Annotated in this window: 51 protein-coding genes (2 of these 51 running past the window's edge); 38 read left to right on the top strand and 13 right to left on the bottom strand. The window is 39.9% G+C overall.

The features are described 5' to 3' along the window. Positions 1 to 494, bottom strand: the 5' portion of a protein-coding gene (locus AC1EK4_RS01900) for a thiamine phosphate synthase (protein WP_036898746.1). 115 nt of this gene lie to the left of the window's left edge; only the first 494 of its 609 coding nucleotides appear in the window; it begins with the start codon at positions 492 to 494; its stop codon lies off the left edge, out of view. A 109-nt stretch (positions 495 to 603) separates the two neighbouring features. Between AC1EK4_RS01900 and nspC the strand changes: the two genes are divergently transcribed. The 8 genes from nspC (at position 604) to AC1EK4_RS01860 (ending at position 8765) form a co-directional block, all read left to right on the top strand. Further along, positions 604 to 1779, top strand: a complete 1176-nt coding sequence (gene nspC, locus AC1EK4_RS01895) for a carboxynorspermidine decarboxylase (protein WP_480356807.1) — start codon at positions 604 to 606, stop codon at positions 1777 to 1779. Between the two features lie 279 nt (positions 1780 to 2058). After that, the gene (locus AC1EK4_RS01890; protein ID WP_480356806.1) at positions 2059 to 2520 is read left to right on the top strand and encodes a helix-turn-helix domain-containing protein; all 462 of its coding nucleotides are present in this window, start codon (positions 2059 to 2061) and stop codon (positions 2518 to 2520) included. Positions 2521 to 2539: 19 nt separating this feature from the next. Further along, a complete protein-coding gene (locus tag AC1EK4_RS01885) occupies positions 2540 to 4495 on the top strand; it encodes a dipeptidyl-peptidase 3 family protein (RefSeq protein WP_480356805.1) in 1956 nt (651 codons plus the stop codon). A 14-nt stretch (positions 4496 to 4509) separates the two neighbouring features. Next, on the top strand, positions 4510 to 5127 hold the full coding sequence (locus tag AC1EK4_RS01880; RefSeq protein ID WP_480356804.1) for a DNA alkylation repair protein: 618 nt from the start codon (positions 4510 to 4512) through the stop codon (positions 5125 to 5127). 71 nt (positions 5128 to 5198) lie between these two features. Beyond that, positions 5199 to 5669, top strand: a complete 471-nt coding sequence (locus AC1EK4_RS01875; protein WP_062434707.1) for a Fur family transcriptional regulator — start codon at positions 5199 to 5201, stop codon at positions 5667 to 5669. A 26-nt stretch (positions 5670 to 5695) separates the two neighbouring features. Further along, positions 5696 to 6973, top strand: coding sequence for an adenylosuccinate synthase (locus AC1EK4_RS01870; protein ID WP_036898732.1), 1278 nt, complete (start codon positions 5696 to 5698; stop codon positions 6971 to 6973). Between the two features lie 3 nt (positions 6974 to 6976). Next, positions 6977 to 8356 (top strand): histidine--tRNA ligase, encoded by a 1380-nt coding sequence (hisS, locus tag AC1EK4_RS01865; protein WP_036898729.1) that lies wholly within the window; start codon positions 6977 to 6979, stop codon positions 8354 to 8356. Further along, the gene (locus tag AC1EK4_RS01860; RefSeq protein ID WP_036898726.1) at positions 8349 to 8765 is read left to right on the top strand and encodes a Fur family transcriptional regulator; all 417 of its coding nucleotides are present in this window, start codon (positions 8349 to 8351) and stop codon (positions 8763 to 8765) included. The genes hisS and AC1EK4_RS01860 overlap by 8 nt, the downstream gene beginning before the upstream one ends. 11 nt (positions 8766 to 8776) lie before the next feature. Here the strand turns inward: AC1EK4_RS01860 and AC1EK4_RS01855 are convergent, their stop codons facing one another. The 3 genes from AC1EK4_RS01855 to AC1EK4_RS01845 form a co-directional block, all read right to left on the bottom strand. After that, positions 8777 to 10012, bottom strand: coding sequence for a type IX secretion system plug protein (locus AC1EK4_RS01855; RefSeq protein ID WP_480356876.1), 1236 nt, complete (start codon positions 10010 to 10012; stop codon positions 8777 to 8779). Continuing rightward, positions 10012 to 10680 (bottom strand): carbohydrate-binding family 9-like protein, encoded by a 669-nt coding sequence (locus AC1EK4_RS01850; protein WP_062434715.1) that lies wholly within the window; start codon positions 10678 to 10680, stop codon positions 10012 to 10014. Before AC1EK4_RS01850 ends, AC1EK4_RS01855 begins: the two co-directional genes overlap by 1 nt. A 64-nt stretch (positions 10681 to 10744) precedes the next feature. Beyond that, complete coding sequence (locus AC1EK4_RS01845) at positions 10745 to 13039, bottom strand: NADP-dependent malic enzyme (RefSeq protein ID WP_036898719.1); 2295 nt, start codon at positions 13037 to 13039, stop codon at positions 10745 to 10747. Between the two features lie 140 nt (positions 13040 to 13179). Here AC1EK4_RS01845 and AC1EK4_RS01840 point away from each other — a divergent pair, with 140 nt between their 5' ends. Beyond that, positions 13180 to 13806 (top strand): TetR/AcrR family transcriptional regulator, encoded by a 627-nt coding sequence (locus AC1EK4_RS01840; protein WP_062433862.1) that lies wholly within the window; start codon positions 13180 to 13182, stop codon positions 13804 to 13806. Between the two features lie 146 nt (positions 13807 to 13952). Here AC1EK4_RS01840 and uvrA read toward each other — a convergent pair whose 3' ends face one another. Both uvrA and AC1EK4_RS01830 read right to left on the bottom strand, forming a co-directional pair. Beyond that, complete coding sequence (uvrA, locus tag AC1EK4_RS01835) at positions 13953 to 16787, bottom strand: excinuclease ABC subunit UvrA (RefSeq protein ID WP_480356800.1); 2835 nt, start codon at positions 16785 to 16787, stop codon at positions 13953 to 13955. A 75-nt stretch (positions 16788 to 16862) separates the two neighbouring features. Beyond that, on the bottom strand, positions 16863 to 17711 hold the full coding sequence (locus AC1EK4_RS01830; protein WP_036900126.1) for a tRNA threonylcarbamoyladenosine dehydratase: 849 nt from the start codon (positions 17709 to 17711) through the stop codon (positions 16863 to 16865). A gap of 101 nt (positions 17712 to 17812) precedes the next feature. Here AC1EK4_RS01830 and AC1EK4_RS01825 point away from each other — a divergent pair, with 101 nt between their 5' ends. Together AC1EK4_RS01825 and AC1EK4_RS01820 are read left to right on the top strand one after the other, a co-directional pair. Continuing rightward, positions 17813 to 19036 carry a uracil-xanthine permease family protein gene (locus AC1EK4_RS01825; protein ID WP_036900082.1) on the top strand — a complete coding sequence of 408 codons (1224 nt, stop codon included), beginning with the start codon at positions 17813 to 17815 and terminating at the stop codon, positions 19034 to 19036. After that, entirely contained in the window at positions 19029 to 19370 is a 342-nt protein-coding gene (locus AC1EK4_RS01820; protein WP_480356799.1) for a hypothetical protein, read from the top strand. The genes AC1EK4_RS01825 and AC1EK4_RS01820 overlap by 8 nt, the downstream gene beginning before the upstream one ends. 1 nt (position 19371) lies before the next feature. On the opposite strand, the gene hemW is transcribed toward AC1EK4_RS01820, so the two are convergent. After that, positions 19372 to 20490 (bottom strand): radical SAM family heme chaperone HemW, encoded by a 1119-nt coding sequence (gene hemW, locus AC1EK4_RS01815; RefSeq protein WP_480356797.1) that lies wholly within the window; start codon positions 20488 to 20490, stop codon positions 19372 to 19374. 170 nt (positions 20491 to 20660) lie between these two features. Between hemW and AC1EK4_RS01810 the strand changes: the two genes are divergently transcribed. The 9 genes from AC1EK4_RS01810 (at position 20661) to AC1EK4_RS01770 (ending at position 30633) form a co-directional block, all read left to right on the top strand. Further along, complete coding sequence (locus AC1EK4_RS01810) at positions 20661 to 22826, top strand: elongation factor G (RefSeq protein WP_036900090.1); 2166 nt, start codon at positions 20661 to 20663, stop codon at positions 22824 to 22826. Positions 22827 to 22999: 173 nt separating this feature from the next. Further along, complete coding sequence (locus AC1EK4_RS01805) at positions 23000 to 24559, top strand: sensor histidine kinase (RefSeq protein ID WP_036900092.1); 1560 nt, start codon at positions 23000 to 23002, stop codon at positions 24557 to 24559. A 36-nt stretch (positions 24560 to 24595) separates the two neighbouring features. Further along, a complete protein-coding gene (gene rprY / locus AC1EK4_RS01800) occupies positions 24596 to 25294 on the top strand; it encodes a response regulator transcription factor RprY (RefSeq protein ID WP_036900095.1) in 699 nt (232 codons plus the stop codon). A gap of 313 nt (positions 25295 to 25607) precedes the next feature. Further along, the gene (locus tag AC1EK4_RS01795) at positions 25608 to 26000 is read left to right on the top strand and encodes an HU family DNA-binding protein (RefSeq protein ID WP_156958406.1); all 393 of its coding nucleotides are present in this window, start codon (positions 25608 to 25610) and stop codon (positions 25998 to 26000) included. 310 nt (positions 26001 to 26310) lie between these two features. Continuing rightward, positions 26311 to 26655: a 30S ribosomal protein S6 gene (gene rpsF / locus AC1EK4_RS01790; protein WP_036900103.1), complete on the top strand. Its 345-nt coding sequence runs from the start codon at positions 26311 to 26313 to the stop codon at positions 26653 to 26655. A 2-nt stretch (positions 26656 to 26657) separates the two neighbouring features. After that, a complete protein-coding gene (rpsR, locus tag AC1EK4_RS01785; RefSeq protein ID WP_036900107.1) occupies positions 26658 to 26927 on the top strand; it encodes a 30S ribosomal protein S18 in 270 nt (89 codons plus the stop codon). Between the two features lie 19 nt (positions 26928 to 26946). Next, positions 26947 to 27468 carry a 50S ribosomal protein L9 gene (gene rplI / locus AC1EK4_RS01780; protein WP_036900109.1) on the top strand — a complete coding sequence of 174 codons (522 nt, stop codon included), beginning with the start codon at positions 26947 to 26949 and terminating at the stop codon, positions 27466 to 27468. Positions 27469 to 27595: 127 nt separating this feature from the next. Then, positions 27596 to 28486: an ACP S-malonyltransferase gene (fabD, locus tag AC1EK4_RS01775; protein ID WP_036900112.1), complete on the top strand. Its 891-nt coding sequence runs from the start codon at positions 27596 to 27598 to the stop codon at positions 28484 to 28486. After that, positions 28486 to 30633, top strand: a complete 2148-nt coding sequence (locus AC1EK4_RS01770) for an alpha-amylase family glycosyl hydrolase (protein WP_480356795.1) — start codon at positions 28486 to 28488, stop codon at positions 30631 to 30633. The genes fabD and AC1EK4_RS01770 overlap by 1 nt, the downstream gene beginning before the upstream one ends. Before the next feature lie 48 nt (positions 30634 to 30681). Here the strand turns inward: AC1EK4_RS01770 and AC1EK4_RS01765 are convergent, their stop codons facing one another. The 4 genes from AC1EK4_RS01765 to radA all read right to left on the bottom strand — a co-directional run bounded on the left by AC1EK4_RS01765 (position 30682) and on the right by radA (position 35096). Beyond that, positions 30682 to 32256, bottom strand: coding sequence for an Rne/Rng family ribonuclease (locus AC1EK4_RS01765; protein WP_036900114.1), 1575 nt, complete (start codon positions 32254 to 32256; stop codon positions 30682 to 30684). Between the two features lie 271 nt (positions 32257 to 32527). Continuing rightward, positions 32528 to 32809, bottom strand: a complete 282-nt coding sequence (locus tag AC1EK4_RS01760) for an HU family DNA-binding protein (protein WP_036900116.1) — start codon at positions 32807 to 32809, stop codon at positions 32528 to 32530. A 220-nt stretch (positions 32810 to 33029) separates the two neighbouring features. Next, on the bottom strand, positions 33030 to 33686 hold the full coding sequence (gene queC / locus AC1EK4_RS01755) for a 7-cyano-7-deazaguanine synthase QueC (protein ID WP_036900119.1): 657 nt from the start codon (positions 33684 to 33686) through the stop codon (positions 33030 to 33032). Positions 33687 to 33707: 21 nt separating this feature from the next. Then, positions 33708 to 35096: a DNA repair protein RadA gene (gene radA, locus AC1EK4_RS01750; protein ID WP_062433837.1), complete on the bottom strand. Its 1389-nt coding sequence runs from the start codon at positions 35094 to 35096 to the stop codon at positions 33708 to 33710. Positions 35097 to 35211: 115 nt separating this feature from the next. On the opposite strand from radA, the gene AC1EK4_RS01745 reads away from it, so the two are divergent. Together AC1EK4_RS01745 and AC1EK4_RS01740 are read left to right on the top strand one after the other, a co-directional pair. Then, positions 35212 to 36117, top strand: coding sequence for an ABC transporter substrate-binding protein (locus AC1EK4_RS01745; protein WP_036900124.1), 906 nt, complete (start codon positions 35212 to 35214; stop codon positions 36115 to 36117). A gap of 3 nt (positions 36118 to 36120) precedes the next feature. Beyond that, positions 36121 to 38307, top strand: coding sequence for a tetratricopeptide repeat protein (locus AC1EK4_RS01740; RefSeq protein WP_062433834.1), 2187 nt, complete (start codon positions 36121 to 36123; stop codon positions 38305 to 38307). Positions 38308 to 38410: 103 nt separating this feature from the next. Here AC1EK4_RS01740 and rho read toward each other — a convergent pair whose 3' ends face one another. Together rho and rpsA are read right to left on the bottom strand one after the other, a co-directional pair. Then, positions 38411 to 40420 carry a transcription termination factor Rho gene (rho, locus tag AC1EK4_RS01735; RefSeq protein WP_480356793.1) on the bottom strand — a complete coding sequence of 670 codons (2010 nt, stop codon included), beginning with the start codon at positions 40418 to 40420 and terminating at the stop codon, positions 38411 to 38413. Positions 40421 to 40602: 182 nt separating this feature from the next. After that, positions 40603 to 42384 carry a 30S ribosomal protein S1 gene (rpsA, locus tag AC1EK4_RS01730; protein WP_062433828.1) on the bottom strand — a complete coding sequence of 594 codons (1782 nt, stop codon included), beginning with the start codon at positions 42382 to 42384 and terminating at the stop codon, positions 40603 to 40605. A gap of 435 nt (positions 42385 to 42819) precedes the next feature. Here rpsA and AC1EK4_RS01725 point away from each other — a divergent pair, with 435 nt between their 5' ends. The 16 genes from AC1EK4_RS01725 to AC1EK4_RS01650 form a co-directional block, all read left to right on the top strand. Continuing rightward, positions 42820 to 44166: an SLC13 family permease gene (locus AC1EK4_RS01725; RefSeq protein WP_062432438.1), complete on the top strand. Its 1347-nt coding sequence runs from the start codon at positions 42820 to 42822 to the stop codon at positions 44164 to 44166. Between the two features lie 21 nt (positions 44167 to 44187). Then, positions 44188 to 45165 carry a 6-phosphofructokinase gene (gene pfkA, locus AC1EK4_RS01720; protein WP_036897633.1) on the top strand — a complete coding sequence of 326 codons (978 nt, stop codon included), beginning with the start codon at positions 44188 to 44190 and terminating at the stop codon, positions 45163 to 45165. Positions 45166 to 45303: 138 nt separating this feature from the next. After that, on the top strand, positions 45304 to 46830 hold the full coding sequence (atpD, locus tag AC1EK4_RS01715; RefSeq protein WP_036897630.1) for a F0F1 ATP synthase subunit beta: 1527 nt from the start codon (positions 45304 to 45306) through the stop codon (positions 46828 to 46830). A gap of 13 nt (positions 46831 to 46843) precedes the next feature. Continuing rightward, positions 46844 to 47086: an ATP synthase F1 subunit epsilon gene (gene atpC / locus AC1EK4_RS01710; RefSeq protein WP_036897627.1), complete on the top strand. Its 243-nt coding sequence runs from the start codon at positions 46844 to 46846 to the stop codon at positions 47084 to 47086. A gap of 25 nt (positions 47087 to 47111) precedes the next feature. Continuing rightward, a complete protein-coding gene (locus AC1EK4_RS01705; RefSeq protein WP_062432435.1) occupies positions 47112 to 47504 on the top strand; it encodes a hypothetical protein in 393 nt (130 codons plus the stop codon). A 32-nt stretch (positions 47505 to 47536) separates the two neighbouring features. Then, on the top strand, positions 47537 to 48583 hold the full coding sequence (gene atpB, locus AC1EK4_RS01700) for a F0F1 ATP synthase subunit A (RefSeq protein WP_036897622.1): 1047 nt from the start codon (positions 47537 to 47539) through the stop codon (positions 48581 to 48583). A 55-nt stretch (positions 48584 to 48638) separates the two neighbouring features. Further along, positions 48639 to 48881 carry an ATP synthase F0 subunit C gene (locus AC1EK4_RS01695; protein ID WP_036897619.1) on the top strand — a complete coding sequence of 81 codons (243 nt, stop codon included), beginning with the start codon at positions 48639 to 48641 and terminating at the stop codon, positions 48879 to 48881. Between the two features lie 10 nt (positions 48882 to 48891). Beyond that, complete coding sequence (atpF, locus tag AC1EK4_RS01690) at positions 48892 to 49410, top strand: F0F1 ATP synthase subunit B (RefSeq protein ID WP_036897616.1); 519 nt, start codon at positions 48892 to 48894, stop codon at positions 49408 to 49410. A gap of 5 nt (positions 49411 to 49415) precedes the next feature. Beyond that, positions 49416 to 49952, top strand: coding sequence for a F0F1 ATP synthase subunit delta (locus AC1EK4_RS01685; protein ID WP_036897613.1), 537 nt, complete (start codon positions 49416 to 49418; stop codon positions 49950 to 49952). A gap of 59 nt (positions 49953 to 50011) precedes the next feature. Further along, the gene (gene atpA, locus AC1EK4_RS01680) at positions 50012 to 51598 is read left to right on the top strand and encodes a F0F1 ATP synthase subunit alpha (protein ID WP_036897609.1); all 1587 of its coding nucleotides are present in this window, start codon (positions 50012 to 50014) and stop codon (positions 51596 to 51598) included. Positions 51599 to 51604: 6 nt separating this feature from the next. Beyond that, entirely contained in the window at positions 51605 to 52576 is a 972-nt protein-coding gene (locus AC1EK4_RS01675; RefSeq protein WP_036897607.1) for a F0F1 ATP synthase subunit gamma, read from the top strand. Positions 52577 to 52692: 116 nt separating this feature from the next. Then, on the top strand, positions 52693 to 53652 hold the full coding sequence (gene ftsY / locus AC1EK4_RS01670; protein WP_480356788.1) for a signal recognition particle-docking protein FtsY: 960 nt from the start codon (positions 52693 to 52695) through the stop codon (positions 53650 to 53652). A gap of 20 nt (positions 53653 to 53672) precedes the next feature. Continuing rightward, the gene (gene rimO / locus AC1EK4_RS01665; protein WP_480356787.1) at positions 53673 to 54974 is read left to right on the top strand and encodes a 30S ribosomal protein S12 methylthiotransferase RimO; all 1302 of its coding nucleotides are present in this window, start codon (positions 53673 to 53675) and stop codon (positions 54972 to 54974) included. Beyond that, positions 54967 to 55260 carry an HU family DNA-binding protein gene (locus AC1EK4_RS01660; protein WP_480356785.1) on the top strand — a complete coding sequence of 98 codons (294 nt, stop codon included), beginning with the start codon at positions 54967 to 54969 and terminating at the stop codon, positions 55258 to 55260. Before rimO ends, AC1EK4_RS01660 begins: the two co-directional genes overlap by 8 nt. Next, a complete protein-coding gene (locus AC1EK4_RS01655; protein WP_480356784.1) occupies positions 55247 to 56371 on the top strand; it encodes an HU family DNA-binding protein in 1125 nt (374 codons plus the stop codon). The genes AC1EK4_RS01660 and AC1EK4_RS01655 overlap by 14 nt, the downstream gene beginning before the upstream one ends. Before the next feature lie 586 nt (positions 56372 to 56957). After that, a protein-coding gene (locus AC1EK4_RS01650; protein WP_480356783.1) for a TonB-dependent receptor crosses the window boundary here: on the top strand, positions 56958 to 57671 show its beginning. 1707 nt of this gene lie beyond the right edge of the window; only the first 714 of its 2421 coding nucleotides appear in the window; it begins with the start codon at positions 56958 to 56960; its stop codon lies beyond the right edge, outside the window.

The following is a 57671-nucleotide window of genomic DNA, read 5'->3' as shown; positions in this document are numbered from 1 at the left end:
CCAAGTTCTTTAGCGATTGCAATATTATCGAGTCCCATACCTCCTAGCGCATATACCTTCTTATCTATAAGCCTTTTAGCTGCGGCATTCTCCAGTTCTGTTATACTGAAATTCGACCTTTCATCCTTAAACTCAATACAATCAAATACATTCTTCAAAAAGACGTAGTTTGATTTCTTCTTCATTTCTTTGAGTTGAGCAATATCTGTGCATGTGCGACTAACCTTGCCTTTGTAGCCATCCGGCACTTCTATAGAAGGAGTGTCTAAATGAATGCCAGCCAGATTATATTCTTTCTTGAGGTAGAAATGCTCGTGTAGGGTGATACGTTTGTAATACTGTTCTGGGATTAACGACAATAGTCGCTCTTCATAAAGAGAGGATGAATCTGGCTTATAGAGATGTAAATTGTCCATCCCTTCGTCAAAGAGTGTGACAAGAATTTTATCTTCTTCAACAAAGAAAGAAGATTTAGTCATTATTACTAGCTTCATCCGTCTGTAAATATTTACCGATGCAAATTTATGAATTTTATTATAAACTCCCAATTTATTACTGATTAAAAAACTATCTTTGCACTATAAAATACTAACTTTACAGAGAATGACTGTCGACTTGACTACTTTTGCAGGGATTCATCGTCCGATTTATATCTTGGAAGAATCCAAACTGAGACGTAATTTGGAATTGATTCAGCATGTTGCAAAAGCTACTGATGTAGAAATAATATTGGCTTTTAAAGCTTATGCTTTGTGGAAAACTTTCCCAATTTTTAAAGAGTATATCGGAGCAACGACTGCTAGCTCTCTCAATGAGGCTAAATTGGCATTTTACGAGTTTGGGAGTAAGGCGCATACGTTCTCTCCTGCATATACTGATTATGAGATAGACGAAATTGCAAAGCACTCTAGTCATCTGACATTTAATTCGTTATCGCAATACGCTCGATACGCTCAAAGAGTGAAAGCTGGCAATCCTAAGATAAGCATAGGCCTGCGGGTAAATCCTGAATATTCGGAAGTTGGTACTGATTTGTATAATCCTTGTGCCCCCGGTACGCGATTTGGAGTTACGGCCGATAAGCTTCCGGTCACATTTCCGAACGACGTAGAGGGCTTTCATTGTCATTGTCATTGCGAGAGTGGAGCCGATGTGTTCCAGCGTACACTCCAACATATAGAAGAAAAGTTTTCTCCTTGGTTCTCACAATTGAAGTGGATTAATTTTGGTGGGGGACATTTGATGACACGAAGTGACTATGATGTTGACCTACTCATTCGTATTTTGGAAGGTTTCCATGATAGATATCCTCATCTGCAAGTAATACTTGAGCCTGGTAGTGCCTTTGCTTGGCAGACTGGTCCGCTCGTATCGCAGGTTGTAGATGTGGTAGAAGACCATGGCATACAGACTGCCATATTGAATGTAAGTTTTACTTGTCATATGCCCGATTGTCTTGAAATGCCTTATCAGCCAGCTGTACGCAATGCGAAGACTTTACCCATGGAGGCGGCAAACGGTGCAAGTTTAGATGCCTATATATATAGATTAGGTGGCAATAGCTGTCTATCCGGCGATTTCATGGGTAGTTGGCAGTTCGACCATCAACTGCAAATTGGAGAGAATATTATATTTGAGGACATGATACATTACACTACTGTCAAGACCAATACATTCAATGGTATCTCGCATCCCGCATTAGGAATAGCTGATGATAGCGGTAATTTAACTATCCTTCGAGAGTATGATTACGAAGACTATAAGTCTCGCATGGATTAGCACTAGGCGTTTCTGATTTTACTGAGTGGGCTTTGCAGAATTGCTGTTGTGTATTTGCAGAATTGCTGAATGGGCTTGACAGCAGTGTTGCTAAGCCCGTGCAACGGATTGATGGTATAGATGGCTGATTGCTATTAGATTTGGAATACAAGGAAAAATGATGCTGGTTACTGTGATATAGTGGTATATATCTTATAATCGACGGTAGTAAAAAATGATAAGTAAAGTCGGTAATGTTATTATTTTTCCCTATATTTGTCTAGTCAAAAGTATATTGCTATGAGTAAGTATAATATTACAGAGAAGAAAGAAAAGAAGGCCGTGTACCGTTCGTTGGTCAATTCGTGTTTAATGGATGAGCTTAAGAAGAAAGTTCATGAGATTCTGTTTAAACAGAAACATTATAAGGATAAGGACTACTCTGCAAAAAAACTGGCAGAAGATTTGGGTACTAACACTCGTTATATCTCTGCAGTAGTAAATGTGAAGTTTCACATGAACTATACTTCTTTGGTAAATAAGTATCGCGTAGAAGAGGCTATGGGTATTTTGGCGAGTAAGAGATTCGGTAAATTGAATATGGAAGATGTGTCCGATATGGTCGGGTTTGCCAACAGGCAGAGCTTTTATGCTGCGTTTTATAAACAGAATAAGTGTACTCCGCGAGAATATAGGTTTCAGCATGGAGGCTATACCAAAAGGCCCTCTTCATCAAAAGGAAAGGCGGATAATAACGAGTGAACAAACATATAAAAGAAGAATGCAAGATAATTTTAATTATTCGGGAGAACGATTCGCAGATTTACAGATGCTGCGATATAAGTTAGAAGGATTTGAAGAATTGACTCTTCAGCAGAAATTATATATATATTATTTGTCGAAAGCAACGTTGATAGGGCGTGACATCACGTTCGACCAAAATGGAAAGTATAACCTACGTATTAGACGGATGCTTGAGGCTGTCTATACGAATAGCACGAATCATGGTGATAATAGTAGTTGGGATGCGCTTGTAGTGTATTTAAAGCGAGTTTGGTTTTCTAGTGGAATACATCATCATTATGGTTGTGAGAAGTTTGTACCAGATTTTTCAGAGGCTTATTTGCGTCAACAAGTGATGCAAGTAGATGAATCAGTTTTACCATTAAAAACTGACGAACATGCTAAAGATTTGCTAGATGAGCTATGTCTGGTCATCTTTTCTCCGGAAGTTTGTGCCCGTAGAGTCAATCAGACCGATGGGGATGATTTGGTATCAACGTCTGCTTGTAATTTTTACGAAGGGGTACAACAAGCGGAAGTAGAAGCATATTATGACAAGTTGCGCAAAAAATATCCGGATAGCAAAGTCTCATGGGGACTTAATTCCAAACTGCTGAAAACAGCCGATGGTATATCGGAGCGAGTTTGGAAAGTGGATGGCATGTATCGTTCAGCCTTACAACAAATTGTATATTGGCTAGGAAAGGCAAAGGAATTTGCTGAAAATGAAACTCAAGTAAGGGTTATAGAATTGTTGATAAGTTACTATGAAACAGGAGATTTAGAAGTTTTTGATAATTATTCTATTGAATGGCTGCAAGAACTAGATGGACAAGTAGATTTTATCAATGGTTTTATAGAAGTGTATGGTGACCCACTTGGTATGAAAGGTACTTGGGAAGGGCTTGTGGAATATAAGGATTTGCAAGCTACTCAACGAACACAAACGATATGTAGGAATGCCCAATGGTTTGAAGACCACTCTCCGGTTGCTCCTCAATTCAAGAAACCAGTAGTAAAAGGTGTCACAGCTAATGTTGTTAATGCCGCTATGTTGGGTGGCGATGAGTATCCGTCGAGCGCAATAGGAATCAATCTGCCTAATGCTGATTGGATTCGAACAGAATATGGCAGTAAAAGTGTGACAATAGGAAATCTCACTTCTGCTTATAATAAGATAGCAAAAGGCAACGGCTTTTTGGAGGAATTTGTAGACGATGATGCAACTCGCCAACTGATAGAAAAGTATGGTGATATCTGCGATGATTTGCATACTGACCTGCATGAATGTCTAGGGCATGGAAGTGGACGGACTTTGCCCGGTGTTACAACGGAGGCTTTAAAAGCTTATGGTAATACGATAGAGGAGGCTAGGGCAGATTTGTTCGGACTCTATTATGTGGCAGATCCGAAGCTGATAGAGTTAGGATTATTAGATTCTTCTGAAGCCTACAAGAGTCAATACTATACCTATTTGTTGAATGGCTTGCTGACTCAAAATGTGAGAATAAAGGAAGGACAACAACTGGAAGAGGCGCATATGAGGAATAGGGCGTTGATAGGAAATTGGATTTTAAACCATTCGGAAGGTAATGTTAAGCTATTTAAGCTTAATACGAAGACTTTCTTACATGTAGATGATTATCAAAAGCTTAGATACTCTTTTGGAGAACTACTTAAAGAAGTACAGCGTATCAAGAGTGAAGGAGACTTTGAGGCTGCCCGACAGATGGTTGAAACCTATGGCGTAAAGATTGATGCAAGTCTGCATCATGAAGTGTTGGAAAGATACAAGAAACTGAATATAGCACCTTATAAAGGTTTTTTGAATCCGTGGTTAAAGCTCGAATATGGTGCGGATGGTAAGACTGTGACGGACGTATTGGTGGATTACACTGAGACTTATGAACAACAAATGATGAGATATTCAACCGAGTATGCAACATTGATATAAGCAAACAGAATAGAATGGAAGAAATAACACACGAGAAATTAAGGAAGATAAAACAGTCGTTCAGGCTGTATATGAGTGGTCCCACAGCTCATTCTATGGGGCAAAAAGGTGTCAGTTATAAGATTAATTGGGGAGTGCCTTTGCCAGAATTGCAAAAGATGGCTGTGGAATACGGCAAGGATGAAGCATTAGCCTTGGCATTGTGGCAAGAGAATATCAGGGAATGTAAGATTCTTGCAACGCTGATAATACCGGTGAAATCGCTTACCGATGAGTTGTTGGAAGCATGGGGTGAACAAGTGAATTCGCAGGAAATGGCGGAGTTGTTGGCCTTTAATCTGTTGCAATATTGGGAGCGTTCACCCCAATTAGCTTATAAATGGATGGTGGCGGATAATGAAATGATGCAAATAATGGCTTATCAATTGCTAGCTAGATTGTTTGTGAATGGACATATTCCTACTGATGCTGATGCGCAAGAATATTTAAGTAGCATCGTCGCAGCATTGAAGTGTAAGCATGTTGGAGTCAGACATGCAGCGACTAATAGCCTGTATCGTTTTATGGATTTGGGGGAGGATTATCAAGAGCGGGCAGATATCATTCTACAGAGGTTGGATGGAATATTGTAGATTTTGTCTATCAATGTTTTTATATATAGAAGTTTTTTGATAACTTTGTGGGACAATATGACAGGTGCAATATGAACGAGGAAGCATTAAAGACGGCTCGTGACGTTCTAGATCGCTATTTGGAAAATAATAATAAACGGAAGACTCCGGAACGACATGCCATTTTGGAAACAGCCTATCAGATTGAAGGACATTTTTCATTAGAACAGTTAAGTAGGAAGTTAGAGCAACTTAATTTCAGAGTTAGTCGTGCCACATTGTATAATACAATGCGGTTGTTTCTTAAATTACGCCTGATAGTGCGGCATAAATTGCTAGATGGAACCAAATATGAGATAAGCTATGCTAATAAAAATCATTGCCATCAAATCTGTACGATGTGTGGTAAAGTGACGGAGGTATATTATCCGGAGATAGCTAAGGCCATTGATGAGGTGAAATACAAGCGCTTTTACAAGGACGGCTTCTCTCTATACGTTTATGGCCTTTGTAGTAAATGCCAAACAAAGTTTAATCGTGACAAGTCGAATCAAGTAGAATAGAAATTAAACGAAATATCTATAGAACAATGAACACAACAGGTAAAGTTGATGTCCTGCTCGGATTACAGTGGGGCGATGAAGGTAAAGGGAAGGTTGTTGACGTGCTGACACCTCAATATGATGTTGTGGCTCGTTTCCAAGGGGGGCCAAATGCCGGACATACTTTGGAATTTGAAGGCCAGAAATATGTTTTAAGATCAATCCCCTCCGGCATATTCCAAGGCGGAAAGGTGAATATCATCGGAAATGGAGTAGTTCTTGCTCCCGACTTGTTCATGGATGAAGCGAAGGATTTGGAGAAGAGTGGGCACCCTCTTAAAGAAAGATTGCATATCTCGAAGAAGGCTCATCTGATTATGCCTACACACAGATTATTGGATGCCGCACAAGAGTTGGCTAAAGGTAAGAACAAGGTGGGTACTACAGGTAAGGGCATCGGTCCTACTTATACAGATAAGGTAAGTAGAGCGGGCTTGAGAGTTGGTGATATCCTTGACAAATTTGAAGAGAAATATGCAGCCCATAAAGCACGCCATATTGAAATGTTGAAGGCTCTTAACTACACAGACTTTGATATTACAGAAGTTGAGAAGAAGTGGATGGAAGGTATTGAATATCTCCGTCAATTCCATTTTGTGGATAGTGAGCATGAGATTAATCGATATTTACAAGATGGTTCTAGCATCTTGTGTGAGGGTGCTCAAGGCACAATGTTGGATGTTGATTTCGGCTCATATCCATTTGTGACGTCTTCTAATACGATTTGTGCAGGAGCATGTATCGGCTTGGGTATTGGCCCAAACAAGGTTGGAAACGTGTATGGTATCATGAAAGCTTATTGTACACGAGTAGGTTCCGGACCATTCCCTACGGAATTATTCGATGAAACCGGAAAGAAATTGAGAGACCTAGGACATGAGTATGGAGCTGTTACAGGGCGTGAGCGTCGTTGTGGTTGGATAGATCTTGTCCAATTGCGTTATTCTATTATGGTCAATGGTGTGACCGAATTGATTATGATGAAGAGCGATGTTCTTGATAGTTTTGATACAATTAAGGCATGCACTGCTTATAAGTTGAAGAATGGAGAAGTTACTTCTGATTTCCCATATGATATAGATGAGGTTGAACCGATATATGAAGAGCTACCCGGATGGAAGACTGATATGACTCAATTTACTTCAGAATCACAATTCCCCAAGGAGTTTAGTAGCTATGTAGAGTTCTTAGAGGCTCAGTTGAAGACTCCAATTAAGATTATTTCAATAGGGCCGGATCGCGCCCAAACAATTGTTAGAAAATAAATAATGGCAAATAAACCAAGTATACCCAAGGGGACAAGAGACTTTGGCCCAATAGAAATGGCCAAGCGGAATTATATCTTCTCTACAATAAAAGAAGTATATTCGCTCTATGGTTTTCAACAGATAGAGACACCGGCATTAGAGACCTTGCAGACTCTTATGGGTAAATATGGAGAAGAGGGCGATAAGTTACTCTTCAAAGTATTGAATTCCGGAGACTATTTAGCAAAGATTGATAATCAGGAATTAGAGGAAAGGAACTCTGTAAAATTAGCAAGTAAACTCTGCGAAAAGGGGCTAAGATATGATTTGACGGTTCCTTTTGCAAGATATGTCGCTATGCATAGGGAAGAGCTACAGCTTCCTTTTAAACGTTATCAAATTCAACCGGTATGGCGAGCAGATAGACCCCAGAAGGGACGTTATCGTGAATTCTATCAGTGTGATGCTGATATTGTGGGATCAGACTCATTACTGAATGAGGTAGAACTGATGCAGATCGTTGATACTGTCTTCTCTAAATTTGGCACTCGCGTAGCTATCAAGATTAATAATCGTAAGATATTATCCGGTATAGCCGAGGTGATAGGAGAGGCAGATAAGATCATTGATATTACTGTAGCTATTGATAAGCTCGATAAGATTGGTATTGAGAATGTCAATGAAGAACTACGTAACGATGGTATTAGCGAAGAAGCGATAGCTAAATTGCAACCTGTTATCTCGCTTTCGGGTACTAATGACGAAAAATTGAATACAATGCGAGAGTTCCTGCAAAGTTCAGAAGTTGGCTTGAAGGGAATTGAAGAGACTCAATTTATATTAGATTCACTCAAAGCAGCAACTTTAGAGAATACGATAGAGTTGGACTTATCGCTTGCTCGTGGACTGAATTATTATACCGGAGCCATCTTTGAAGTGAAGGCATTGGATACTCCTATTGGTAGTATTACGGGAGGTGGACGCTATGATAACCTTACCGGTATCTTTGGTTTATCCGGTATCAGTGGGGTTGGTATTAGTTTTGGAGCAGACCGTATTTATGATGTTCTTAATACACTAGACTTATATCCGAAGGAAACGAACAATAGTGTACAGCTTCTTTTCTTGAATTTAGGAGAGGCAGAGGCTGCTTATAGCCTTCAATTAGCAACGGTGTCACGCAAGGCAGGGATTCGTACTGAGGTTTATCCAGACCAAGCTAAGATGAAGAAACAGATGAATTATGCTAATGCAAAGAACGTAGGTTATGTTGCTATTGTGGGTGAGAACGAGATGTCTGTTAATAAAGTTACATTAAAAAACATGACCACTGGCGAACAGAAAATGGTCACCTCTTCAGAAATGGTAGAGCTAATTATTCAGTCAGGTAATAATGAATAAGAGTGCTTATCACAAACTCGTAGAGCGAGGTATTCGTCCTTCAGCTCAAAGATTGGCTATAATGGATTATCTCCTGACACATTTTACCCATCCAACTGTGGAAGATGTCTATCAAGGATTACATGATGAGATTCCTACTTTAAGTAGGACGACAGTCTATAATACCTTGCATCTCCTCGCAGAGCGGAATGCGGTGCAAATGATAACGATTGATGATCGACAAGCATGTTACGATGGTAATACAGCACCACATGTTCATTTCTTCTGTAAAAAGTGTGGAAAAATAGTTGATTTGATGGATGAAGATGTTCCCACTTTCAAATTGCCCAAGACCGTTCATGGGCATGTTGTCGATGAAGTACAGCTTTATTACAAGGGCATTTGCTCTGAATGTGCGAATATTGAATAAAGTGAGAATGGCTAATGGTAATTAGATAGACCCACTCCAACGAGTCTATCTGTCCTTTCTCCGTAACCTCTATAATAGATGAGTGCTTGATATTTGTTCCTAGTTTGAAAGAAGTTTCCTTCACTAGGAACAAATATCGCACCATTATTAGGATGGTATTGTAAATATTGATAGGAATAGTAACCTTGCTTTAATAGGATGGTTGTTTCGTACATTTGCTCATCTTCATTGTACGATAGCATTGTTTTTTGATTGAATAGGCCATTTGTCCATATTCCATTGATGTAGATAGGATGGCTTAATCGAGGTGATTTTAATCTAAAATGTACTTTTAGGTAATCTGATTGTGTATCATTGTCAATATTATCGCTATTGCGAATGAAGAAAGCACCATTGGCTGATTCGTCATATACGTAACTTGTTCGTGGCTCATCTGTTGTAATATACGCATTGAATAGATTGCCATCCCATTTTATAGATTCAACTTTCAGTGTCGGGTGATTATCATCTAGAATCTCAAATTTACGATATTCGTTTCCTCCAGAGAATATTAAATCCTTATTATGACTCCATTGTAATCCGCTAGATGTAGTGTAAGTGGGTGTCGGATTTGCGCATATATTGTCCCATCTACCGTTTTGTAAGATTGTAGCTTTGATTTGCTGACTTGGATTTATAACACTTATACTGCCATAATTTACCTTCATTTCGACTTGTTGATGGCTATGGTTGATGTCTATATCCGTATTGGTAATAACATTAAGATTTACTCCCATCGTCTGTTCTGAAACCAAAATATAAACTGTAAATTCCGGTTGTTCTTTATTATTTAGATCATAAACGGTTATCTTATAGTTTCCTCCAATCTTGAATCTGCAATCCTTATTGGGCAATTCAAATGAATAATGTGTGTATAAGATGTTGGTATTGATGGATTGCTGGGCATCATAGATAATGTTATCTTCTGCAAATCCATCAATAAAGTCATTTTCAAAGAGGTCTTTTGAGATCGCCCAGTCATATTCACAATGCTCTATCTTATATGCATAGTGGTGATAATCGTGAGACAATTCATCAAAAGCAATAGTCAGTGGAGTAGAGCTATCCATATAATATATAGGTAATAACTCATTCACTCCACTGATTTGCAATGAAGCTATATTGTCTGAATACACCTCGTTCCTTTGCGCATAAGTCGAGTTATAAATCAGACAAGCAATGAACAGTATAATATGCCTCAGTCTTATCAAAGTGCCTTATTTGAGCATTGAATCTCTTTGAAGAATGTTGGACAATGGAAGTCCGGCTTTGGGAGATTGATTGGGAATAGTGATAAAAAGTGAGGATGCGGTAATTTGTCACCACATTTATATACATTACCTTGCATTTCAAGTCCATCAAAAGATTTGATATCATGCTTGAAGAATGCCATGGTAGGTATCTTTAAAGATAATTCCCATGTATAAGAGCCTATTTCTGTGTTTTCTATTTCACGATGTTCCAATGAACTCCAACGTTCTACAGTGCTTGTAATGTCTTGATAGGCTAAGGTTCGTGCCTCACGTCCGGGACCAAATCCTACTAATAGCGTACCAATACAATTACATTCAAAATTATAATAGGTCTGTCCGTCGGGTGAAATGAAGAACTCGCAACAAGAATCTTCCCACACATGTCCATTGTCTGTGAGCGCTTGCGCTCTTATAGATTCCTCTTCTACTTTGTAATTGATGAAGATGTATTGGCCGTTATGCGCGATAGCAAATTCTACTTTTGGCTCGTAAGGGAATTGCTCAAACCAATTTGAATGAGTTAATCGTTCGTACTGAATTCCTTTTTCTTGGAATACCTTAGATACAGATGATACGGATATGTCCGTACAAGATAATTTTTCTATAATCAATTTGTTGGTCATAAATTATTAAGTATAAATGGTATGCATATTCCCTAATAGGGAAATGCATACCATTAGTTAGTATTTACTGATTGTTACTTTTCTTCAATTTCTCAACATACGCATCAATTACAGCGACAGCAGTAATGTTTACTACATCATTAACAGAACTTTCGAAGTCGGTAAAGTGAATAGGTTTATTGAGTCCCATTTGAATCGGGCCAATGATTTCTGTATCGGCGTCTAGCGCTTGTAGCAATTTGTAGCTACAATTTGCACTACTCATATTGGGGAATACCAATGTGTTGACGTCCTTACCTTTTAGGCGTGAGAATGGGAACTTGTCGTCTCTCAACTCTTTGTTGAGCGCAAAGTTGACTTGCATTTCACCATCTATAGCCAAATCGGGAAACTCCTTCTGAATTTGCTCTACCGCCATGTGAACTTTAACGGGGCTACCAACTTCGTCGGTACCAAAGTTAGAATAGCTTAGCATGGCCATAACCGGAGTCTCGTTAAAGAACTCTACAGTGTGGGCTGATAACTTAGCGATGTCTGTAAGTACGTTCTCGTCAGGGTGACGGTTAATCAATGTGTCGGCAATATAATAGATACCCTTTTTTGTATTAAGGATATGCATGGTGCCAAATGTCTTATAGCCTTCGCGAACACCAATCACTTCTTTTGCAACTTTGATAGTATTGCTGTATTTGGTGTATAGACCTGTGATGAAAGCATCGGCTATACCATCTTCTACTAGAGACATACCAAAGTAATTGCGTTCGTACATCTTGTCGTAAGCCTCTTCAAAAGTATATCCATTACGAGCTCTCTTTTCGGCTAGATGTTTTGCAAATGTAGCACGACGTCCTTGTTCTTGATCGGCACGCATATCGATAATTTCGATACCATCAAGATTTAATTTCAATCGTTGAGCCAAACGGTTAAGACGGTCAGGATTACCTAATAGGATAGGAAAGCATATACCTTCTTGTTTAGCTTGTACTGCAGCTTTCATCATTGTTGGGTGTCCACCCTCAGCAAATACTACTTTCTGCGGATGTAGTCTAGCTGTTTCGTGAAGTTTTCTGGTCAAAGCTGTTTCCTGTCCCAACAACTGTAACAATCCTTGTTTGTATGAATCCCAGTCTGTAATAGTCTTACGAGCCACACCACTCTCAATAGCTGCTTTGGCAACGGCTGCACTTACTTCTGTAATCAAACGTGGGTCTACAGGCTTCGGTATGAAGTATTTAGGGCCAAATGACAAATCCGTAACATGATAAACTTGATTTACGACATCGGGAACTGTTTGTTTTGCCAAATTGGCAATAGCTTCTACGGCAGCCAATTTCATCTCCTCGTTGATAGCTTTGGCATGGACATCCAACGCACCACGGAAGATATAGGGGAACCCGATTACGTTGTTAATCTGATTAGGATAGTCGCTACGTCCAGTTGACATCAATACATCGGGACGGCTGGCAACGGCATCCTCATAACTAATTTCGGGTACAGGATTGGCCAATGCAAACACGATAGGGTTTTCAGCCATGGAGCGAATCATGTCTTGAGACAAGATATTGCCCTTCGATAAACCTACGAATACGTCTGCACCCTTGATAGCTTCTTCAAGAGTATGGACGTCTCTTCTTGCTGTAGCAAACATTGCTTTCTGTGGTGTGAGTTTCTCTCTGTTGTCAGTGATGACTCCCTTAGAATCCAACATGAGAATGTTTTCTACTTTAGCTCCTAATGCTACATATAATTTTGTACAACTGATAGCAGCTGCTCCGGCTCCATTGACGACAATCTTTACGTCGCCTATATTCTTACCGGCAACTTCCAAAGCATTCTTTAAGCCTGCTGCGGAGATGATAGCCGTACCGTGCTGGTCGTCATGCATCACTGGAATGTCCAGTGTCTTTTTCAGTCTTTCTTCGATATAAAAACATTCCGGAGCTTTGATATCCTCCAAGTTGATACCACCAAATGAAGGAGCTATTTTCTCAATGGCTTCACAAAATTTCTCAGGGTCTTTTTCATCAACTTCTATGTCAAACACATCTATACCACCATAGATTTTGAATAGCAGTCCTTTACCCTCCATTACAGGCTTTCCACTCATAGCACCAATGTCTCCAAGGCCTAATACTGCCGTACCATTACTGATAACAGCGACTAGATTACCTTTGTCGGTGTACTTGTATACGTCGTCAGGATTCTTCTGAATCTCTAGGCATGGATAGGCTACACCCGGCGAGTAGGCTAGGCTTAAATCGGTCTGTGTATGATAAGGTTTTGTGGGTTTGACTTCTATCTTGCCCGGTCTGATGTTGTTGTGATAAAGGAGCGCGGCCTCCTTTGTAACTTTAACCATAACTATGTATATTATAAAATGTTTAGTAACTATCTCTAAGAAGCAAAGTTACGAAAAAACGTTTAAATGTATATCGGTTTTTCTTGTTTTTTGTATCTTTGCAATGTATTAATTCGTTTTTAGGCTAATTGTGCGTATTTATGCAAAAAAATAACATCACAACCCAATATCGAGTAGAGCTGAAAGAAAAGATATTAAATATATCTATGCAGGAATTCCATAAGCATGGCATCAAAGCTGTGAAGATGGATGATATTGCTAATAAGCTTTTAATATCCAAACGTACTCTTTATGAGCTTTATGCTAATAAAGAAGCTTTGCTTTTTGAGGGTTTGAAAAAGATGGAAGAAGCCTATGATGAGCATATGATAGAGTTTTGTAGTTCGCCGGAAAATGGTGTTATGGAGATTATTATAGAATTCTATCGTATTCAGATGGCTAAGCTTTCAGAAATCAATCCGCTGTTTTTTGCGGAACTCCATAAATATACTAAGGTCATAGAGTATCTTGAAAGCAAACGAAGAGAGCGCAATTCTAAATCGAATGATTTTTTCTCTAAGGGTATAGCGGAAGGTTATTTTCGTGCAGATGCCGACTATGGAATTATACGTGAGATAGCCAATTATGCAGTACAAGGTATTATGGAGGAGAAACTTTATCAAAAATATACGCCTCAACGTGTCTTCAGAAATGCATTGCTATTGTTCATAAGAGGGCTTTGCACAGATAAGGGACTCATGGTTATAGATTCAAAGCTACATGCTTAATAAGCAGTCTCAATTAGATTAGAATTAATTATTATTATATTTATCTTATTGCAAGGTGCGAGCAGCATAGCTGTTCGCACCTTGCAGTTTTACTGAAAAGCCAAGACAGCACTGTTGTCTCAGTTTTGCAGCGGATTCAATTCAACCTAAAGCTTTGACGACAGAAATTTTCCTGTCCAACTATCTTTACACTTTATAATTTCTTCCGGTGTTCCGGCACAAACCAATTGTCCCCCCTTGTCGCCCCCATCTGGACCAAGGTCGATGATGTAATCGGCACACTTGATAACATCCATGTTGTGTTCGATGACAACAATACTGTGCCCTCGCTCTATCAGAGAGTTAAACGATTTGAGTAATTTGTTGATGTCGTGGAAATGTAAGCCGGTAGTAGGTTCATCGAAAATGAACAATGTGGGGTCTTGCTTTTCCTGTCCTATGAAGTAAGCTAATTTTACACGTTGGTTCTCGCCGCCTGAAAGCGTACTTGAATTTTGTCCCATCTTGATGTAGCCCAATCCTACTGACTCTAGTGGAGTAAGTCGGTTGACGATTTGTGTCTGTCCATATTGGCCGAAAAACTCAATGGCTTCAGATACTGTCATGTTGAGTACATCATCTATATTCTTACCTTGATACCGCACATCGAGTATGTCATGCTTGAAACGATGCCCATGGCAAGATTCACATTCGAGCACCAAATCTGCCATGAATTGCATTTCTACGGTTATAACACCTGCGCCCTTGCACTCCTCGCATCTTCCGCCGTCTGTGTTGAAAGAAAAATATTGAGGGGTAAAACCTAATTGCTTAGATAAGGGTTGATCGGCAAATAGCTGCCTGATGGCGTCGTAAGCCTTGACATAAGTGGCAGGATTGCTACGTGTACTCTTACCTATCGGATTCTGGTCGACGAATTCTACATGTTTAATAGATTTCCAGTCGCCTTCCAAAGCTGTGTATTCACCCGGCAATTCGGCTACTTCATCAAGATGACGCTTGAGGGCAGGGTAGAGGATTCCTTTGATAAGTGAGGACTTACCAGAGCCGGAAACTCCTGTTACGACAGTCAGAATATTCAATGGAATCTTCACATCAAGCCCTTTCAAGTTATTCATCCTAGCTCCCTTGATATCTATAGTTCTGTTCCAATGGCGCCTAGAACAGGGTGTGGATATTTGCTCTATCCCTGTAAGATATTTAATCGTGTATGATTCCGGATATTTTTCGAGTAGTTTCTGTGAATTGTCTTGAAGGCTGTCACTATTTCCTTCGAAAACAATCCGTCCACCATTGGTACCGGCATCTGGGCCAATATCAATAAGGTAGTTGGCTGCTCTAATCATTTCCTCATCATGTTCGACCACCATAACTGTATTGTTGAGCGACTGCAGCTCTTGTAAAACATGAATCAGTTTGTCGGTGTCTCTGCTATGTAAGCCGATGCTTGGTTCATCGAGAATGTATAGTGAGCCTACCAGCGAACTTCCTAATGAGGTAGTTAGGTTGATACGTTGGCTCTCACCACCACTTAAAGTATTTGATGTACGATTGAGAGTGAGATAGCCTAGCCCTACTTCTACAAGGAACGTGAGTCTGTTTTTGATTTCCGTCAGCAGGCGTTTACCGACTTCGGCATCGTGATTATCAAGTTTTAGATTGTCAAACCATTGCTTCAAATTCTTCACGGGCATCTCTACAAGGTCGGTTATACTCATGCCGGCAATCTTCACCCACGATGCTTCTTTCTTGAGTTTCGTGCCGTGACAGTCAGGACATGTCGTCTTTCCGCGGTATCTACTCATCATCACACGATACTGAATTTTGTATTGGTTTTCTTTCACCATTTGGAAGAAAGAGTCGATACAAACACGCTCGCTTAGTGGAAGCGACTGCTCAGAAGGTAGCCCATGCCATAGCATGTCTTTTTGTTTTTGTGATAGACAGTAATAGGGCTCGAAGATTGGAAAGTTGTCTTTCTGAGCCCGTTTACAAAATTCCTGCTTCCAAACACTCATCTTGTCACCATGCCAGCATTGCACGCAATCTTCGTATACGCTTAATGCAGAATTCGGAATAACTAATTTTTCGTCGATACCAATGACTTTTCCAAACCCCTCGCAAGTAGGACATGCGCCCAAAGGAGAGTTGAATGAGAACATATTATCATTGGGTTCTTCGAATTGGATGCCGTCTGCTTCGAACTTAGTAGAAAACTCATGGATGATATTTGAGGGTAGGAAGACCAACTTGCATTGCCCGTCTCCTTCGTACAAAGCCGTCTCTGAAGAGTCTATGAGTCTGGAAATGGAATCTTTTTCTGTTGATACGCTGAGCCTATCTATCACTAGATTCATGTCTGTAATGTCTAATGCGTTTTCTAATGTCGGATCATGATTAATCTTATCAAGTATATTATCAATCCTTTCTATCTCTCCATTCATAAAGAGCCGGGTGTATCCTTCTTGCACACTCATTTCCAATTGCTTCACTAAAGTTCTACCTTCGATTAAATGGAGTGGGGCAAGAACCATAAATTTGGTCCCCTCTGAATATTGCTTTGTACATTCGACAATATCTTCAGGAGAATGTCTCTTTACCTCTTCACCGCTAATGGGTGAATAGGTGTGCCCGATTCTAGCATAAAGCAACCGAAGATATTCGTAGATTTCGGTCGAAGTGCCGACGGTAGAACGGGGATTACGAGCTATTACCTTTTGTTCGATGGCAATAGCGGGAGGTATGCCTTTGATGAAATCACATTCCGGTTTGTTCATTCTCCCAAGAAATTGACGTGCATAAGCCGATAGACTTTCTACATATCTTCGTTGACCTTCGGCATATAATGTATCAAAAGCCAGTGACGATTTACCCGAACCGGAAACACCGGTAATAACGATAAACTTATTACGTGGAATCTTTAGAGAGATATTTTTGAGGTTGTTGACTCTGGCTCCTTTTACTTCTATGAATTTATCCATAATGAAATGTGTTCCTTGATGATGGGAGGTGGAATGGTAATGGGGGGTAATGATTTCGCCATACCATATATGATTCTATTTTGTGAGGGCGCTACCGCTTAGTTTTTGATGGTGTATGGCAGCCTTTTCTGCTGCAACTTTGGCGTATATGTTGTCTTTTGCTTCATCTGGTGTCATCCGCATGGTATTGCCTTTCTCGATAAGCTCTTTCACGACTTCGCCACCGATGATGAGTCCGGCAGCTGCCGGAACAAAGGCGTTGCTAGCTGGTATGCTACGTTTTGTGGAGGCATTCTCGCTTTCTTCGGTGAAATGGATGGTCTCGTCTTCAATTATCTTTAAAGGTTCTTCTTCACTATAGACTACTTTTAGATGCTGTATATTCTGTTTGCGAAGCTTTTTTCGGATGACTTTGGCTAAAGGATCCATCTTTGTTTGACTGATATTTGCAATCTTAAAGGCGGTGGCATCTAATTTATTGGCGGCTCCCATGCTGGAAATCAGTGGAATTTGCAAGTCATGACATCGCCTGATTAACTCTAGTTTTGCAACGACGGTATCAATACAATCGACGACATAATCATATTTAGACAAATCAACAGTATCGGCATTCTGGGGTAAATAGAACATTTGGTGCTTATGTACGATGCACTCGTTATTGATGTCATGGATACGTTCTTCGGCTACATCTACCTTGGGTTTCCCTATAGTGGATAGCAGAGCATATAGTTGTCGATTAATATTTGTGATGGAAACTGTATCGTTGTCGAATAGATCTAGTTCGCCAACTCCACTGCGTGCCAGAACTTCAACTACGTAACTACCGACGCCACCAATGCCGAATACAGCTACACGACAACCGCATAAGGTATTAAGAGCAGGCAGCCCGAATAAGAGTTGAGTTCGTATGAATTGATTCTGCATAACGAAAATTTGAAATACAAAATTACGATTTTCTTGGAATAAAAGCTGTGAAACCCAGTAAAATGTATTATTTTTGCACATAATTTAATGCAAAAAATCGAATGGATAGTAACCAACTTTCTCCATTGAGAAAAACTATTGTCGGAGTACAATTTCTTTTTGTCGCTTTCGGAGCGACTGTTTTAGTTCCTTTATTAGTCGGGTTAGACCCATCCACCGCATTAATGACTGCCGGAATTGGTACGTTTATCTTCCACTTTGTGACAAAAGGTAAGGTGCCGGTGTTTCTTGGGAGCAGCTTTGCCTTTATTGCTCCGATTATCGCAGCGAGTAAGCAGTGGGGCATGCCGGGAACTCTTGCTGGTTTGGCAGGCGTATCTTTGGTCTATTTTGTCATGAGTGCATTGATTAAATGGCAAGGGAAAAAACTACTTGACCGATTGTTTCCTCCGGTTGTTATAGGCCCTGTTATCATCTTGATAGGACTTTCGTTGTCGGGTTCTGCGGTTAATATGGCAAAAGAGAATTGGATTTTGGCTTTCGTATCGCTTGTTACTGCGATTCTTGTATTAGCATTGGGACGTGGATTGTTGAAGTTGGTTCCGGTGGTATGTGGTATCATAGTCGGTTATATCGTGTCGATATTCATGAATGCGGTAGACTTCTCTGAGGTGCTATCTGCCCCATGGTTTGCTCTACCTCCTTCGATTGCGCATTTCCAAATGCCGCAGTTTGCATGGGAACCTTTCTTGTATATGATACCGGTAGCTATTGCTCCGGTGATAGAACATATTGGTGATGTTTATGTAGTTGGGGCTGTTGCACGTAAGGATTTCGTTGCTGATCCGGGATTACATCGTACGATGTGCGGTGATGGTTTAGCTTGTTTGGCGTCCGCATTCTTTGGAGGTCCTCCAGTAACTACGTATAGTGAAGTGACCGGAGCGATGAGTATAACTAAGGTTACAAGTCCGCAAGTGATTCGAATTGCAGCAACGACGGCCATTGTCTTCTCTGTAATAGGAAAATTAGCAGCTCTATTGCGTAGCATTCCCGCAGCGGTATTGGGCGGAATCATGCTACTTCTATTTGGAACAATAGCCAGTGTCGGTGTTCAAAACTTGATTCAACATAAGGTTAATTTAGATAAGACACGAAATATCATCATTATTTCTGTAACCTTAACGATGGGTATTGGTGGTGCTGTTTTATCATGGGGCAGTTTTGCTATTAGTGGTATTGGCCTGTCAGCATTGGTTGGTGTAATTCTAAATTTAGTTCTTCCGAATGATAAAGAAGAAGAAACGGAATCTGTGAATGAATAAGGAGTTTGATGTATATTGGAGTACCCATAAGAAAAGACTTATGGGTACATCTCCATTTCAAGAGGAGTGGAATGAAAGCAAACGCATGTCTACAGCCGGAGATTGGCTGTTATTGGCTTTCCCTGTTGCGGTCTTTGTTGCTTTCGTGTCTTCCGGATTGATTAAGAATGAACTCTTGAATTATGTCATAGGGGGTGTTTTATGTGGGCTTTCACTTGTAATAGGAGAGTATATAAAGCCTTATGTTACGGGTAAACGTTCTATCGGGGAGATAGAAAAAGATGCTAAGGAATATTATTTCAAGCAATATCAAGAGACTGGAAAGTTGCCTTAGATTAGATATAGATTAAATCGCTCATGATGTCGTCGCTGATATAAAGTCCCTTTTTAGTTAAGGATAGATGCTCATCCTCAATCACCATGTTGTTGTTTTGTAGATGTTGATGAGCATTATTCATTAGATATTGATATAATGATGAGCCATAATGTCGCTTCATATCGGTAAGATTGATGCCTTCTTTAGTTCGTAATGCTGTGGTAATCAAATCATTGTATCTTGTATGTGAATCTAAAGTTTCTTGCTCGTAAGCCAATCTTCCACTTTCAATGGTTTGGATATATGTGGTAAGGTTGCTTGGATTCCACATTCTATGTGTCTTGTTGTAAGAGTGGGCGGATGCGCCTAGCCCGATGTAAGGCACTTCATGCCAGTAGCTACTATTATGTTTGCTTCGGAATCCCGGTCGTGCGAAGTTGCTTATCTCATATTGTTCGTATCCTGATTTCTCTAGTTTATCAATTAATAGATTGTACATTGATAAACTTGTTTCCTCATCTATTTCATGGATTTTGCCTTGTTTTAAGAGTTGGTAGAGTTGTGTGCCTTCTTCATACATCAAGCTATAGGCTGATATATGTTCCACATTTAAGGAGAGAGCTGAGTCAATATCAATTTCCCAATCGGCAATAGTCTCTTCTGGAAATCCAAATATTAAGTCTATACTAATATTCTGTATGCCATGATTCCGAAGTGTTTCCACCGCTTCCATAGCCTGCTTTGATGTATGTCTGCGATGTAGGAAAGACAGTCTTTTATCTGAAAAACTTTGCACTCCCATACTAATCCTATTGACAGGTAGTCTTGTTAATAATGTAGTAAAATCTTCAGTAACATCATCTGGATTGCATTCGAGTGTTACTTCGGCATCTTTTCTCACATTATATATATTATATATAGATTTGAAAAGAGCTACTAGATTTTGAGAAGACAATTGACTTGGAGTGCCACCACCTATATATATAGTGTCAATGATATTCGCGTGTTTGCGTAGATTCATCTCTTCCGTAACAGCATGTATGTATCGATTCATCATATTGTTGTTGGTTGTACTGAAGAAACCACAATAAATGCACCGGCTTGCACAAAAGGGAATATGTATATAGAGTCCTGCCATAAATCTATGCAAAAATACTAATATGTTTTAAAACTTACATCCTTTTCGTGATTTTGTTTTGTTTGTTAGAATAAATATTCCTAACTTTATGGCCAAGTCAAAGGTGATGTATAGAATGATTGTCACCTCTACCATGAACAAAATATTACTAACACTTTAAATCTTTTGATATGAGAGTTTATCAGACAAACGAAATTAAGAACATTGCGTTACTTGGCAGTGCGGGTAGCGGCAAGACAACTCTTGCCGAAAGTATGTTATTTGAAGCCGGTATTATCAAACGTCGCGGAAGTGTTGATGCTAAAAATACCGTCAGTGATTATTTTCCTGTTGAATTGGAATATGGGTATTCGGTCTTCCCAACAGTATTTCATACGGAATGGAATAACAAAAAACTGAATATTATAGACTGTCCGGGTAGTGATGATTTTGTTGGAGGTGCAATTACATCTTTAAATGTTACCGACTTAGCTTTGATGCTTATTAATGGTCAATATGGTCCAGAAGTCGGTACACAAAATAATTTCCGGTATACAGATAAGTTGAAGAAACCGGTAATTTTCTTAGTTAATCAACTAGATTCTGATAAATGTGACTTTGATGCCATCCTAACTTCGATGAGGGATATCTATGGTTCTAAGTGTGTACAAATACAATATCCCTTACAGACTGGTACAGGTTTTAATTCATTGATAGATGTTCTGTTGATGAAGAAATATACATGGAAGCCTGATGGAGGACAACCTACAATAGAAGAGATTCCTGCTGAAGAGATGGATAAAGCCATGGAACTCCATAAGGCATTGGTAGAAGCTGCTGCAGAGAATGATGAGAACTTGATGGAAAAGTTCTTTGAATCTGAGACTCTTTCTGAAGATGAGTTGAGAGAAGGTATTCGTAAAGGTCTGATAACTCGTAGTCTGTTCCCTGTTTTCTGCGTGTGTGCAGGTAAAGATATGGGTGTTCGTCGTTTGATGGAGTTCTTAGCAAATGTTGTTCCTTTCGTCAATGAGATGCCAAAATTACACAATACGAGAGGTGAAGAAGTTGCTCCGGATAGCAATGGCCCTGCTAGTTTGTATTTCTTTAAGACCGGTGTAGAACCTCATATTGGTGAAGTGAGCTATTTTAAAGTGATGAGTGGCTCGGTAAAAGCGGGTGATGATTTAATTAATGCAGACCGTGGAAGCCGCGAACGTATAGGACAACTTTATGCATGTGCAGGTGCAAATCGTATTGCGGTAGACCAAATGCATGCTGGAGATATTGGGTGTACCGTCAAATTAAAAGATGTAAAGACTGGTAATGCTTTGAATGGAAAGGATTGTGAATGGAGATATGACTTCATTAAATATCCTAACTCAAAATATTCTAGAGCTGTTAAGGCTGTTAATGCACAAGATACCGAAAAGTTAATGGCAGCTATCTTGAAGATGCATCAAGAAGATCCTACTTGGGTACTTGAACAGAGTAAGGAACTTAGACAGACAATCGTGCATGGTCAGGGTGAATTCCATCTTCGTACATTGAAGTGGAGATTAGAGAATAACGAGAAGCTTCAGGTGCAGTTTGGTGAGCCTAGAATTCCTTATCGCGAAACCATTACCAAAGCGGCAAAGGCTGAGTATCGTCATAAGAAACAAAGTGGTGGTGCCGGACAGTTCGGAGAAGTTCATCTCATCGTAGAACCTTATGCAGAAGGAATGCCTGATCCTACGACTTATAAGTTTAATGGGCAGGAGTTCAAGATGAATATTAAAGGTAAGGAAGTCATTGATTTGGAGTGGGGTGGTAAACTCGTATTTATCAATTCTGTTGTAGGTGGTGCTATTGATGCACGCTTTATGCCTGCTATCCTGAAGGGTATTATGGATTGTATGGAGCATGGACCATTAACAGGAAGCTATGCACGAGACGTACGTGTAGTAGTCTATGATGGCAAGATGCACCCGGTAGACTCTAATGAACTTTCATTTATGTTGGCAGCTCGCCATGCTTTCTCAGACGCATTTAAGGTTGCCGGTCCTAAGATTTTGGAGCCTATATGCGACTTAGAGGTCTTTGTTCCAGCTGATTTCTTAGGTGATGTCATGAGCGATTTGCAAGGAAGGCGTGCCATGATCATGGGTATGGATAGCGAAGCAGGTTATCAGAAGCTGCAGGCTAAGATTCCACAGAAAGAATTAGCCAACTATAGTATCTCGCTAAGTTCGCTGACTGGTGGTCGTGCTTCGTTCACTACGAAGTTTGCTAGTTACGAACTTGTTCCGAATGAAATACAACAAACGTTGATAAAAGAGCACGAAGCAGAAATGGCTGCAGACGCTAATGATTAATAATATAATAACTTTTATGGCAGAGAGGAAGCATACGGAATATGCTTCCTCTTTTTTTGATATATATTTATATATGTAACTATAGAAGTGTATATTGGTTAATATAGCTGAAATAAGTACTGTTTGTTAACGATTCAATGTTAATATAGAATATAAGATTTATCTTTGCGATTATGAAGAAAAGAACGATTTGGACAATTGCAATAATCATGGGGTTCTCCTTTTTAGGGCTACTCTTTTTGCAATTGAGCTACATACAGCAGATGGCTAATATGAAAAAGGAGCAGTTTGACGAGTCTGTCAATCGTGCTTTATATCAGGCATCGCGGAATTTAGAGTTGAATGAGACGCAAAGGTATCTTGAGAAAGACGTCAATGAAACGGAGCGTAATGCATTTAAACGCGATTCTGTAGGGACGCGTTCAGGTAATCCGGACGGGACGATACAACATTCTCGCCAATTCTCGGTTACAGGGAAAGATGGTAAGGTCTATTCTTCGTTTACAATGAAGACTTTGGAGACCCAACCAGCAAAGATGCCTAAAGCTATGATTCTTAAGAATGATAAGAATTCCATATCAGAGGTTTCTAAGAGTTTCCAAGAGATAATCCGTAATCGGTATGTGTACCAGAGGGCTTTGTTGGATGAAGTTGTATACTCTATATTATACTCAGCATCTGATAAACCGTTGAATGAGCGCATCAATTTCAAGCAACTTGACCAAGACTTGAAAGCCGAATTGATGAATAATGGTATTAATATCCCGTACCATTTTACAGTCTCTACCCAAGACGGCCGTGAAGTGTATCGTTGTCCGGATTTCACAGACGATGGAGAAGAATATTCTTATTCGCAAGTTTTATTCCGTAACGATCCACAGTCGAAGATGGGAGTTGTGAGGATTCATTTCCCCGAAATGCATGATTATATCTTTTCCGGAATCAGGTTTATGATACCGAGTATCATCTTTACGTTTGTGTTGTTGATTACATTTATATTTACTATTGTCATCATCTTCCGACAGAAACGATATACGGAGATAAAGAATGATTTTATCAATAATATGACGCATGAACTCAAGACACCTATTGCCAGTATCTCTCTTGCGGCACAGATGATGAATGATAAGTCGGTAACCAAGAGTCCGACAATGATGGAACACTTGGGAGGTGTCATCAATGATGAGTCGAAACGGCTTCGTTTCTTGGTAGAGAAAGTACTTCAGATGTCGATGTTCGATCGAAAGAAGGCTGTATTCAAGAAGAAAAAGCTAGATTTAAATGAAATGGTTGAGAATATCGCAAACTCTTTCTCCTTGCGTGTTGAGCATACTGGAGGAAAGGTATATACTGATATTGAAGCGGTAGATTCTAGTATCTATGTCGATGAAATGCATTTCCAAAATGTTATTTTCAATTTGCTAGATAATGCAGTCAAGTATTGTAAGCCGGAACAACCACTAGATGTTTATCTGAAAACATGGAATGATGATCAAAATTTGTACTTGTCGGTAAGAGATACCGGACTGGGTATTAAGAAAGAGAATATGAAGAAGATCTTTGAGAAGTTCTATCGAGTTCATACAGGGAATGTCCATGATGTCAAAGGTTTTGGCTTAGGACTTGCTTATGTGAAGAAGATTGTGGACTTACATAAAGGAGAAATTCATGTTGAAAGCGAGTATAGAGTAGGGACAACCTTCACTATTAAATTGCCAGTGAGTAAAGATTAGAAATAAAATATTATAAACCAATAAAAGTATAAAACTATGGATGAGAAATTAAAAATTCTACTTTGCGAAGATGATGAGAACTTAGGTATGTTGCTTCGTGAATATCTGCAAGCTAAAGGATATGCTGCAACATTGTGTCCGGATGGAGATGCTGGCTATAAAGAATTCTTGAAGAATAAGTTTGATATCTGTGTGTTGGATGTCATGATGCCTAAGAAAGATGGATTTACGCTGGCTCAAGAGATTCGTCAGGCCAATGCTGAAATTCCAATCATCTTCTTGACAGCCAAGACATTGAAAGATGATATCTTGGAAGGCTTTAAGATCGGTGCCGATGATTATATCACCAAACCATTCTCTATGGAAGAGTTGGTGTTCCGTGTAGAAGCAATCTTGCGCCGTGTTCGTGGCAAGAAAAATAAAGAAAGTACGCTTTACCATATTGGTCGCTTCACTTTTGATACTCAAAAGCAGTTGTTGGTCATCGGTGACAAGCAGACTAAGTTGACAACAAAGGAAAATGAATTGTTGGCTTTGCTTTGTTCTCATGCTAACGAAATCCTACAGAGAGACTTTGCCCTCAAGACAATATGGATTGATGATAATTATTTCAACGCGCGTTCGATGGATGTATATATCACTAAATTGAGAAAGCATTTGAAGGATGATGACCAGATTGAAATCATCAACATCCACGGTAAGGGATATAAACTGATTACTCCTGAAGAAGAATAAACTTCATGCGTGTATCGCATAATGTATCGCATTCATCCTTGTAGGTGTAGACTTAAATGACTAATTTCGCAGTGTTGAATAGCTGTAAAGCCGTCGAATGACTACACTCAGGATAACATACCGCAGAAACCCGGGTCTGAACATGTTTCAGACCCGGGTTTATTGATGGTTTATACCGGGGAGTAGAAAGGGCAATATAGGCTGTCTTCAATGATGAAAGAGCTGATTTTGGTGGCAAAAATAGCCTTGATAAGAGAACAAAGGCTGTACTTTGGTAAGTGAAAAATATGTTGAATCGAAATATAAAAGGATAATGGATAATTTTGTGGGAAGCCGTATGTATCGTGTGAAAGAACAATTCTTTGAAGAAGATGGAGTTTTAAAGAAAAAGTATTATGCGATGCCCTATGAGCGAGAGACCCTTCATGTGCCTGAATTATTGGATAGAATGGGTGTCGGTGTGGCGCGTAGGGTAGATATTCTTTATGGATGGAATTGTATGGTCGCAGCCATTCAAGAGGCCTTAGAGCGTGGATATGCAGTCTCTATGGACGGGTTGGGACGCTTATCAGTATCTTGTTCCAGTAATCCGGTAGATAAGGCAAATGATGTTACTCCATCTACCGTGAGAGCCAAACGAATAGTGTTCAAGGCTGACAAACGCTTGCGTGAAGTACTGCTCAATGCTAAATTTGTAAAAGTTTAGTCGATTGACAAGTGTGTTAGTATTTGCTCTTTTTTTTCAAATTGTAGATATAGAAAGCTGTACCCGAGAGTTCTATTATTAATGCGAGAAATAGTAAAACCGAATATTTGGTCAAGTCGAATATAAATAGGGCTATAAGCAATATTACACCAGCATACATAAGCGGTAGTGCTACCTTGTTGATAAGATTCTTAACCATATATATTGTTTTGTGGGCAAAAATAGAAATAATATTTGGTTTGGTCAAAAAAAAAGAGTACCTTTGCACCGCATTTTGCAAAATAACAAATAATTATTAATTAAAAGTATTATGAATCGATACGAAACCGTTTTCATTTTGACTCCCGTTTTGTCTGATGAACAGATGAAGGAAACGGTCGCTAAGTTCAAGAAACTTCTTACCGATAATGGTGCAGAGATTCTGAATGAAGAGGCTTGGGGATTGAAGAAGATGGCTTATGCTATTGAAAAGAAATCAACAGGCTTCTATTGTCTGCTTGAGTTCAATGCAGAGCCAACTATTGTCGACACTCTTGAGACAGGCTATCGCCGTGACGAGAAGGTAATCCGTTTCATCACAGTTAAGCTTGATAAGTATGCTGCAGAGTATGCTGAGAAGAGAAAACAGAAATACGCTAAAAAAGTGGAGGCTTAATCATGGCAGAACAGAAATCAGAAATCCGTTATTTGACAGCTCCTTCTATCGACACAAAGAAGAAGAAGTATTGCCGTTTCAAGAAGAGCGGTATTAAGTATATTGACTACAAAGACCCTGAATTCCTTAAGAAATTCCTAAACGAGCAGGGAAAAATCCTTCCTCGTCGTATTACCGGAACATCATTGAAGTATCAGCGTCGTGTAGCTCAAGCTATTAAGCGTGCTCGCCAGATTGCACTACTTCCTTATGTAACCGATTTGATGAAGTAATTTAAGGAGGAATACAATTATGGAGATTATACTGAAAGAAGATATTATCGGACTTGGATACAAGAACGATATTGTAAATGTAAAGAGTGGTTATGGTCGCAACTATCTTATTCCACAAGGAAAAGGTGTTGTAGCTTCTGCATCAGCTAAGAAAATTTTGGCTGAAAACTTGAAGCAGCAGGCTCATAAATTGGCAGCTTTGAAAGCTGAAGCTGAGAAGAAGGCTGAAGCACTGAAAGATGTGGCTTTGGTTATTTCTGCTAAGGTGTCTGCTACCGGTGTAACTTATGGTTCTGTAACAGCTGCTACAGTTGCTGAAGAACTCGCTAAGCAAGGTATTGAGGTAGATCGTAAGATTATCACAATGCATGATATTAAGAAAGTTGGCGATTTTGAAGCTACTGTTCACTTCCATAAAGAAGTTGAAGTAAAACTGCCTGTTAAGGTCGTAGCAGAAAATGCTCCAGCTCCTCAGGTAGAGGAGGTTGCTGCTCCAGTAATGGAGGAAGCTAAGGCTCCTGAAGCAGAGATTGCAGAATAATATTGATTCGCGAATGATTGCACTGTAAAGCAAATCTAAATAAAATCCCTTTTGTCGGTCATAGACAATTGGGATTTTTTTTGTATCTTTGCGTAAATAAAATTTATATCATAAAAATTAATTAGTAATGAAAGCATTCGTATTTCCTGGACAAGGTTCCCAGTTTGTAGGTATGGGTAAAGACCTATACGATACTAACCCTCTAGCTAAGGAATTGTTTGATAAAGCAGATGAAATCTTAGGATTTAAGATTACAGATATCATGTTCGCCGGTACCGACGAGCAGTTGAAGGAAACCAAGGTTACCCAACCTGTTGTTTTCTTGCACAGTGTGATTTCAGCTCTGTGCTTGGGTGATGATTTTAAGCCCGAAATGGTTGCCGGACATTCACTTGGTGAATTCTCTGCTTTAGTAGCATCAGGTGCTTTGAGCTTTGAAGATGGTCTACGTTTAGTTCACACTCGTGCGCTTGCTATGCAAAAAGCCTGTGAAGCTAATCCCGGTACCATGGCTGCTATCATTGGTCTAGCTGATGAGAAGGTAGAAGAAGTGTGCAAGGAAGTAAGTACAGAAGGTGATATTGTGATTCCTGCTAATTACAATTGTCCCGGCCAGCTTGTTATTTCCGGAAATACAGAAGCTATCAATCGTGCTTGTGAGGCATTGAAGGCTGCCGGAGCGAAACGTGCGCTTCCTTTGAAGGTTGGTGGCGCTTTCCACTCGCCACTGATGAAGTCTGCCAAGGAAGAGCTACAGTCTGCTATAGAAAAAACTTCATTCTCTACACCTAAATGTCCTGTATATCAGAATGTTGATGCCAAGCCTTATACTTCTCCTGAAGATATTAAAAATAACTTGATAGCTCAGTTGACCAGCCCTGTAAGATGGACTGCTTCTGTTCAGAATATGATTTCTGATGGCGCTACAGATTTTACTGAATGTGGACCGGGCAAGGCTTTGCAAGGTATGATAGGTCGCATAGATAAGAATGTTACTGCACACGGTATCGCGGAGTAATGAGCCAAAAGATTTTTATTTATCAAGTATTACCAAGATTATTCGGCAATCGTAATGTTACTCGTAAAGAGAACGGCACGATTGCCGAAAATGGTTGTGGCAAGTTTGAGGATTTCGATGAAGATACGTTGGCTCGAATACAAGCAATGGGATTTACTCATGTCTGGTATACCGGAATCATAAGGCATGCTACAACTACAGATTATAGTGCCTATGGGATTCCTAGACAGCATCCTGCTATTGTAAAGGGTAAAGCTGGTTCGCCTTATGCTATTACCGATTATTATGATGTGGATCCAGATTTGGCAGAAAATGTGGATGCTCGTATGGCAGAGTGGGAGAGCCTGATAGCCCGTACACATGCGGTTGGGATGAAGGTAATTATGGATTTTGTTCCAAATCATGTTGCTAGACAATATAAATCAATTTGTAAACCGGATGGTGTAAGAGACCTTGGAGAGGATGATGATACAGGAATGGGGTTCTCTGTTTCAAATAATTTCTATTATTGTGTAGGACAATCTTTTGAACCGTCTATAGATTTAGTGGCAGAAGCGGAGAGCCCTTATCAGGAGTTTCCTGCAAAAGCTACAGGCAATGACCGCTTTGATGCCCATCCCGGGTGCAATGATTGGTACGAGACGATTAAACTAAATTATGGTATAGACTATTGCGATGCTGGGGGGAGAAGCTATCATTTTAACCCCATACCAAGTACTTGGCAAAAGATGACAGATATCTTATTGTTCTGGGCATCAAAGGGAGTTGATGGATTTAGATGTGATATGGCAGAAATGGTTCCCGCAGCATTTTGGTCTTATGCCACTAATATAGTAAAAGAACGATATCAGCATCTTGTTTTTATAGGAGAGGTATATGATACTAATCAGTATAGACAATATGTCGGTAGCGGTTTTGACTACCTGTACGATAAGGTGGGCATGTATGATTGTGTCAGAGATGTGATATGCGGGCGCCGTCCAGCTGCCTCTATAACTTATCAATGGCAATATTGTGATGATATATTTGACCACATGCTCTATTTCTTGGAGAACCATGATGAACAGCGCATAGCAAGCGATTTCTTTTGTGGAGATGGATATAAGGCTATTCCGGGAGTTCTTACTTGCGCCTTGATGCAAAGAAATCCATTCATGGTATATAGTGGACAAGAGTTTGGGGAATATGGAATGGATAAAGAAGGATTTAGTGGTGTCGATGGGCGAACAACAATTTTTGATTATTGGTCTCCTCGTTCTCTTGCAGAGAAATGTAACCTTCCAGCTTATCATCAAGAAGAAAAGGCATTGGCACAATATTATCAGCAGATTCTTAGTATGGCTAATCGGGAGAGGATTTTCTACGATGGGCTTTTCTATGATTTGATGAGTGCTAATCCTGCATCAGACAATTTCAATCCTCAAACTCAATATGCTTTTTTACGAAAGGCTGATGATGAAGTTGCTTTTGTGGTAGTTAATTTTTCTCAAGAAAGTGCAACGGCCAATGTAGTTATCCCTAATCATGCATTCGATTTTTTTGCGATGCCTGAGAAGCGTGTGTCGGCAATAGATTTATTGTCCGGAGACGTTGTAGATGTTGAACTGAAGCGAGATGGCATGTTCCCTGTAACTTTGCTTCCATATAGTGGTAGAGTCTTTAAATTTAATATCAAGATGGAAAAAGATTATATTCTTAATGAGCATGGAAAAGATGAGTTTCCACCGGCTCATTCTGCTGAACACCTTTTAAATCAGGTGATGGTGAGGAAATTCCATTGTGGTCGTTCTATAAATGCTCATATAGAAAGGAAGAAGAGCAAAATGACTTTTGAGTTAGCTCAGAAGCCCACTCGACAAGATGAAAAAGAGATTGAACGCGAGATGAATAAGTTGATTGCAGAGGATTTACCTGTAACTTATGAGCTTGTAGAGCGTAGTAAGATATCTGATAGTGCGATGTTAGATCGATTACCAGAATCTGCTGGAAATGTAGTTCGGCTTGTTCGTATCGGAGATTTTGATGTATGTCCGTGTGTGGGTAAGCATGTGCGTTCTACTTCCCAAATTGGTAGGTTTGAATTACTAGGCACGAATTGGGATGAAATGGAACATATATTTCGTATTAGATTCAAAGTGATACAATAATATAAAAGAGAGCCGGATAAGTATTTTACTATCCGGCTCTCTTTATATTTACTTAATTTCAATTTCTTCCTTCATATCTATGAATTGCTTGTTATTATCATAGAATTCGTATTGTAGGAAAGCTAATTTCTGAGAAGGAATGATATGAACTCCAAAGCCATATTTCATTCTCCATTTTAATTTTAGTGATACCGCTCCTTGATTAATAAAAGCTGCTACATAAGGATGGACATGTAGATAGAATTTCTTGATACCAATCTTGTTGACTAGTTTATCTATCTTACCTTCCAATTGGTCAGTGAACAAGATGCTAGATTTAATTTTACCAGTACCATTACATGTTGGACAATTCTCTTCTACATTTACATCCATCGCCGGACGTACGCGTTGTCTGGTAATTTGCATCAAGCCAAACTTGCTGAGTGGAAGAATATTATGTCTGGCTCTGTCCTTTTGCATATTCTTGCACATGCGCTCATATAGCATTTGACGGTCTTCTGCCAGTTTCATGTCTATGAAGTCTACTACGATAATACCTCCCATATCGCGTAGCCTCAATTGGCGTGCTAGTTCATCTGCTGCTCCTAGATTTACATCTAGAGCGTTTTCTTCTTGGCCATTTCCATTCCTAGATCTGTTTCCACTATTAACGTCTACAACATGGAGAGCTTCTGTATGCTCAATAATAAGGTAAGCTCCATGTTTGTAGTTGATAGTTTTACCGAAACCAGATTTTATCTGTTTGGTAACATTAAAATTATCGAAGATTGGAAGTTTGCCAGTATACTTTTTAACGATGCTACTCTTCTCCGGAGCAATGAGTGAGATATAATTTTTTACTTCTTCAAATATCTGGTCATCATTGATGTAGATATTTTCAAAGTCGGGATTAAATAAATCTCTTAGAAGTGCAATGGCTCTACCTTCTTCCTCGTATACAAGCTGTGGACGTTTTTGTGTCTTTTGTACTTTTACTAAAGCATCCTCCCAACGCTTGGTAAGTACCTTCATTTCGGTATCAAGTTCTGCTACGCGTTTGCCTTCTGCTACTGTGCGGACAATTACTCCACAATTTTTAGGCTTGATACTTTGAATTAGTTGCTTTAAGCGTGCACGCTCTTCACCGCTTTTAATTTTTGATGAAACAGAGACCTTATCTCCAAAAGGTATTAATACGATAAAACGTCCTGCAAAAGATAATTCGCCTGTTAGACGAGGACCCTTGGTTGATATTGGTTCTTTAACAATCTGTACGAGAACCTCCTGACCTACAGTAAGGATTTGCTGCACACTACCATCTTTCTTTAAATCAGGTAATCTCTGTGCTTTTGCGTGTGGATATAATTTCTTTCTATCGCTTTCTACCAGTTTGAGATATTTGGCATAAGAATTAAACTGGCTTCCTAAGTCAAGATAATGAAGAAAGGCGTCGCGTTCATAGCCGACATCTACGAAGCATGCATTTAGACCCGGCATGAGCTTTTTTACCTTTGCTACATAAATATTTCCGACAGAGAAAGAAGCCTCTCTAGGTTCGTTCTGATATTCTACTAGACTTTTATCTTCCAGCAGGGCAATCGAGATCGCTTTCTCTTGTGCGTCAATTACAACTTCGCTGGTCATTTTCTTTATTCTTTTAACTTGGATATTCAAAAGTTAGGGACATGTCTAAGTATCTTTTGATAAACATTGACATGTCCCTTCTTTACAAAAGACTTAAGTAAGAAAGCCTTGAAGCTTACTTGCTCTTATGTCTATTCTTACGTAATCTCTTTTTACGTTTGTGTGTTGCCATTTTGTGGCCCTTCTTTTTCTTTCCGTTTGGCATAATTCAAAAATTTAATATTTTAATTGTATGTGTACTATTTAAGTTCCAATATTGTACGTAATAAAATTACTCACTCTTCATTTGTTCAATGAAACTCTTAGCTGGTTTAAAGCTAGGTAAATCGTGAGCCTCAATTGTTATAGTGGTATTTTTCAAAATGTTACGTGCAGTTTTTGCTGCTCTGTGCTTGATTACAAAACTACCAAAGCCACGTAAATATACGTTATCCTTATTATCTAGCAAGCTACTTTTAATCGTACTCATAAAACTCTCAACGACAGTTGATACGTCTTTTTTTGCGATTCCAGTTTGGATGACAATCTCGTTAATAATATCTGCTTTAGTCATTTTTTGTATTTGAAAAATGTTATAATAATCTTCAACGTTTATATTTGGAGTTGCAAATATACTAGTTTTTTAGTTGATATGGAAATTTATTACTACTTTTTTGTGTCCTTTGACAGGTTTTTGCTCCCGAAACTCTCTAATTCTCACCACATTATGAAAATAGGAACAGAAAGTTTGGATTCATTTGCATAGCTAGAGATAGCTGCTTGGCAGGCGCTTGTCAACTGTCTTCGTATAGCGTGGTATCTATGATATCGGCTTCAAGTAAAGCCTCTTTGCGCTCGATGCATGTTCCACATTTACCACAATGTCTTTCATTACCTTTGTAGCAACTCCATGTTTCAGAATAGTCAAGCCCTAATCGTTTCCCTATTTTTGCAATATCACCCTTTGTAATATTTGTATATGGAGCTATAACACTTACATTTATAAATGTTCCAGTGTTAGCTGCAGCGTTGATAGAACTTATAAATTCCGGACGACAATCAGGATATATGGTATGATCGCCGCCATGGTTGGCAATGAATACTTTACTTAAATGGTGGCTTTCAGCAATTCCTATGGCAATAGAAAGCATAATGCCATTTCTAAATGGTACTACGGTTGATTTCATATTATCATCGGAATAATGGCCTTCGGGAATAGCATTACTGCCATCCAAAAGTGAACTCTTGAAGTATTGATGCATGAAATCAAGTTTAATAGTGATATGCTTGATACCTAAGCGCTTACAATGCATCTCTGCGTATGGTATTTCTTTGGCATTGTGGTTACTTCCATAGTCAAAGGAAATACCTAAAGCAATCTCGTCCTTTTTGTCGTATAATAAAGTGATGGAGTCCATACCACCACTTACAATTATCACAGAATCTTTCATAAGTTTTGATCGTAAAAAGAGTTAGCCAAATAGATTACGTAATGCTTCTTCTACTTTTCTAACTGGATGTAGTTGTATATTATACTTGGAGTGGTTGAACCCTTTCAAGTTAAATTGCGGAATAATAATATGAGAGAAGCCTAACTTTTCTGCTTCGGCTACTCGTTGTTCTATTCGATTTACAGGGCGTACTTCGCCACTTAGGCCCACTTCGCCGGCCATACACCAGCCTGTTTCTATAGCGGTGTCTACATTACTTGATAATACGGCAGCAATTATACTCAAGTCCATAGCTAAGTCTGTCACTCGAAGCCCTCCTGCTATATTCAAGAAGACATCTTTTTGCATGAGCTTAAATCCAACTCGTTTTTCTAATACTGCTAAAAGCATGTTTAAACGACGTTGGTCAAAGCCGGTAGCAGTGCGCTGTGGTGTACCATAAGCGGCTGATGATACAAGGGCTTGAGTCTCAACTAGAAATGGGCGAACCCCTTCAATAGCAGATGATATGGCGATACCGGATAATCCTTCATGTTCTTGTGATAATAATAACTCAGAAGGATTGGAAACCTCGCGTAACCCATTTTGCTGCATCTCGTATATTCCTAATTCGGATGTACTTCCAAATCTATTCTTAATACTTCGCAAGATTCTATACATATAATGTTGGTCTCCTTCGAACTGTATCACAGTATCTACAATATGTTCTAGAATCTTTGGACCGGCAAGAGTGCCTTCCTTGTTGATATGCCCAATCAGAATGACAGGAATATTACTAGTCTTTGCAAAGCGCAATAGGGCGGCAGCGCATTCTCGTACTTGGCTAACACTGCCCGGAGAGCTATCGACGTCTTCTGTGGAAATCGTTTGTATGGAGTCAATAATAACAATATCAGGCGCAACATTTTGAACGTGTTGGAAGATATTTTCGAGCGATGTCTCACATAGTATCAATACATTTTCTGGTTGTTTATCGGTTAATCGATCTGCACGCATCTTGAGTTGATGGGCACTTTCTTCTCCACTGACATATAGAATTTTATGATCCGCCATGTGAAGAATGGTTTGTAATGTAAGCGTACTCTTACCTATACCGGGTTCACCACCCAATAAAACCATACTTCCGGCTACTAGTCCTCCTCCTAATACACGATTCAATTCATTGTCACGCATATCAATGCGAGGATCATCTTTGGCAACAATTTGGTGGAGATAAAGTGGGTGGTTTTTATCTGAAACCCCTTTCCTCATAGTCATTGCTGCAGATTTTGCCGCTAAGTTTCCTGTTTCGTTGGCAATTCTAATCTCCTTAAATGTATTCCATTGTCCACAACTAGGACATTTTCCAATCCATTTAGCAGATTCTTGTCCACAATTACTGCATACGTATGCTATCTTATCTTTTGCCATGATGAGCTTTGTTAGTGGTAGACAAAAGTAATAAGTTTTTTCGGTGATACAAAACTTTTTATTAATTTTGCAAGACTCTATATACTGTCGGTAGCATTATGAAAACTAACGTTTTATGAGAATATTCAAGTGTATCATTATATTTACTTCCCTTATCCTGCTTGCGAGTTGTAGCAACTCCCGTGAGGTGAAGAATCGGCGAACTGTCGCCGAGCGTAAAGAGCAGTATCGTTTGGATTCTTTGGCTTTGAAAATAGCTGTTATGCCAACATTAGATTGCCTTCCGCTTTATGTGGCTTATGATGAGGATTTATTTAAGAGTCAAGATGTTGATGTCCGTTTGAGGCAATATTCATCCCAAATGGATTGTGATACGGCTATCATGAGAGGACGTGTAAGGTTATCTGTGACAGATAAGTTGCGAGCTTCTAGGATGATTCGTCAGGGGTTATCATTACAATATTTGACGGAAACAAATGCATATTGGCAATTGTATTCTAATCGAACAGCACGTATCAAACGGTTGAATCAGTTAGGCGATAAGATGTTAGCTATGACTCGTTATTCTGCTACAGACTATTTAACGGATACAGTACTTGATACGGTTAAGACCAAGGCACAAGTTTTTCGTATACAGATTAATGATGTAAATCTTCGATTGAAGATGCTGTTGAATAACGAGATGGATGCCTTATGGTTGCCCGAACCGCAAGCAACGACTGCTCGTATTCATCAAAATCCATTGTTAGCTGATAGTCGTAATAGCCAAGACAACTTTGGGGTATTAGTTTCTCTTAGTAATGTAAATAGGAATTCATACCGTCGAAAGCAGCTTGTGTCTTTTATTAAGGCATATAATATGGCGTGCGATTCCATTAACAAACATGGTTTACAGTATTATTCTTCTATTATTATAAAATATTGTAATACTGATCAACGGACAGTTAATGCTCTACCTAAGTTAATGTATAATAAGGTAGCTCCAGTCACTGTATCCGCTAAATTCGTAAATAAATACTAGTCTATGATTGCTCAACGAGAATTATTAGTTCTTACATACAATGATATTGTTATAAAGGGGAATTTAAGTCAAGCGCTACGACATCTGCTCGAGTTTATACAAAATACCCATCTTACTCGTTTTGAATCGGCTATTGAGGAGATTAGTGAGAGTTATCGACTTATGAAGGATTTCATGCTTCGAGGGTATCAAGACGATAAGAGGGGAGAGGTATACCAATCTTTGTTGCGACGATTATTTCGATTGACATGCAGCGTGGATTTGGAATATCGGGTGTTATCGGCAGGTATTTATGCTGTATGTAAAAATCATAGCTCTCATATTGATACAAATAATGCGCACATACAAAGTAAGTTAGAAGCTTATGTACAAGACTTGGCTATGTTGTCATTAGAAACTGAGGATATTCAAGAAGCACATGAACGCTCTATATATGCGGAGCATCAGCACTATTTAAGTGAACTTTTTGAATATATATTGGTTTCTGATCAATGGACAACACAAGATGTTGAGTTTTGGTCAAGTTTACTGGTCAGTCCAACTGTAGATGTAAATGATGCTTCAGTACTTGTTAGTGCCATCATGTTAGCTGGTGTAACCATATACGATGTTAACAAATTGCTTACATTGATAACTGTTTATTCAGTCACTGTAGATGAGCATTTGCGCCAACGTGCATTGATAGGATGGGTGCTTTCTATGAATGTAAGTCTTAATACCCTTTTCCCAGAGCAGAAAGAACGCTTAGATACGCTGTTTGCTGATTCTCAAACAAGGACAGAACTTATTGCTCTTCAGAAACAAATGGTCTTCTGTAAAGATGCCGAAAGAGATACGGAAGAGATTCAAAGAGATATCATTCCTAATTTAGTCAAGAATAATAATCTCAATATTACTCGCTTTGGAATATCAGAGAAAGATGAAGATCCCATGCAAGCTATCCTTCATCCTGATGCTCAAGACAAAGCTATGGAAGAAATGGAAAATAGCTTTAAGCGTATGATGGATATGCAGAAAGCCGGTTCTGATATCTATTTTGGTGGATTTTCTCAAATGAAGCGTTATCCTTTTTTCCATACACTCAGTAATTGGTTTATACCTTTTATGGAGACGCATCCTGCTCTTGCGGGAGTAAGAGGAAAGCTCAAGGATAGTAATTTCTTATCATTGTTATTTGAGAATGGGCCTTTCTGTGATTCTGATAAGTACTCATTTGCACTAGCTATCTCTTCTATCATTGATAAGATACCTAGCAATATGCGTGAGATGCTTAACAATCAGGAATCGTTAGGAGCCACAATAAACTCTGAAGAGAGACAAAGTGCTGCTTATATTCGTCGTATGTATTTGCAAGATCTATATCGTTTCTTCCGCTTGAACGATATGAGAGCTGATTTCTTCAATATTTTTAGCTTCTCGAATCACCCTTTGGGACAGTCAGGATTTTTTTGTGCGTATGGACAATTACCCCAAGAACAGTTTACAACTGAAATAGTTGAGCTTTGCCAATTCCTGTTGCAGCGAAAGCATTATGACTATTTGCAAGAGTTGTTTAAGCGTTATCCCGGAATAGACGATATATCTTACTTACGTATACGAGCAGCTGTAGCCATGCATTCTAAGAATTATTATATGGCAGAAAGTTTGTTTGAGAATGTCTTATCAAAAGAACCGAATGATGAGAATGCAATGAAGGGATTGGCACAAGCCTATTTTCATAATGAGAATTTTGAAGAAGCTGAGTTGTTATATGAAAGGTTGAGCTTGATATATCCTGATAATAGACGTTATCAATTAAACCAATCCATCTCCATGATGAACCAAGGTAAGCTAGAAGATGGCCTGAATATATTGTATAAACAAAACTATAATTATCCTCAAGATCGTAACATATTACGAGCATTGGCATGGGGATTAATGGCTAATGCAAAGGCAGAGAAGGCAGAGAAAATCTATGATGAGTTGCTACTTTCCGGTAGTACTGTCCCTGCGGATTATTTGAATGGGGGATACTGCAAGTGGTTTTTAAATAATGTGAGTGAGGCTGTGATTCTTCTTAAGACCTTTATGGAAAAATCAAAGTCGTTTCAATCGTTATCAGATGCGTTTACCAATGATCATATTCTTTTGGAAGCTAATTGCATTACGCGTATTGATGAGAATATTATGTGTGATTTAGTAAACGAATAAACGAGCTTTTTAAATATTTCTAGTTCCACAAATTGGGCAGAATTTAAAATACCGACTACTAGGTAAGGAGTAGTCGGTATTTTCTTTATATAGACTCGTATCTTTATGAGTTCATACTCAACAAGAACTCTTCATTGTTGCGAGTGCGCATCATACTGGTATGTATTGTATTCATAGCTTCTATCGGATTCATGTCGCTAATGTACTTACGGAGAATCCACATGCGGTCAAGTGTTGTCTTATCTTGTAGTAAATCGTCTCGACGTGTACTAGAAGCAACCAAGTTAACAGCAGGGAATATTCGCTTATTAGACAAAGAACGATCGAGCTGCAATTCCATATTACCAGTACCTTTGAACTCCTCAAAGATGACTTCGTCCATCTTGCTGCCTGTATCAATGAGCGCTGTTGCAATGATAGTGAGCGATCCGCCTCCTTCTATATTACGTGCTGCTCCAAAGAAACGTTTTGGTTTCTGCAAGGCATTAGCGTCTACACCACCTGTCAAGACCTTACCTGAAGCAGGACTAACCGTATTATAAGCGCGAGCAAGACGTGTAATTGAGTCTAAGAAGATTACTACATCGTGTCCACATTCTACCATTCGTTTTGCTTTTTCCAATACGATGCCAGCAATTTTGACATGACGTTCAGCAGGTTCGTCAAATGTTGAAGCTATAACTTCCGCATTGACGGTGCGTGCCATGTCTGTAACTTCTTCCGGACGCTCGTCTATGAGCAACATCATCAGATAAGCTTCCGGGTGATTTGCGGCGATAGCATTTGCTATATCTTTCATCAAGATGGTTTTACCGGTTTTGGGCTGTGCGACGATGAGTGCACGTTGGCCTTTACCGATAGGGGAGAACAAGTCTACAACACGAGTTGAGAGATTTGTTGTTTGGGAATCGCCACAAAGTGTAAATTTCTCCTCAGGGAATAAAGGAGTAAGGTGTTCGAATGGAATCCTATCTCTGATTTCTGCAGGGTTGCGACCGTTGATTTTATCAATACTTGTCAGTGGAAAGTATTTTTCTCCATCGTGTGGTGGTCGAACACGGCACTGGATAACATCACCGGTCTTTAAACCGTAACGTTTTACTTGATTGCTAGCAATATATACATCATCGGGTGATGATAAATAATTGTAATCGCTTGAACGTAAAAAACCATACCCATCGGGCATTACTTCCAAGACACCGTTGGCTGTGATAATATCAGAGAAATCATAAGCAGGGAGATTATTCAACACAGGGGCTTGATAAGCTGGAGCCGGAGTCATGATTGGAGTTGTAGGATTGTCAAACATGTCATAGTTTGGGACAGCTCCTTGGTCTTCGATTGGTAAATCTACCTTAATGATGAAGTCAGTTCCATCTGCGGGATCCCCTTCCCAAATCTCATCGGAAGTTGGAGTTAGGTTTGCTTCGTTTTCTCTATTATGATCATTTATTTTGGCTTGCAGTTGAGCAAGAAGGTTACTATCCTCTTCCTCAGTTTGCGTTCCGTCTCCAGATGCGAATTGTGCTTCAGGTACAATGTCTTCTTCTACGGCTATAGGCTCATTGGTAGGTTCTTCCGTAAGAGTCGTTTCTTGAGTTTGTTCCGTATTTGTTTCTTGCTCAGTATTATCTGAGTCAGTTTCTGAATCTGTCTTAGTTACAGCTGTATTCTCCTCTGAAGCTTCTTGTTCTAGCTGAGCTTTAAGAGCAGCTTCTTCTGCTTCTTTTTCCTTTTTAGTCTTACGTTTACGCTTTGGAGCTGCTTCTAGTGGGGTAGAAGAAACCTCTGTTACGGGAACTTCTCCCATAACTTCCTCTTTGAATAGTGGCTGTGGTTCGATAGCTGCTTTGTTTTTCTTGACATCAAGATTCTCTCCGTCTTTGCCATTGACGGTATAAACATGGTCTGTGTCCTTCTTTGCAATGCGTGTTCGGCGACGTTTAGTTGTGCTTAAAGGATTTTTATTACCCTCAACGACAGCTTGTTTGTCTAAAATGGCATATATGATATCTTCCGCATTGGCTTGTCCAGAATATTCTGCACCTACTTCCTTTGCAATGTCTTCAAGCTCATTAGCGCTTTTAGACAATAGTTCATCTTTACTATACATATATGTATATGAAAATATTTGATTGAAATGAAAACGTTTCTAAAAATGAAACGTGTGTCGTATTAAAATTCTTTTGCAAAGGTACGCAATTATATTGAATGGACAAAAAAAAAAGCTCGCTTTTGTCAAGCGAGCTTTCTTGTTTTTTGTAGAATACTTTTACAAGTTATTCAACTGTAAATTTATTCACCTTTTTCCATCTTTGCTTTCAAGTCAGCAAGCACGTCGAGGTCACCCAATGAAGTACCGGCCTTTACGTTGTTGATGGTAGCCTCTGGCTTATTAGCGTGGTTAGAACCACTGTTGTGCTTGAAGTTTGTTTTCACTTCTTCTTTACCTTCTTCGAAAGTACGGCTGTGTGAGAGGATGATACGCTTGGTATCTTTCACGAACTCAATAACCTTGAATGATAATTCTTCACCAAGTTGAGCCTGTGTGCCATCTTCTTTTACAAGATGTTTAGGAGTTGCGAAACCTTCACCACCTTCGTTCAAAGTGATAACAGCACCCTTGTCCATCATTTCGGTAATCTTACCTTCGTGTACAGAACCCGGAGTATATACTGTCTCGTAAGTATCCCAAGGATTATCTTCCAACTGCTTGTGACCTAAAGACAGACGACGGTTCTCCTTGTCTATTTCAAGAACAATTACATCGATCTCTGCACCTTGAGTAGTAAACTCTGAAGGATGCTTAACTTTCTTTGTCCATGAAAGGTCGCTGATGTGAATCAAACCGTCAACACCTTCTTCAAGTTCTACGAAGATACCGAAGTTAGTAAAGTTACGAACTTTTGCATTGTGCTTAGAACCTACAGGATACTTCACTTCAATAGTTTCCCATGGATCTTCCTTGAGCTGCTTGATACCAAGGCTCATCTTGCGCTCTTCGCGGTCGAGAGTCAAGATAACTGCCTCAATCTCATCACCTACGTGCATGAATTCCTGTGCAGAACGCAAGTGTTGGCTCCATGACATCTCACTAACGTGGATAAGTCCTTCTACACCGGGAGCGATTTCTACGAATGCACCGTAGTCAGCGATAACAACAACCTTACCCTTTACATGGTCACCAACCTTCAGGTCTGCATCCAAAGCATCCCAAGGATGAGGAGTGAGCTGCTTCAAACCAAGTGCAATACGCTTCTTGTCTTCATCGAAGTCGATGATAACAACGTTAATCTTCTGGTCAAGAGCAACAACCTCATGAGGATCGCTGACACGCCCCCAAGAAAGGTCTGTGATGTGAATCAATCCGTCTACGCCGCCAAGGTCAACGAATACACCGTAAGAGGTGATGTTCTTAACAGTACCTTCAAGTACCTGACCTTTTTCGAGCTTAGAGATAATTTCTTTCTTTTGTGCCTCCAACTCAGCCTCAATAAGAGCCTTGTGAGAAACAACTACATTGCGGAACTCTTGGTTAATCTTAACAACCTTGAATTCCATGGTCTTGCCTACGAATACATCGTAGTCGCGTATAGGATGAACGTCAATCTGGCTACCGGGCAAGAATGCTTCGATGCCGAATACATCAACAATCATACCACCCTTAGTGCGGCACTTGATGTAACCTTGGATAACCTCTTCGTTTTCGAGAGCTGCGTTAATTTGATCCCAGCTCTTGTTCAAACGAGCCTTCTTGTGAGAAAGAACCAACTGACCTTTCTTGTCTTCTTGATTCTCTACGTAAACCTCAACTTTGTCGCCTACTTTGAGTTCGGGGTTGTAACGGAATTCTGATGCAGGAATGATACCATCGCTCTTATAGCCGATGTTAACAATAACTTCCTTCTTGTCGATAGAGATTACAGTTCCCTCTACGACCTGATGTTCTGCAATCTTGTTCAAAGTTTCATCATAAGCCTTCTCAAGATCTTGCTTGTTGACGTTTACGTTTGAACCATTTTCAAATTCTTCCCAGTTGAAGTTGTCCAATGGTTGTACGTTCTGTAAGTTTGACATAAAAAATAATTGTTTGTAATTAATAAAGTTGGACTTTATGTTATTAATATAATATGGTGTAATTGCTTTTTTAAGCTTTTCACCAAAATTGAGTGCAAAGGTAGTAATTAAATCATTACAAAGTGTTTGTTGAGAATTGAAATACCTTTGTATTAACTTTCTTTAATATAAAATATTGGGTTAATAGATTCAAATACCTCTCGTTGCACAGCGTAGGCAGTTTTGCTGAATGCTCTATGCAGTATTGTTGTAAAATGTCGGCAAATATGTTGAGAATCCTTTGTAGTAATTTAATTTGGTGTGATGATGACGTTCGTTTCCCTTTTTACCTGGTCAAATTATAATTTGATAATTAACACGTTAATGATAAAAAAGTCGATATAAAACTTGTATGTGCAGAAATAATTGTTAACTTTGCCTTGCAAATTCTGTTTTATGACTCTGATTATTGTTGGCATATTGTTAATCAGCTTTATATTGATAGCGACAGAGGCAATTACAAATGTAAATAAGGCTGCCGTTGCGATATTCGCAGGCACTCTAGGTTGGGTGCTTTATATTTGCTATGGAACGGACTTCGTTATGAGTCAGCACCATGGTGACTATACTAACTTCTTGAATGGAGCAGTTGCTACTAGCATAGCCGTAAAGCAGTATATAGCTCAAAATATATTCCTTAAATATGTTGGCGAAGCCGCTGAAATAGTCTTGTTTTTGCTGGCTACGATGACTATTGTCGAAATTCTTGATAATAACGGATGCTTTGATTTTATCTCGCAATTGCTGAAGACGCGGAGCAGTCGTCGCATGTTGTGGACGCTGGCCGTTGTTACTTTTTTAATTTCAGCCAATCTTGATAATATCACAACGACGGTCATGATGTTGACAGTTATGCATAAAGTGATTCCAAGCAGGCGGTTGCGCATGCTTTTTGGAAGCGTTATCGTGCTATCGGCCAATACAGGTGGTGCATTGACTGTTATCGGTAATCCCGAAGGATTGGTGTTGTGGAATATGGGAAAGGTGACGGCTACAGATTTCTCTATGGCTTTGTTTGTCCCTTGTTTGCTGGCTTGGGGGATTCCGACATGGCTCATCGGTCGTGCGCTGCCTGAGAGAGTGGATACTGAATGGGTGGTGATGCCGTACAGAGGAGATGATACCAATCTGACGGTTGGACAGCGTCTTGTCATGCTGTTTGTGGGAATTGGCGGATTGTGGTTTATCCCTACGTTCCATAATATAACGAAATTAAGTCCATTTTTGGGTGCCTTGTGTGTTTTGTCTATATTATGGATAGTAAACGAAGTGTTTAACCGGCGTCTTTTTAACGCCAACATGATGTCGCAACGCAGAACGCCGCGTGTGCTCCAATATGGTGTAATCCAAATGATGTTGTATGTGATGGGGATTATGTTGGCGGTGAGTGTAGTGAAAGAAACTGGAGCTTTTGCTTGGTTGTGGGCGCAATTAGGGATGGCAACAACGAATATAACTTTATTAGGTATTCTTGTGGCTGCAATCAGCTCGCTGCTTGATAATTTTGCCACAGCGATGAACTTTGTAGTAATGAAGCCCAATGGCGTTGCTAATGATGCCTATTATAAAGTAGTGGCGTATGCAGTGATGGCTGGTGGAAATATATTGGCGACGGCCAGTATGAGTGGAATGGCACTTTTGAAAATGGAACGTATGCATGCAGGATGGTTTTTCCGCAATATAGGATGGAAGGCTTTACTGGGTGGGATTATAGGATTGTTGGTCTTAATAGTTCAACTGTGATATTAATAAAATAAATATATAATGACAAAAATAAAGACAATTGGAATCTTGACATCTGGAGGTGACGCTCCCGGAATGAATGCTGCTATCAGGGCAGTCTCTAGGGCTGGTATCTATAATGGCTTTAACATCAAGGCAATATATCGTGGGTACGATGGCTTGATTAATGGGTTGATAAAGCCTTTTACGACAGAGAACGTCAGCGGAATCATTGGCACGGGAGGTACGATACTGAAAACGGCTCGCTCATCGGCTTTTATGACGGAAGAAGGTAGGCAAAAGGCGTATGACAATTTGGTAAAAGAAGAAATTGATGCCTTGATTGTTATTGGTGGTAATGGTTCGCTTACGGGGGCTATGAATTTTGCCAAAGATTTCGATGTGTGCTGTATCGGACTGCCGGGAACTATAGATAACGATTTGTATGGTACTGACAATACGATAGGTTATGATACGACGATGAACACGATTGTGGATTGTGTCGACCGTATCAGAGATACGGCGCAGAGTCATGAGCGTATTTTCTTTGTCGAAGTTATGGGGCGTGATGCCGGATTCTTGGCTCAGAACAGTGCTATTGCCAGTGGGGCTGAAGCTGCCATTATTCCGGAAGACTCTACTGATGTTGACCAGTTGGCGCAGTTTATGGAGCGAGGTATCCGTAAAAGTAAGAAGAGTTGTATCGTAATTGTATCGGAAAGCCCTAAATGTGGTGCTCTTTACTATGCCGACCGTGTTCGTAATGAGTTTCCTGAATACGATGTTCGTGTTTCAATCTTGGGTCATTTGCAGCGTGGCGGACGTCCGACGGCTCGCGATAGAATCCTTGCTAGTCGAACCGGCGTAGGTGCAATTGAAGCTATTATGCAAGGACAGAGAAATATTATGGTGGGAGTAAGAAACAACGAGGTGGTATATGTGCCACTGAGTGAAGCGATTCGTAGTGATAAACCTTTTGATAGAAAATTGATAAAGGTATTAGACGAACTGTCTATATAGAATGTTTGTAATCCGCTAGGCAGTCTAAAAGGTGTTAAAAAAAGATTAAAACTCTGAGTTAAGTTACGGTTTCTATCTGTTTTTAATTACTTTTGTGCTAATTACAAGTAGAGAAAACAAAATTTAAAGATATTAGTTATGTCACAAATTAATGGTCGTATTTCTCAGATTATCGGTCCTGTGATTGACGTGTATTTTGATACACAAGGTCAGGATGCCGAGCAAGTTCTGCCAAAGATTTACGATGCTTTGAAAGTTAAACGTCCCGATGGAAGTGACCTCGTTATAGAGGTGCAACAACATATTGGTGAAGACACGGTTCGCTGTGTGGCCATGGATAATACCGATGGTTTGCAACGTGACTTAGAAGTTGTACCTACTGGTAAACCAATTGTGATGCCGGCAGGTGAACAAATCAAGGGGCGAATGATGAATGTGATAGGCAAACCGATTGATGGTATGGAAGAACTCCAGATGGATGGTGCTTATCCTATTCATCGTGAGGCACCAACTTTCGATGAGTTGTCTACCCATAAAGAGATGCTTGCAACTGGCATTAAAGTGATAGATTTGTTGGAACCTTATATGAAAGGTGGTAAGATTGGACTTTTTGGAGGTGCCGGTGTCGGAAAGACTGTGCTTATCATGGAGCTTATCAATAACATTGCAAAGGGACATAACGGCTATTCTGTCTTTGCAGGTGTAGGTGAACGTACACGTGAAGGGAACGACTTGATTCGCGATATGTTGGAATCTGGTGTTATCAGATATGGAGAGAAGTTCCGCAAAGCAATGGATGAAGGAAAATGGGATTTGTCGCTTGTCGATAAAGAGGAGTTGAGTAAATCTCAAGCGACCCTTGTTTATGGTCAGATGAATGAACCACCCGGAGCACGTGCAAGTGTGGCTTTGTCGGGACTAACTGTTGCAGAAGAATTCCGTGATCATGGTGGTAAGGGTGGCGAGGCGGCCGATATTATGTTCTTTATTGATAATATCTTCCGTTTCACACAGGCTGGTTCTGAAGTTTCTGCTTTGTTGGGACGTATGCCGTCTGCTGTAGGTTATCAGCCTACATTGGCTTCTGAAATGGGTGCTATGCAAGAGCGCATTACCTCAACAAAGCGTGGCTCTATTACATCTGTGCAGGCTGTGTATGTACCAGCAGACGACTTGACCGACCCTGCTCCTGCTACTACGTTTACTCACTTGGATGCAACAACCGAACTTTCGCGTAAGATTGCAGAGTTAGGTATCTATCCTGCGGTAGATCCATTGGGTAGTACATCTCGTATTTTGGATCCACTGATTGTGGGAAAAGAGCATTATGATTGCGCACAACGTGTAAAACAACTTTTGCAACGTTACAATGAATTGCAAGATATTATAGCAATCTTGGGTATGGATGAATTGTCTGACGAGGACAAACTGACTGTGAACCGCGCACGTCGTGTACAGCGTTTCCTCTCTCAACCGTTTGCTGTGGCAGAGCAATTCACAGGTTTGAAAGGTGTAATGGTTCCTATCGAGGAGACCATCAAAGGATTTAATGCTATCCTTGATGGAGAAGTCGATGATTTACCAGAACAAGCTTTCTTGAATGTGGGTACTATTGAGGATGCAAAAGAGAAGGCTAAGAAGCTGTTAGCAGCTGCCCAAGCTTAATATTCAGTAGGATATGTTGAAGTTAAAGATAGTTTCTCCGGAAAAGATTATGTTCGACGGTGATGTGGAAAGCATCACTGTTCCGGGAACACTTGGCTCTTTTGAGATACTCACCTCGCATGCACCAATCATCTCTTCGCTAGAGGATGGAACTGTTATGTATCAATTATCTGATGGAACAAAACAAGAGTTTGTTGTCCATGGGGGCTTTGTAGAGGTACAAAAGAATATGGTAAGTCTTTGTGTAGAGCTGTAAGTAGCTTATATATAAGAAAATATAGATGATGAATGTAGGAAAACTTTGCCACCGATATATACGACAGAGTACCTTCTTTATAATAGGATTATCATTACTAGGATTGCTTGTCATGCAGTTGTCCATGCTGGATGAGATATTATATCCTATACTTTACAGTGTGATATTCTCTTTTGTTGTAGAGGTGGTTGATGCTCTGATCTGGCGCCGTGTAGCTCTTCGTGCTCCCGAAAGTTTACCTACATTTTTCATAGGTGTTTCCGGTTTTAGGATGCTAGCAGCTTTAGCGTTCATGTTTATTTACTATTTGGCGACAGATAGTGATAACATGCTAGCCTTCCTATTGGTATTCATGATATATTATTTTGTACTGATGACGCATCATACTATCTTTTTTAGAAAGGTCATGCGTGGGTAAGTATTAAGAGAAATGAGATTAAGAAACAAGAAATGAGACAAATAAAGAATATCCTTTTGTTGTTGGCTATCATGCTAATACCATTGAATGTTCTTGCCAATGAGCAAAAAGGCGAGAAATTGGACATACCAACCATCGTGTTGGAGCACTTGTCTGATTCGTATGAATGGCATATAGTAACATATAAAGGTAAGCATATTGGATTCCAATTGCCGATTATTGTAAGGAGTGCGGCTACTGGTGAGTGGACTTTCTGTACTGCCAAGAGTCTGCCGAGTCCATTTTATTTTGATGAGACACATCATGGAAAGATTTATGAAAAGTTGCCTAATGGGGAGACGGTACGTCCGCTTGATTTGAGTATAACAAAGGTTGTTGCTCAGATTTGGATCGTTGTCTTTATTTTATTGGGCGTTTTCATCGCTTGTATGCAGTATTACAAGAAAGTCGATGTGAAGTCGGATGCTCCGAAAGGATTTATTGGTTTCATAGAAATGTTAGTGATGTATATCCATGACGATGTTATAAAACCAGCGGTAGGTGAAGCACATTGTAAACAATATGCACCTTATTTGTTGACCATATTCTTCTTTATATTTCTGTGTAATATTATAGGGTTGTTGCCAATTTTCCCCGGTGGAACCAATATTACCGGTAATATTAACATTACATTGTTCTTGGCTCTTTGCACAATGATAGCTATCAATGTGTTTGGAAGCAGGGAATATTGGAAAGATATATTTTGGCCTAATGTGCCAATCTTCCTCAAAGCACCGGTGCCATTGATGCCGGTTATTGAGTTATTTGGTGTCTTCACTAAACCATTTGCTTTGATGATTCGTCTCTTTGCCAATATGATGGCAGGGCATGCTGTGATATTAAGCTTCACTTGTGTTATCTTCTTAGGATGGTCTATGGGGGTGGGCTATGGTATAGGTCTGAATATTTTCAGTATTATCATGTTACTCTTTATGAACCTTTTGGAGGTTTTGGTGGCATTTATTCAGGCATATGTCTTTACCATGTTGAGTGCAGTATTCATCGGGTTGGCTCATCCTGAACATCATCCTGCAGAATAGAAGAGCAGAATTTAGAAGAAAAGAACATATTAACATTAAATTAAAACATAAAATTATGATGATTACAACATTATTAGCAGCAGAAGGTTTGGCACAGATGGGTTGTGCAGTAGGTGCAGGACTCGCTACAATTGGTGCCGGTTTAGGTATTGGTAAGATTGGTGGTAGTGCTATGGATGCTATCGCTCGCCAGCCTGAAGCTAACGGAAAGATTACTTCTGGCATGATTTTGACAGCTGCATTTGTTGAGGGTTGTGCTCTGTTTGCCATTGCAGCTTGCTCATTCCTTATCAAGTAATAATTAAAGAATGGATAATTTACCATCAATATTAACTCCTGATTTAGGACTCCTGTTTTGGATGTTCTTGGCCTTTTTGGTTGTCTTTGTTGTGCTTGCACTTGTCGCATTCCCCCTTATTATTAAGATGGTGAATGGTCGTAAGAATTATATTGACGAGAGTTTACGCAAAGCACATGAGGCTTCTGAGCGCTTATTGAATATCAAACAGGAGGGTGAATCCATTCTGCAAGAAGCGCGAGAGAAACAAGCAATTATCTTAAAGGAAGCTGGTAACACACGTGATACAATCGTTGAAAAAGCTCAAGAAAAGGCTAGAGAAGAGAGTACACGGCTGCTGAATGATGCAAAAGTGCAGATAGAGGCAGAAAAACAGAATGCAATCCGTGAGATACGTTCACAAGTTGCAGAGCTTTCTGTGAAGATTGCGGAGAAGATTTTGCGCGAAAAATTGTCTACAGGTGATCAGCAGATGGAATTGATTGATAAGTTGATGGGTGATATTTCTGTGAATAAAGGGAAAGAATAGTATTTATGGAACTAGGTGTAATATCGGTAAGATATGCTCGTGCTTTCCTGAAATATGCCACGAATATATCTGTTGAAACTCTCGTTTACCAAGAGATGCAGTTGCTGTATGACTGTTATCTTCAGGTGTCAGAGTTGCGTTCGACGATAGATAATCCTATGCTCTCAAAGGATAAGAAGGAACAATTGCTTGTCACAGCTTGTGGAACGAATGTTACAGAAGCTACTCAATCGTTTATTCGACTCATTTTAAAAGAGGGCAGGGAGAAGGCCTTGCAATTCATGGCTGCTTCATATATTACTTTATATAGGAAACAAAAGAATATCACTTGTGGAAAGTTGTCTACTGCTACAGTCGTAGCTCCTGCCGTAGAGCAGAAGATGAGACTGTTGGTAGAGAGTAGAACTCTCGGAACTGTGGAATTCAATACAGAGGTGAATCCCGAAATTATCGGTGGATTCATTCTTGAATATGACACTTATCGTATGGATGCCAGTGTCAAGACACGGCTCAGTTCGATATTGTCGCAGTTGAAACAATAGGATTCAAGTGTTTATATTTTAATACACTTAATCTTAGATTATAATTAAGGAGATTAATAATGTCAGATAAAATAAAACCAAGCGAAGTGTCGGCTGTTCTTTTACAACAGCTTCAGGACATCAATAGCAATGGTCAATTTGATGAAGTTGGTACTGTTCTTACCGTTAGTGATGGTGTTGCACGCATCTATGGATTGCGCAACGCAGAAGCTAATGAGCTCCTAGAGTTTGAGAATGGAACAATGGCTATTGTGATGAACTTGGAGGAAGATAACGTTGGTTGTATTCTCTTAGGTCCTACATCAGGCATCAAGGAAGGCCAAGTTGTCAAGCGCACACACCGTATTGCATCCATTCGCGTGAATGATAACATGTTAGGTCGCGTCATTAATCCATTGGGAGAAGCTATTGATGGCAATGGCGACATTGACTTAACAGATGCTTTTGAGATGCCTCTTGACCGCAAAGCTCCCGGTGTGATATATCGTCAACCGGTAAAAGAACCATTGCAGACAGGATTGAAGGCGGTTGATTCCATGATTCCTATAGGCCGTGGACAGCGTGAGTTGATTATTGGAGACCGCCAAACCGGTAAGACTGCTATTGCTGTTGATACGATTATCAATCAGAAGAGTTTCTATGATGCAGGCAAACCTGTATATTGTATCTATGTAGCTATTGGGCAAAAAGCGTCTACTGTAGCTAACTTAGTGCAGACCTTAAAAGAGCATGGTGCCTTGCCTTATTCTATTATAGTGAGTGCTACGGCTGCCGATCCCGCCGCTATGCAATATTATGCACCGTTTGCTGGTGCTGCTATAGGAGAATATTTCCGCGATAGGGGACATTCTGCATTGGTGGTATATGATGATTTGTCAAAACAGGCAGTGGCTTATCGTGAGGTCTCATTGATTCTCCGTCGTCCTTCTGGTCGTGAAGCATACCCCGGTGATGTATTCTACTTGCACTCACGTTTATTGGAGCGTGCCGCACGTATCAATGATCAGCAAGAAATCGCAGAGCAGATGAACGACCTTCCTGAAAGTATGAAAGGGCATGTCAAAGGAGGTGGCTCGTTGACAGCTTTGCCAATCATTGAGACACAGGCGGGTGATGTGTCGGCTTATATCCCTACCAATGTGATTTCTATTACCGATGGTCAGATATATTTGGAGTCCAACCTTTTCAACCAAGGTTTCCGTCCTGCTATCAACGTTGGTATCTCGGTATCTCGTGTAGGTGGTAGTGCTCAAATCAAGAGTATGAAGAAAGTGGCTGGTACTTTGAAAATAGATCAGGCTCAATATCGTGAGTTGGAAAGTTTCTCTAAATTTTCTTCCGATATGGATGCAGTGACAGCCATGACGCTAGATAGAGGACGTAAGAATAACCAACTTCTTATCCAGCCTCAATATAGTCCAATGCCTGTAGGCGAACAAATTGCGATTTTGTATTGCGGTGTACATGGATTGATGCACGATGTTCCTGTAGAAAAGGTGCGTGAATGCCAAGATGCTTTCTTGGATAAGCTGCGTGCTCAGCATGGTACGACTATAGAATCACTAGCCAAAGGTCTATTGACCGATGAGGATACCTCGGTTATAGAAAGTGTAATGGCTGATATCTCCGGACAATATAAAGCATAATAGTCTATGCCTTCATTAAAAGAGATAAAAACCAGAATTGCTTCTGTCAATAGCACTCGTAAGATTACGAGTGCTATGAAGATGGTTGCGTCTAGCAAACTTCATCATGCGCAGGTTGCTATTCAGAATATGCTGCCCTACGAGACGATGTTAGAGCACATTCTGAAGACTTTTTTGGTTTCCTTACCCGATGCTCAAAGCGAATATGACAGAGTACATGCTGATATGAAGCGTGTTGCTTTGGTGGTATTTAGTTCCAATACATCGTTGTGTGGTGGATTTAATGCTAATGTCATCAAGATGATGCAGCAGGTGGTAAGCGATTATAAGGCTCAGGGAATTACGGATATTACAGTTTATCCTATTGGGCGTAAGGTGGCTGAGAAGGCTCAAAAGTTAGGTCTTCAAGTTGCCGGTGATTTTACAGAACTTGCTGATAAACCCTCAGCAAATGGCTGTGCTAATATAGCTACAACGCTTGCCCGGTTGTACCAAGCTGGTGAAATAGACAAGGTAGATATGATTTATCATCACTTTAAGAGTGCCGGTTCTCAGATTCTTACGCATAAAGTTTTTTTACCAATAGACTTGTCTACAGAGACAATTGGCGCAGAAAACGATAGAGATTTAAGTAGTAACATGGTTACAGCTAAAGCTCAAGAGTATCTACGTAAGAAGAAAGAGTCTGAAAAGAAAAGCCAAGAGCATGTTGCAAAGTTGAATGATGATTATATTGTAGAACCGGATTTAGCAACAGTATTGGGTGTCTTGATTCCGAAGCAGTTGAATTTGATGATGTATACAGCATTGTTGGATAGTCAAGCTAGTGAACATGCGGCTCGTATGGTTGCTATGCAGACGGCAACGGACAATGCAGACGAATTGCTCAAGACATTGAATTTACAGTATAATAAGAGCCGTCAACAAGCTATCACCAATGAGTTACTTGATATTGTAGGAGGTTCAGTAAACAACTAATATCTCCGTAACAATCATATTAATAAGGGAATATGCCGTATAGGCGTGTTCCCTTTTTTGATTTTAGTCAGTAATTATTCAGTCAAAAATCGTATCTTTGCAGAAAAATATATAGTATGGGAATCTTTGGTCTATTCAATAAGAAAAAGAAAGATACGCTGGAACAGGGTCTAGAGAAAACCAAACAGAGCGTTTTCTCCAAGCTTACGCGTGCCGTGGCAGGAAAATCTAAGGTCGATGACGACGTTTTAGATAATCTGGAAGAAGTATTAATCACTTCTGATGTTGGTGTTGATACTACTTTGAAGATAATCGAACGTATCGAAGAGCGAGTGGCACGTGATAAATACGTGTCTACTTCCGAGTTGAATGGTATCCTAAAGAGTGAGATAGCTTCATTGTTGGCTGAAAATAATAAAGCTGATGGGGATGACTGGGATTTACCGGTTACGCACAAGCCTTATGTCATATTGGTTGTTGGGGTCAATGGAGTAGGAAAGACAACGACTATTGGCAAGTTGGCTCATCAGTTCAAACAAGCCGGTAAGAAGGTGTATCTCGGAGCTGCCGATACGTTCAGGGCTGCAGCCGTAGAGCAAATCCAAATATGGGGAGATAGGGTTGGTGTACCTGTCGTTAAGCAGCAAATGGGTGCCGACCCCGCATCTGTAGCCTTTGATACCCTTCAGAGTGCAAAGGCTAATAATGCCGATGTGGTATTGATAGATACGGCCGGGCGTCTGCATAATAAGGTGGGTCTTATGAACGAGTTGAAGAAAATCAAGGACGTGATGAAGAAGGTTCTTCCCGAAGCACCCGATGAAGTGCTGTTGGTATTGGACGGTAGTACGGGGCAGAATGCCTTTGAACAAGCCAAGCAATTCTCTTCTGTTACCCAGATTACAAGCCTCGCCATCACTAAGTTAGATGGAACGGCAAAGGGAGGAGTCGTTATTGGTATCTCAGACCAGTTGAAAGTTCCTGTTAAGTATATCGGTTTGGGAGAGAAGATTGAAGACCTCCAGCACTTTAATCGTACAGAATTTGTTGAATCTCTGTTTGGAGAAGAACAGTAAATTCTAATACTCCAAGTGTAATGAAGAAGAATCAGATAGATATAGTTACAATGGGTTGCTCTAAGAATCTCGTTGATAGCGAGCTTCTGATGAAACAATTTGAAGCCAATGGCTATCATTGTGTTCACGATTGTCAACATCCACAAGGTGAAATAGCAGTCATCAATACTTGCGGTTTTATCGAGTCGGCCAAAGAGGAGAGCATCAATACCATCTTAGGATTTATAGAAGCAAAGAAAGAAGGACGCTTGAATAAACTCTTTGTGATGGGCTGTTTGAGTCAGCGCTATAAGGATGAACTGGAGAAAGAACTCCCTGAAGTAGACAGATTCTATGGGAAGTTCAACTATAAAACTTTACTTCAGGATTTGGGTAAGGCCGATATACCGTCTTGCGATGGTCGTCGCCATCTCACGACACCGCATCATTATGCGTATGTGAAAATATCAGAAGGATGTGATAGGCATTGTGCTTACTGTGCCATTCCACTCATAACAGGAAAGCATGTAAGCCGTCCGCAAGAAGAAATTATCCAAGAAGTAAAAGAACTTGTTGCTTCCGGTGTAAAAGAATTCCAAATCATAGCCCAAGAACTTACCTATTATGGAGTCGACGTTGATGGCAAGCGTCATATTGCGGAGCTTATTTCTGCAATAGCAGAGATACCGGGGGTGAAATGGATACGCTTGCACTATGCATATCCCAATCAGTTCCCCTTAGAACTATTGGATGTCATTCGTGAACACGATAACGTTTGTAATTATCTTGATATAGCCTTACAACATATCTCTAATCACGTGCTTGATGCTATGCATCGCCATGTCTCGAAAGAAGAAACAATAAACTTGGTAAGGCAAATCAGAGAGAAAGTTCCCGGTATATGTCTGCGAACAACCTTATTGGTGGGATTTCCCGGTGAGACGGAAGAAGATTTCGAAGAACTATTAGAGTTTGTAAAACAAGCGCGTTTTGAACGTCTAGGTGCATTCATGTATTCAGAAGAGGAAGGCACTTATGGTGCCAAACATTATGCCGATGATGTTCCTACAGATGTAAAGCAGGAACGTTTGGATCGCTTGATGAAGTTACAAGAAGAAATCAGTACCGACTTAACCGCTCAACAAGTAGGCAAGACGCTTCGTGTTATCATTGACCGAAAGGAAGGCGAATATTATATTGGCCGGTCGGAGTTTAGTTCTCCTGAGGTAGACCCGGAAGTGTTAATCCCTGTTGCCAACCGAAAGTTGCGAGTAGGAAATTTCTATTATGTTCGAATTGTAGATAGTGATGAGTTTGATCTTTACGGAGAAGTAGATGAATAATAAGGAATACATTGCAGAATTAGCACAAAAGACCGGCTATACACAGGCCGATACGCAAAAGATGGTTAAAGCTGTTGTTGATAAGATGTTAGATGTTCTTATTGAAGAAGAGGCGGTCTCTGTAGCAGGATTTGGTACGTTTGAGGTAAAGAAACGGCTGGAAAGAGTCGTTATTAATCCTTCTACCGGGCAAAAAATGCTTGTTCCTCCAAAGTTGGTTTTAAACTTTAAGCCTAATGCGCAGATCAAAGAAAGACTAAAAGAAGGAGGGAATGACAATGAATAGTAATGTATTTCTTTCAGAACTATATAGTTCTTTGGAGCAGAAGTTCAACCTTGATAAAGAGGCGGCACAGGCATTTGTAGAGCAAATGTTTGCGGTTTTGGGCGATGGTATACGTCATGATAAGCAAGTCAAGGTTAAAGGACTTGGTACTTTTAAGACTGTTTATGTGAGTGCTCGTGAGAGTGTGGATGTTAATACCGGTGAACGCATTCTCATAGAAGGACGGGATAAACTTTCTTTCTCGCCAGAGTCTGGTGTCAAGGAATTGGTCAATAGACCATTCGCTCAGTTTGAAACTGTCGTAGTAAACGATGGAGTAGATGCAGATATGTTATCTTATGTAGAGTCGGAGGAAGTTAAAGACGAGCCAGAGAAAGTTTCGGAACCAGTCGTGTTACAAAAAGAACAATCTCAGACTGTTGTAGAAGAACCTATTATACAATCTGTTGTTGAATCCCCGAATCCTGTAGAGGAAACTGAGAAAAGTGCGCCTCAAGAAGAACCTCTACCTGAGATAGAAAAAGTGTTAGAGGATTCCGGTGAAAGACTTGTAGAGCAAACGAAAATAGAAGAGGAACAGGAAGAACGTTCTGAGCAGCGAAATTCTAAACTCCCTATTATTCTCTTGTCGGCATTGAGTGGATTATTCTTCTTACTATGTTGTTTTGGTGGTTATTTCTTGATGCGTGAATTAAATCGACGCGATGCTCTCATTAAGCAGTTGGTAACAGAACTTCGGGCAGAAAAGAAGACTGCAATGGAAATAAAACATCAGCCATCTTCAAAGATGGTGGAACCCATTAAAGTAGTTCCCCCTGTTCAGGAAAAACCACAAGTGAAAGAGGTTGTTGCCCCAGAAAAGCCTGTGGTTTCATCTAATGGATATGCTTCGTTAGCTCAAAAAGATGCTAGAGTGCGCACAGGTGCCTATCAAATTGTTGGGATTAAAGAGGTTGTAACCGTCAAGAATGGACAAAATCTAAAGTCGATTAGTCGTACTTACCTAGGCCCGGATATGGAGTGCTACGTAGAAGTACTTAATGGAGTGAAGGAAGTTAAACTGGGAGATAAGGTAAAAATCCCTGAATTGAAATTAAAGAAGCGCAAGTAGGCTTTCTTCATAAATAATATGTACATCATTGCAAAGCCTTTTCAGTGTTGCTGAAAAGGCTTTGCTGTAATATTGAACGGACTATGCAAGATTGCTGTATAGCCATTGCAGTAATTGAATACTTGTTTTGTTGGAAATCTTATGAACCTTTATTGCATTGCGAAATATGGATGTTTGCAATCTAAGATGATTTCTAAAATACAACTAATTGGAAATAAAGAAGTTAGCTTGTTTGTTAAACTGAATAGGTAACAATTTGGAAACGAGCGAACTACTTGGTGTCGCTGTTTTCTGCCTAACAAAGAACGCTTGTTATTCTGTTTGCAAAGATAATACTTTGTTACCGAATAACAAGCGTTTTCAAAGAAATATTCACTCAGACCACATTCCAAACAAGAGGAACACGACTTAGCCAACAAGCTCGTCAACACCATCTGCTTTCACTAAAAGTAGTTATGCCCGTAAAAAGAAGCAATAAGAAAATACCTATTTTTGGGTATGTACATTCTTTTTCTGTATCGAGAAGTTGAAATACCTTTGCAACTCGAAAGTTTTTTAGTATAATAACAATTATTAAGATAGTAAAATGTCGAAAAAAGAACAACGAACGCAAAAGATTCTATCGGCTCGAGACTCCCTTTTCAAGGGATGCTTGCTAATGCTGACGATGCTGTTTCTAAGCATCACTGCCACAAAGGCACACAACGGCACGAACGCAAGCACAGATAAAGCCGAGGAAGGTAGCGTGACTCTTCAAGTTACAGATGCGCTAACGGGCGAACCCATATTAGGAGCCGTTGTAAAAGATAGCAACGGTAAGACATACGTCACCAACGAGTCGGGGACCTGCATTATGAAGTTAAGCAACACCGATAAGAATGTGACAGTCACTGTCACATTCGTAGGCTATAAGAGTTACACTTCCTATGTGTCAGCACAAACACGCACACTGAACATCAAACTAAAGGAAGATGCTCAGCTGTTAAGTGGTGTAACGGTGACATCTAAAAAGAGACACACCGACATCATGCAGCAAGCCAAGACTTTGGATCAAAGTATACTTGAAAAAGGTGGTGCCACCTCGTTGGCAAAAATGTTAGAGACCATTCCTGGCGTGAGCTCTATCAGTGCCGGTAGTACGGTGGCTAAACCTGTTATTCAAGGTATGCACAGTAGCCGTATTCTATTGATGAACAACGGTGTGAAATTGGAGAGTCAAAGTTGGGGTAACGACCATGCGCCAGAAATTGACTACACAGGTGCCAGCATGGTAGAGGTTGTAAAGGGTGCCGAATGTATT

Source organism: Prevotella sp. C0026C3 (assembly GCF_056590795.1).
This window is presented reverse-complemented; position numbering and strand designations above follow the sequence as displayed.

Excerpts from the sequence above, each read along its gene's own strand:
- AC1EK4_RS01880 (WP_480356804.1), top strand. The coding sequence starts at position 4,510 with ATGGAAGAAATAACACACGAGAAATTAAGGAAGATAAAACAGTCGTTC.
- rho (WP_480356793.1), bottom strand. The coding sequence starts at position 40,420 with ATGTATAGTAAAGATGAACTATTGTCTAAAAGCGCTAATGAGCTTGAA.
- rpsA (WP_062433828.1), bottom strand. The coding sequence starts at position 42,384 with ATGTCAAACTTACAGAACGTACAACCATTGGACAACTTCAACTGGGAA.
- ftsY (WP_480356788.1), top strand. The coding sequence starts at position 52,693 with ATGGGAATCTTTGGTCTATTCAATAAGAAAAAGAAAGATACGCTGGAA.
- AC1EK4_RS01845 (WP_036898719.1), bottom strand. The coding sequence starts at position 13,039 with ATGGTTAAAGTTACAAAGGAGGCCGCGCTCCTTTATCACAACAACATC.
- AC1EK4_RS01765 (WP_036900114.1), bottom strand. The coding sequence starts at position 32,256 with ATGACCAGCGAAGTTGTAATTGACGCACAAGAGAAAGCGATCTCGATT.
- fabD (WP_036900112.1), top strand. The coding sequence starts at position 27,596 with ATGAAAGCATTCGTATTTCCTGGACAAGGTTCCCAGTTTGTAGGTATG.
- AC1EK4_RS01760 (WP_036900116.1), bottom strand. The coding sequence starts at position 32,809 with ATGACTAAAGCAGATATTATTAACGAGATTGTCATCCAAACTGGAATC.
- atpC (WP_036897627.1), top strand. The coding sequence starts at position 46,844 with ATGTTGAAGTTAAAGATAGTTTCTCCGGAAAAGATTATGTTCGACGGT.
- rpsR (WP_036900107.1), top strand. The coding sequence starts at position 26,658 with ATGGCAGAACAGAAATCAGAAATCCGTTATTTGACAGCTCCTTCTATC.
- AC1EK4_RS01890 (WP_480356806.1), top strand. The coding sequence starts at position 2,059 with ATGAGTAAGTATAATATTACAGAGAAGAAAGAAAAGAAGGCCGTGTAC.
- hisS (WP_036898729.1), top strand. The coding sequence starts at position 6,977 with ATGGCAAATAAACCAAGTATACCCAAGGGGACAAGAGACTTTGGCCCA.
- AC1EK4_RS01830 (WP_036900126.1), bottom strand. The coding sequence starts at position 17,711 with ATGCAGAATCAATTCATACGAACTCAACTCTTATTCGGGCTGCCTGCT.
- AC1EK4_RS01820 (WP_480356799.1), top strand. The coding sequence starts at position 19,029 with ATGAATAAGGAGTTTGATGTATATTGGAGTACCCATAAGAAAAGACTT.
- AC1EK4_RS01885 (WP_480356805.1), top strand. The coding sequence starts at position 2,540 with ATGCAAGATAATTTTAATTATTCGGGAGAACGATTCGCAGATTTACAG.
- rprY (WP_036900095.1), top strand. The coding sequence starts at position 24,596 with ATGGATGAGAAATTAAAAATTCTACTTTGCGAAGATGATGAGAACTTA.
- AC1EK4_RS01795 (WP_156958406.1), top strand. The coding sequence starts at position 25,608 with ATGGATAATTTTGTGGGAAGCCGTATGTATCGTGTGAAAGAACAATTC.
- pfkA (WP_036897633.1), top strand. The coding sequence starts at position 44,188 with ATGACAAAAATAAAGACAATTGGAATCTTGACATCTGGAGGTGACGCT.
- rplI (WP_036900109.1), top strand. The coding sequence starts at position 26,947 with ATGGAGATTATACTGAAAGAAGATATTATCGGACTTGGATACAAGAAC.
- atpD (WP_036897630.1), top strand. The coding sequence starts at position 45,304 with ATGTCACAAATTAATGGTCGTATTTCTCAGATTATCGGTCCTGTGATT.
- AC1EK4_RS01725 (WP_062432438.1), top strand. The coding sequence starts at position 42,820 with ATGACTCTGATTATTGTTGGCATATTGTTAATCAGCTTTATATTGATA.
- atpA (WP_036897609.1), top strand. The coding sequence starts at position 50,012 with ATGTCAGATAAAATAAAACCAAGCGAAGTGTCGGCTGTTCTTTTACAA.
- AC1EK4_RS01740 (WP_062433834.1), top strand. The coding sequence starts at position 36,121 with ATGATTGCTCAACGAGAATTATTAGTTCTTACATACAATGATATTGTT.
- AC1EK4_RS01875 (WP_062434707.1), top strand. The coding sequence starts at position 5,199 with ATGAACGAGGAAGCATTAAAGACGGCTCGTGACGTTCTAGATCGCTAT.
- atpB (WP_036897622.1), top strand. The coding sequence starts at position 47,537 with ATGAGACAAATAAAGAATATCCTTTTGTTGTTGGCTATCATGCTAATA.
- AC1EK4_RS01655 (WP_480356784.1), top strand. The coding sequence starts at position 55,247 with ATGACAATGAATAGTAATGTATTTCTTTCAGAACTATATAGTTCTTTG.
- AC1EK4_RS01745 (WP_036900124.1), top strand. The coding sequence starts at position 35,212 with ATGAGAATATTCAAGTGTATCATTATATTTACTTCCCTTATCCTGCTT.
- uvrA (WP_480356800.1), bottom strand. The coding sequence starts at position 16,787 with ATGGATAAATTCATAGAAGTAAAAGGAGCCAGAGTCAACAACCTCAAA.
- rimO (WP_480356787.1), top strand. The coding sequence starts at position 53,673 with ATGAAGAAGAATCAGATAGATATAGTTACAATGGGTTGCTCTAAGAAT.
- AC1EK4_RS01850 (WP_062434715.1), bottom strand. The coding sequence starts at position 10,680 with ATGACCAACAAATTGATTATAGAAAAATTATCTTGTACGGACATATCC.
- AC1EK4_RS01870 (WP_036898732.1), top strand. The coding sequence starts at position 5,696 with ATGAACACAACAGGTAAAGTTGATGTCCTGCTCGGATTACAGTGGGGC.
- AC1EK4_RS01695 (WP_036897619.1), top strand. The coding sequence starts at position 48,639 with ATGATGATTACAACATTATTAGCAGCAGAAGGTTTGGCACAGATGGGT.
- AC1EK4_RS01860 (WP_036898726.1), top strand. The coding sequence starts at position 8,349 with ATGAATAAGAGTGCTTATCACAAACTCGTAGAGCGAGGTATTCGTCCT.
- AC1EK4_RS01675 (WP_036897607.1), top strand. The coding sequence starts at position 51,605 with ATGCCTTCATTAAAAGAGATAAAAACCAGAATTGCTTCTGTCAATAGC.
- nspC (WP_480356807.1), top strand. The coding sequence starts at position 604 with ATGACTGTCGACTTGACTACTTTTGCAGGGATTCATCGTCCGATTTAT.
- AC1EK4_RS01840 (WP_062433862.1), top strand. The coding sequence starts at position 13,180 with ATGCAAAAAAATAACATCACAACCCAATATCGAGTAGAGCTGAAAGAA.
- hemW (WP_480356797.1), bottom strand. The coding sequence starts at position 20,490 with ATGGCAGGACTCTATATACATATTCCCTTTTGTGCAAGCCGGTGCATT.
- AC1EK4_RS01685 (WP_036897613.1), top strand. The coding sequence starts at position 49,416 with ATGGAACTAGGTGTAATATCGGTAAGATATGCTCGTGCTTTCCTGAAA.
- AC1EK4_RS01810 (WP_036900090.1), top strand. The coding sequence starts at position 20,661 with ATGAGAGTTTATCAGACAAACGAAATTAAGAACATTGCGTTACTTGGC.
- AC1EK4_RS01805 (WP_036900092.1), top strand. The coding sequence starts at position 23,000 with ATGAAGAAAAGAACGATTTGGACAATTGCAATAATCATGGGGTTCTCC.
- AC1EK4_RS01705 (WP_062432435.1), top strand. The coding sequence starts at position 47,112 with ATGATGAATGTAGGAAAACTTTGCCACCGATATATACGACAGAGTACC.
- queC (WP_036900119.1), bottom strand. The coding sequence starts at position 33,686 with ATGAAAGATTCTGTGATAATTGTAAGTGGTGGTATGGACTCCATCACT.
- atpF (WP_036897616.1), top strand. The coding sequence starts at position 48,892 with ATGGATAATTTACCATCAATATTAACTCCTGATTTAGGACTCCTGTTT.
- AC1EK4_RS01825 (WP_036900082.1), top strand. The coding sequence starts at position 17,813 with ATGGATAGTAACCAACTTTCTCCATTGAGAAAAACTATTGTCGGAGTA.
- rpsF (WP_036900103.1), top strand. The coding sequence starts at position 26,311 with ATGAATCGATACGAAACCGTTTTCATTTTGACTCCCGTTTTGTCTGAT.
- AC1EK4_RS01660 (WP_480356785.1), top strand. The coding sequence starts at position 54,967 with ATGAATAATAAGGAATACATTGCAGAATTAGCACAAAAGACCGGCTAT.
- radA (WP_062433837.1), bottom strand. The coding sequence starts at position 35,096 with ATGGCAAAAGATAAGATAGCATACGTATGCAGTAATTGTGGACAAGAA.
- AC1EK4_RS01770 (WP_480356795.1), top strand. The coding sequence starts at position 28,486 with ATGAGCCAAAAGATTTTTATTTATCAAGTATTACCAAGATTATTCGGC.